The organism is Methylocella sp. (genome assembly GCF_044226135.1).
In the GTDB taxonomy this organism is placed as follows: Bacteria; Pseudomonadota; Alphaproteobacteria; order Rhizobiales; family Beijerinckiaceae; genus Methylocapsa.
In genome coordinates, this window is record NZ_JBGAHM010000018.1 from 1 (window position 1) to 56,028 (window position 56,028).

The 56,028-nt window shown below is 68.7% G+C and carries 43 protein-coding genes and 1 pseudogene; 19 read left to right on the forward strand and 25 right to left on the reverse strand.

Annotation, left to right across the window (positions count from 1 at the left end; all coding sequences use genetic code 11):
• Positions 1 to 180: pseudogene (locus ACILRB_RS09480) on the reverse strand (hypothetical protein); the annotation flags it as partial.
• 447 nt (positions 181 to 627) lie between these two features.
• On the opposite strand from ACILRB_RS09480, the gene ACILRB_RS09485 reads away from it, so the two are divergent.
• Positions 628 to 3,078 carry a response regulator gene (locus ACILRB_RS09485; protein WP_407070199.1) on the forward strand — a complete coding sequence of 817 codons (2,451 nt, stop codon included), beginning with the start codon at positions 628 to 630 and terminating at the stop codon, positions 3,076 to 3,078.
• 203 nt (positions 3,079 to 3,281) lie between these two features.
• Here ACILRB_RS09485 and ACILRB_RS09490 read toward each other — a convergent pair whose 3' ends face one another.
• Both ACILRB_RS09490 and thrS read right to left on the reverse strand, forming a co-directional pair.
• On the reverse strand, positions 3,282 to 4,682 hold the full coding sequence (locus ACILRB_RS09490; protein ID WP_395666050.1) for an undecaprenyl-phosphate glucose phosphotransferase: 1,401 nt from the start codon (positions 4,680 to 4,682) through the stop codon (positions 3,282 to 3,284).
• A 325-nt stretch (positions 4,683 to 5,007) separates the two neighbouring features.
• Positions 5,008 to 6,984: a threonine--tRNA ligase gene (gene thrS, locus ACILRB_RS09495; protein ID WP_395666089.1), complete on the reverse strand. Its 1,977-nt coding sequence runs from the start codon at positions 6,982 to 6,984 to the stop codon at positions 5,008 to 5,010.
• A gap of 425 nt (positions 6,985 to 7,409) precedes the next feature.
• On the opposite strand from thrS, the gene ACILRB_RS09500 reads away from it, so the two are divergent.
• Positions 7,410 to 8,099: a helix-turn-helix transcriptional regulator gene (locus tag ACILRB_RS09500; protein ID WP_395666051.1), complete on the forward strand. Its 690-nt coding sequence runs from the start codon at positions 7,410 to 7,412 to the stop codon at positions 8,097 to 8,099.
• Positions 8,100 to 8,121: 22 nt separating this feature from the next.
• On the opposite strand, the gene ACILRB_RS09505 is transcribed toward ACILRB_RS09500, so the two are convergent.
• Entirely contained in the window at positions 8,122 to 8,427 is a 306-nt protein-coding gene (locus tag ACILRB_RS09505; protein ID WP_395666052.1) for a hypothetical protein, read from the reverse strand.
• A 39-nt stretch (positions 8,428 to 8,466) separates the two neighbouring features.
• On the opposite strand from ACILRB_RS09505, the gene ACILRB_RS09510 reads away from it, so the two are divergent.
• Positions 8,467 to 8,703, forward strand: coding sequence for a hypothetical protein (locus ACILRB_RS09510; RefSeq protein WP_395666053.1), 237 nt, complete (start codon positions 8,467 to 8,469; stop codon positions 8,701 to 8,703).
• 36 nt (positions 8,704 to 8,739) lie between these two features.
• Here the strand turns inward: ACILRB_RS09510 and ACILRB_RS09515 are convergent, their stop codons facing one another.
• Positions 8,740 to 9,516, reverse strand: coding sequence for a lysophospholipid acyltransferase family protein (locus ACILRB_RS09515; RefSeq protein WP_395666054.1), 777 nt, complete (start codon positions 9,514 to 9,516; stop codon positions 8,740 to 8,742).
• 262 nt (positions 9,517 to 9,778) lie between these two features.
• Here ACILRB_RS09515 and ACILRB_RS09520 point away from each other — a divergent pair, with 262 nt between their 5' ends.
• The 4 genes from ACILRB_RS09520 (at position 9,779) to ACILRB_RS09535 (ending at position 15,757) form a co-directional block, all read left to right on the forward strand.
• Positions 9,779 to 10,819, forward strand: a complete 1,041-nt coding sequence (locus tag ACILRB_RS09520; RefSeq protein WP_395666055.1) for an ArsR/SmtB family transcription factor — start codon at positions 9,779 to 9,781, stop codon at positions 10,817 to 10,819.
• Positions 10,816 to 11,736, forward strand: a complete 921-nt coding sequence (metF, locus tag ACILRB_RS09525; RefSeq protein WP_395666056.1) for a methylenetetrahydrofolate reductase [NAD(P)H] — start codon at positions 10,816 to 10,818, stop codon at positions 11,734 to 11,736. The genes ACILRB_RS09520 and metF overlap by 4 nt, the downstream gene beginning before the upstream one ends.
• Positions 11,737 to 15,474 (forward strand): methionine synthase, encoded by a 3,738-nt coding sequence (gene metH, locus ACILRB_RS09530; RefSeq protein ID WP_395666057.1) that lies wholly within the window; start codon positions 11,737 to 11,739, stop codon positions 15,472 to 15,474.
• A 79-nt stretch (positions 15,475 to 15,553) separates the two neighbouring features.
• The gene (locus ACILRB_RS09535; protein WP_395666058.1) at positions 15,554 to 15,757 is read left to right on the forward strand and encodes a hypothetical protein; all 204 of its coding nucleotides are present in this window, start codon (positions 15,554 to 15,556) and stop codon (positions 15,755 to 15,757) included.
• A gap of 21 nt (positions 15,758 to 15,778) precedes the next feature.
• On the opposite strand, the gene gyrB is transcribed toward ACILRB_RS09535, so the two are convergent.
• From gyrB to htpG, 6 genes are all read right to left on the reverse strand, one after another.
• Complete coding sequence (gene gyrB, locus ACILRB_RS09540; RefSeq protein WP_395666059.1) at positions 15,779 to 18,256, reverse strand: DNA topoisomerase (ATP-hydrolyzing) subunit B; 2,478 nt, start codon at positions 18,254 to 18,256, stop codon at positions 15,779 to 15,781.
• 377 nt (positions 18,257 to 18,633) lie between these two features.
• A complete protein-coding gene (gene clpB / locus ACILRB_RS09545) occupies positions 18,634 to 21,228 on the reverse strand; it encodes an ATP-dependent chaperone ClpB (protein ID WP_395666060.1) in 2,595 nt (864 codons plus the stop codon).
• Between the two features lie 216 nt (positions 21,229 to 21,444).
• Positions 21,445 to 21,693 carry a GCG_CRPN prefix-to-repeats domain-containing protein gene (locus ACILRB_RS09550; RefSeq protein WP_395666061.1) on the reverse strand — a complete coding sequence of 83 codons (249 nt, stop codon included), beginning with the start codon at positions 21,691 to 21,693 and terminating at the stop codon, positions 21,445 to 21,447.
• 131 nt (positions 21,694 to 21,824) lie between these two features.
• Complete coding sequence (locus tag ACILRB_RS09555) at positions 21,825 to 22,796, reverse strand: DUF4167 domain-containing protein (protein WP_395666062.1); 972 nt, start codon at positions 22,794 to 22,796, stop codon at positions 21,825 to 21,827.
• 565 nt (positions 22,797 to 23,361) lie between these two features.
• On the reverse strand, positions 23,362 to 24,264 hold the full coding sequence (gene prmC / locus ACILRB_RS09560) for a peptide chain release factor N(5)-glutamine methyltransferase (protein ID WP_395666063.1): 903 nt from the start codon (positions 24,262 to 24,264) through the stop codon (positions 23,362 to 23,364).
• Positions 24,261 to 26,225, reverse strand: a complete 1,965-nt coding sequence (gene htpG, locus ACILRB_RS09565) for a molecular chaperone HtpG (RefSeq protein WP_395666064.1) — start codon at positions 26,223 to 26,225, stop codon at positions 24,261 to 24,263. Before htpG ends, prmC begins: the two co-directional genes overlap by 4 nt.
• Before the next feature lie 215 nt (positions 26,226 to 26,440).
• On the opposite strand from htpG, the gene ACILRB_RS09570 reads away from it, so the two are divergent.
• Positions 26,441 to 26,947, forward strand: a complete 507-nt coding sequence (locus ACILRB_RS09570; protein WP_395666065.1) for a DUF2794 domain-containing protein — start codon at positions 26,441 to 26,443, stop codon at positions 26,945 to 26,947.
• A gap of 150 nt (positions 26,948 to 27,097) precedes the next feature.
• Here the strand turns inward: ACILRB_RS09570 and ACILRB_RS09575 are convergent, their stop codons facing one another.
• The 3 genes from ACILRB_RS09575 to ACILRB_RS09585 all read right to left on the reverse strand — a co-directional run bounded on the left by ACILRB_RS09575 (position 27,098) and on the right by ACILRB_RS09585 (position 29,392).
• Positions 27,098 to 27,883: a Bax inhibitor-1/YccA family protein gene (locus ACILRB_RS09575; RefSeq protein WP_395666066.1), complete on the reverse strand. Its 786-nt coding sequence runs from the start codon at positions 27,881 to 27,883 to the stop codon at positions 27,098 to 27,100.
• A gap of 169 nt (positions 27,884 to 28,052) precedes the next feature.
• A complete protein-coding gene (locus tag ACILRB_RS09580; RefSeq protein ID WP_395666067.1) occupies positions 28,053 to 28,568 on the reverse strand; it encodes an RNA polymerase sigma factor in 516 nt (171 codons plus the stop codon).
• A 209-nt stretch (positions 28,569 to 28,777) separates the two neighbouring features.
• Positions 28,778 to 29,392 carry a glutathione S-transferase family protein gene (locus ACILRB_RS09585; protein WP_395666068.1) on the reverse strand — a complete coding sequence of 205 codons (615 nt, stop codon included), beginning with the start codon at positions 29,390 to 29,392 and terminating at the stop codon, positions 28,778 to 28,780.
• Positions 29,393 to 29,573: 181 nt separating this feature from the next.
• Between ACILRB_RS09585 and pqqC the strand changes: the two genes are divergently transcribed.
• From pqqC to ACILRB_RS09605, 4 genes are all read left to right on the forward strand, one after another.
• Complete coding sequence (gene pqqC / locus ACILRB_RS09590) at positions 29,574 to 30,329, forward strand: pyrroloquinoline-quinone synthase PqqC (protein WP_395666069.1); 756 nt, start codon at positions 29,574 to 29,576, stop codon at positions 30,327 to 30,329.
• A gap of 66 nt (positions 30,330 to 30,395) precedes the next feature.
• Complete coding sequence (locus ACILRB_RS09595) at positions 30,396 to 31,364, forward strand: cation diffusion facilitator family transporter (protein ID WP_395666070.1); 969 nt, start codon at positions 30,396 to 30,398, stop codon at positions 31,362 to 31,364.
• A 170-nt stretch (positions 31,365 to 31,534) separates the two neighbouring features.
• Complete coding sequence (locus ACILRB_RS09600) at positions 31,535 to 31,882, forward strand: (2Fe-2S) ferredoxin domain-containing protein (RefSeq protein ID WP_395666071.1); 348 nt, start codon at positions 31,535 to 31,537, stop codon at positions 31,880 to 31,882.
• Between the two features lie 142 nt (positions 31,883 to 32,024).
• Positions 32,025 to 33,602 (forward strand): flavin monoamine oxidase family protein, encoded by a 1,578-nt coding sequence (locus tag ACILRB_RS09605; protein WP_395666072.1) that lies wholly within the window; start codon positions 32,025 to 32,027, stop codon positions 33,600 to 33,602.
• 27 nt (positions 33,603 to 33,629) lie between these two features.
• On the opposite strand, the gene ACILRB_RS09610 is transcribed toward ACILRB_RS09605, so the two are convergent.
• Positions 33,630 to 35,273 (reverse strand): alpha-keto acid decarboxylase family protein, encoded by a 1,644-nt coding sequence (locus ACILRB_RS09610; RefSeq protein ID WP_395666073.1) that lies wholly within the window; start codon positions 35,271 to 35,273, stop codon positions 33,630 to 33,632.
• Positions 35,274 to 35,438: 165 nt separating this feature from the next.
• Positions 35,439 to 35,951 (reverse strand): hypothetical protein, encoded by a 513-nt coding sequence (locus ACILRB_RS09615; RefSeq protein WP_395666074.1) that lies wholly within the window; start codon positions 35,949 to 35,951, stop codon positions 35,439 to 35,441.
• Between the two features lie 189 nt (positions 35,952 to 36,140).
• On the opposite strand from ACILRB_RS09615, the gene ACILRB_RS09620 reads away from it, so the two are divergent.
• A complete protein-coding gene (locus tag ACILRB_RS09620) occupies positions 36,141 to 38,231 on the forward strand; it encodes a catalase (protein WP_395666075.1) in 2,091 nt (696 codons plus the stop codon).
• Between the two features lie 1,142 nt (positions 38,232 to 39,373).
• On the opposite strand, the gene ACILRB_RS09625 is transcribed toward ACILRB_RS09620, so the two are convergent.
• The 3 genes from ACILRB_RS09625 to ACILRB_RS09635 are packed head-to-tail and all read right to left on the reverse strand — an operon-like array spanning position 39,374 to position 41,870.
• Positions 39,374 to 39,997, reverse strand: coding sequence for a class I SAM-dependent DNA methyltransferase (locus ACILRB_RS09625; RefSeq protein ID WP_395666076.1), 624 nt, complete (start codon positions 39,995 to 39,997; stop codon positions 39,374 to 39,376).
• Complete coding sequence (locus tag ACILRB_RS09630; protein WP_395666077.1) at positions 39,994 to 40,731, reverse strand: PIG-L deacetylase family protein; 738 nt, start codon at positions 40,729 to 40,731, stop codon at positions 39,994 to 39,996. The genes ACILRB_RS09625 and ACILRB_RS09630 overlap by 4 nt, the downstream gene beginning before the upstream one ends.
• Complete coding sequence (locus ACILRB_RS09635; protein ID WP_395666078.1) at positions 40,728 to 41,870, reverse strand: acyl-CoA dehydrogenase family protein; 1,143 nt, start codon at positions 41,868 to 41,870, stop codon at positions 40,728 to 40,730. Before ACILRB_RS09635 ends, ACILRB_RS09630 begins: the two co-directional genes overlap by 4 nt.
• 190 nt (positions 41,871 to 42,060) lie before the next feature.
• On the opposite strand from ACILRB_RS09635, the gene ACILRB_RS09640 reads away from it, so the two are divergent.
• Together ACILRB_RS09640 and ACILRB_RS09645 are read left to right on the forward strand one after the other, a co-directional pair.
• Entirely contained in the window at positions 42,061 to 42,231 is a 171-nt protein-coding gene (locus ACILRB_RS09640; protein ID WP_395666079.1) for a hypothetical protein, read from the forward strand.
• 140 nt (positions 42,232 to 42,371) lie between these two features.
• Positions 42,372 to 42,800, forward strand: a complete 429-nt coding sequence (locus ACILRB_RS09645) for a hypothetical protein (RefSeq protein ID WP_395666080.1) — start codon at positions 42,372 to 42,374, stop codon at positions 42,798 to 42,800.
• Here the strand turns inward: ACILRB_RS09645 and cutA are convergent.
• The 5 genes from cutA to ACILRB_RS09670 all read right to left on the reverse strand — a co-directional run bounded on the left by cutA (position 42,784) and on the right by ACILRB_RS09670 (position 49,366).
• A complete protein-coding gene (gene cutA / locus ACILRB_RS09650) occupies positions 42,784 to 43,110 on the reverse strand; it encodes a divalent-cation tolerance protein CutA (RefSeq protein WP_395666081.1) in 327 nt (108 codons plus the stop codon). The genes ACILRB_RS09645 and cutA overlap by 17 nt on opposite strands.
• An 80-nt stretch (positions 43,111 to 43,190) precedes the next feature.
• Positions 43,191 to 44,168 carry an HpcH/HpaI aldolase/citrate lyase family protein gene (locus tag ACILRB_RS09655; RefSeq protein WP_395666082.1) on the reverse strand — a complete coding sequence of 326 codons (978 nt, stop codon included), beginning with the start codon at positions 44,166 to 44,168 and terminating at the stop codon, positions 43,191 to 43,193.
• A 56-nt stretch (positions 44,169 to 44,224) separates the two neighbouring features.
• The gene (locus ACILRB_RS09660; protein WP_395666083.1) at positions 44,225 to 46,969 is read right to left on the reverse strand and encodes a phosphoenolpyruvate carboxylase; all 2,745 of its coding nucleotides are present in this window, start codon (positions 46,967 to 46,969) and stop codon (positions 44,225 to 44,227) included.
• 220 nt (positions 46,970 to 47,189) lie between these two features.
• Complete coding sequence (gene sucD / locus ACILRB_RS09665) at positions 47,190 to 48,116, reverse strand: succinate--CoA ligase subunit alpha (RefSeq protein WP_395666084.1); 927 nt, start codon at positions 48,114 to 48,116, stop codon at positions 47,190 to 47,192.
• Positions 48,117 to 48,181: 65 nt separating this feature from the next.
• Positions 48,182 to 49,366 carry a malate--CoA ligase subunit beta gene (locus ACILRB_RS09670; RefSeq protein ID WP_395666090.1) on the reverse strand — a complete coding sequence of 395 codons (1,185 nt, stop codon included), beginning with the start codon at positions 49,364 to 49,366 and terminating at the stop codon, positions 48,182 to 48,184.
• Positions 49,367 to 49,723: 357 nt separating this feature from the next.
• Here ACILRB_RS09670 and ACILRB_RS09675 point away from each other — a divergent pair, with 357 nt between their 5' ends.
• The 4 genes from ACILRB_RS09675 (at position 49,724) to ACILRB_RS09690 (ending at position 55,339) form a co-directional block, all read left to right on the forward strand.
• On the forward strand, positions 49,724 to 50,989 hold the full coding sequence (locus ACILRB_RS09675; protein ID WP_395666091.1) for a glycerate kinase: 1,266 nt from the start codon (positions 49,724 to 49,726) through the stop codon (positions 50,987 to 50,989).
• A 178-nt stretch (positions 50,990 to 51,167) separates the two neighbouring features.
• The gene (locus tag ACILRB_RS09680; protein ID WP_395666085.1) at positions 51,168 to 52,355 is read left to right on the forward strand and encodes an aminotransferase class V-fold PLP-dependent enzyme; all 1,188 of its coding nucleotides are present in this window, start codon (positions 51,168 to 51,170) and stop codon (positions 52,353 to 52,355) included.
• A 131-nt stretch (positions 52,356 to 52,486) separates the two neighbouring features.
• The gene (locus ACILRB_RS09685) at positions 52,487 to 53,428 is read left to right on the forward strand and encodes a D-2-hydroxyacid dehydrogenase (protein WP_395666086.1); all 942 of its coding nucleotides are present in this window, start codon (positions 52,487 to 52,489) and stop codon (positions 53,426 to 53,428) included.
• Positions 53,429 to 53,662: 234 nt separating this feature from the next.
• A complete protein-coding gene (locus ACILRB_RS09690) occupies positions 53,663 to 55,339 on the forward strand; it encodes a formate--tetrahydrofolate ligase (RefSeq protein ID WP_395666087.1) in 1,677 nt (558 codons plus the stop codon).
• 59 nt (positions 55,340 to 55,398) lie between these two features.
• Here ACILRB_RS09690 and ACILRB_RS09695 read toward each other — a convergent pair whose 3' ends face one another.
• Entirely contained in the window at positions 55,399 to 55,887 is a 489-nt protein-coding gene (locus ACILRB_RS09695; RefSeq protein WP_395666088.1) for a hypothetical protein, read from the reverse strand.
• Positions 55,888 to 56,028 lie beyond the last annotated feature (141 nt).

The window sequence follows — 56,028 nt, forward strand, 5'->3', positions numbered from 1 at the left end:
GTCGCGCCGAATCAGCACGAGCTGACGGCGCCGGTCGAGGTCGAACACGTCGACGACGCCAAGGCGCGGCGGCCGCGCGCGGCCGTTCGGCGCCTTGACGCGGCGCTGGAGGAGGCGGACGGCGAGGAAGGCCAGCGCTGAAACAGCCGCAAGCGCGGCGACGATGACGAGAAGGGTCAAGCTCTTGCTCTCGAGAATCCTGTCGGTGAGGCCCTGCATCGGCTCGCTCGGATGGTGATGAGGCCCAAAGAGGAGGCCGGCGGCGTCGCGCCGGGCATTCTCTCTATCTCATTGTCTTGGCGTATCCGCCCGGTCCGAAAGTCTGCGGCCTTTCGGGCGGATGCTCCGGAGGGACGGCCGCCGACGGGCCCGCCGCCAGCGCTCCGCCCGCTCGCAGGCGGGCGACGATGCACGACGCGCCTTGAATGAGACGGCGCAGCTTAAAAAATGCGCGCGCCGCGATCAAGCATCGTGCGACGGCCGAGGCCGAAATCCTCGGCTCGACCCTTGCCCGCGCAAAGCCGATTCACGCGCCGCCGCGCACGTCCTATGCTGGCGCCGGCGCCGCGAGAGCGCCGCGCAGTCCCGGTCGCCCCCGCGGCCCAAGACCCGAAAGATCCGACCGCCGTGCAGACAGAGGCCAGGCCTTTCAAATCTTTTCCGCTTTGGCGCGCGGGCCTCGGCCCGGCCGCCCTCGCCGGCGCGCTCGCTGCGGCGCTCGCCGCAATCCTCGCCGCGCAGGGCGGCGCGCTCGCCGGGGCGCTGCTCGCGCTGTTTGCGGCGGTCGGCGTGTTCGCGGCGTTCGCGCGCGCGGCCGGTCTGCCGCTTCGCGCCCGCGCCGCGACGCCCGAGACATTCGCCGCCCTCGCCTGCGAGCTGAATCCCCAGGCTATGGTTCTGAGCGGGCCGGACGGAGAGGTGCTTTACGCCAACCGGGCCTATCGCGCCCTGTGCGGAGGCGAAGACCTGCGCGCGCCCGAGCGCCTGTTCGGGGAGGGGGAGGACGCCGCGGCGGTCTATCGGCTCGCCGAGGCGGCGCGGGGCGGCGCGGCGCGCGTCGAGGATCTTTCACATTGGCGGCGCGCCCTTGGCCACGCCGGAGGCCATGCCCCGGACCGCCTGCGTGTGGAGACGCGCGGCGTCGTCCTCGCCGACGGGCGCCGCGCGACGCTGTGGCTTGTTGGCGACGTGGCGCGCGAGGCCGGCGACGCCGCCCGCCTGCGCCAGGCCGCCGAAATGCTCGACGCCCTCCCTGCGGGGGTCTTCAGCTTCGACGAAAGCGGCGCGATCCTCGCCGCCAATCCCGCCTTTGACGACTTCGCGGGGCAGGGCGTACGCGCGCTCGCCGCGGCTTTCGGCGAAAAGGGCGCGGCGGCCCTGCTCGCGTCGGGCGAGGCGGCGGGCGAACGTGTCGACCTCGACCTTTCGGGCGCGGACGGGCGCGGCCTGCCGGCGCGGATCCTGCGCCGGCGCGTCCTTGGCGCCGGGGGGAGCGCGATGTCCGTCCGCGTCGGGCTCGTTCTCGCGCGGGAGGCGGCGCAGGAGCGCGCCGGCGACCAGCGCTCCATCGCCCTGCGCATCGCCCGCATGTTCGAGGCGACCCCGATCGCCATCGCGAGCGTCGACGCGTCGGGCGCGATCCTGCGCTCGAACGGCGCCTTCGCCCGCGTCGCGCCCGAGGCCCTGAAGCCCGGCGTCGAGGGCGCCCCGGGCTCGATCCTGCGCGCCGCCGCCGAGCGCGACCGGCCGACGCTGCAGGCCGCGCTGGCGGCGGCGGCGGACGGCGCGCAGGAGATCGCGCCGCTCGACGTCGCCCTCGCCGGCGAGGGCGACCGCTCGGCGCGCTTCTTCATTTCGGCGGCGGCGGGCGAGGTTCCGGGCGCGACCGTCTTCGCGCTTGACACGACGGAGCAGCGCGCGCTGCAGAACAATTTCGCGCAGTCCCAGAAGATGCAGGCGATCGGCCAGCTCGCCGGCGGCGTCGCCCATGACTTCAACAATGTGCTGACGGCGATCATCGGCTTTTCTGACCTCCTGCTCGCGAGCCACAGGGCGACGGACCCGTCGTTTCGCGACATCATGCAGATCAAGCAGAACGCGCTGCGCGCCGCGGGCCTGGTGCGCCAGCTCCTCGCCTTCTCGCGGCGCCAGACCATGCGGCCGCAGGTGCTCCAGCTCGGCGACGTGTTGAGCGACCTGCAGCTCATGATGCGGCGGCTCGTCGGCGAAAAGATTCACCTCGAGCTGCGCCATGGCCGCGACCTGTGGCCGGTGAAGGCGGACCACAATCAGTTCCAGCAGGTCATCGTCAATCTGATCGTCAATGCGCGCGACGCCATGCCGGACGGAGGCGCCATTCTTCTCAAGACCCGCAATGTGGCGGCGGCGGAGGTCGCGGGGTTCGGGGAACAGTCGATCGCCGAGGGCGATTATGTCGCGATCGAGGTCGAGGACGAAGGCTGCGGCGTGCCGCCCGAGGTGCGCGACAAGATTTTCGAGCCGTTCTTCACGACCAAGGAGGTCGGCAAGGGCACGGGGCTCGGCCTCGCCATGGTCTATGGCGTCGTCAAGCAGAGCGGCGGCTATGTGTTCTGCCAGAGCCCCCCGGGCGGCGGCGCGACCTTCACCGTGCTGCTGCCGCGCCACCTGGCCGAGGCCGAAGCCGAGGCCGCGCCCGCGGCGCCCGAAGCGGCGAAGCCGGCGGCGGATCTGACCGGCCGCGGCGTCATTCTGCTCGTCGAGGACGAGGAGGCGGTTCGCGCCTTCGGCGCGCGCGCGCTCGCCTCGCGCGGCTACAGCGTGCTGCAGGCGGCCTCGGGGATCGAGGCGCTCGAAGCCGCCGACGAAAATCCCGGGCGCATCGACCTCATCGTCTCGGACGTGGTGATGCCGGAGATGGACGGGCCGACCATGCTCGGCGAATTGCGCAAGCGCGGCGTGAGCGCGAAGGTGATCTTCGTTTCAGGCTATGCGGAGGAGGCGTTCGCCCGCAACCTGCCGGAAGGCGAGGCTTTCGGCTTCCTGCCCAAGCCCTTCACGCTGAAGCAGCTCATCGAAGCCGTCAAGGCCGCGGCCTGAGACGTCAGGCCCGGGCAAGCCGCGCCGGATAAAACGGTCCCTGCGCGGCGCAAGTCTGGAAAAGGGCAGGGAAAAGTCAGGGACACGAAACAACGGAGCCGGGGCGCGTTGTTTGCGTCTCGCGGGGTCCGGAAGGAGCGCGTTGTCGCCGCGCCGCAAAGGAGAGAGAGGCCGGAAAGAGAGAGAGAAAAGACGCGCGGCGCTCAATAGGCCTTGTGCCGCAACACCTCGAAGCAGGTGCGGATGATGATGTTGATGTCGAGCGCGATCGACCAGTGATTGACGTACCAGAGGTCGAGCTTGACGCGCTCGACCATCTGCTCGAGGCGGCCGGTTTCGCCGCGCAGCCCGTTGACCTGGGCCCAGCCGGTGATGCCGGGCTTGACGTGGTGGCGGAAGGCGTATTTGGCGATCAGCACCTTGTATTCATTGTCATGGGCGAGCGCATGCGGGCGCGGCCCGACAAGCGACATGTCGCCCTTGAGCACGTTGAAGAGCTGCGGCAGCTCGTCCATGCTCGACTGGCGCAGGAATTGGCCGACGCGGGTCACGCGCTTGTCGTTACGCTGGGCCTGAACGATCTTGTCGCCGTCCTCCTGCACCGTCATCGAGCGGAATTTATAGATGTAAAACTGCCGCGCGTTGAAGCCGTTGCGACGCTGCTTGAAGATCACGGGCCCCTTGCTGTCGAGCTTGATCATCACGGCGATGATGAGAAACAGCGGGGAGAGCAGAATCACGCCGAAGCCGGAGCAGACGATGTCGAGCGCGCGTTTGACGGCCTGCTCGGTCTGCGTCAGCGGCGCGCGCTGGATTTCAAGGGCGAGTCCCGGACCGTTGGTGGAGAGAAGGCGCCGCCCGAGCACGGAGCGGATGGTGTAGTCGGGCAGGAGCCGCGCGGGCAGCGGCGAGGCGCGCAGGCGCTCGCGGGCGGTTTCGAGCAATTCCCGGCTGTTCCACCGCAGGGCGAGAATGAATTCGTCGACGCCGCGCTCGCGGGCCTCGTGGATGGCGCGGTCGAGATCGACCAGCACGTCGTTCGAGGACGCGCCATTGGCGGTGGAGAGCGATACGCGGGCGATCTCGTTGAGGCCGAAATAACGGAACAGCACGGCGGTCGAGAGGCGCATGAGCTCCGACGGCTCGCCGATGGTGACGACCTTGCGGCCGGCGAGGCCGCCGCGCGCCATCAGCGAGCGCGAGATCTTTTCGGCGAGCCAGCGCGTGACGAGCAACAGCGAGATCTGAAGGACGGCGGCCGCCGCCATGGCGCCGCGCGGCAGCACGGCGTCGCCGCGCAGGAAGACGAGAAAGATCGCGACGAACAGAACGACGATCGCCCAGGTCGTGAAAATGCGCGCGAGATAACGGGAGGGGGCGAGCAGCACCGGCAGGCGGTAGAGGCCGCGCGAACTGGCGACATAAGTATAGAGCAGCGCCTGGGAGAGGCCGACGCCGAGGCTGGTCTCAAACGCGGCGCCTTCGCCGAACCACAAATATTGGTAAAGTTCAACGCCTAATATGCTTGACAGTGTGATGACAATAATGTCGGCGACGCCGGCGAAAACTTCGATGTTCTTGTAAGATATGTAAAATCTTGACACGCGCGGGACCGCAGCTCCATCGACGTCAGGTTCGGCAATGTGGCTGAGGCGATTGAAATACATTCCGGAACCCGCAATTGAGCGCTGATTTGCGTCAGCATTAGGCTACGATGACCCCGAAAAATCAACCAAAAAGCCGGCGGCTGAAGCGCTGCGGCCCATGGTCTGTGCGTTGCGACACCTGCGGCTCACGAACTTATCAACGAAGCCGCGAAGTTTTGAACGTTTCGACTGCGAGTATTCATCGACGCGCGGACAATTATTTACAGGCTCGGCCGTCGGACGCGCGTCGCGGCGCAAGCAGCCGCCGCGACGCAAGCAATTCTCATGCTGCGGCGCCGCGCGCCAGCGCCGCGCTCCCGCCCTCACGGGCGCGCCTGAGATCGGGCGCCTCGGCTTCCGCCACGAAGGCGTCGATCGCCTGTTCGAGCGGCGTGGTGACGGTTTCGGAGGCGCCGAGACGACGCACCGCGGCGGTCCGTTCGGCCGCCTCACGCTTGCCGAGCACGATCAGGGCCGGGATCTTGGCGAGCGAATGCTCCCGGATCTTGTAGGAAATCTTCTCGTTGCGCAGGTCGATCTCGACTCTCAGGCCGCGCTTGCGCGCCAGCGCCGCGACTTCGAGGGCGTAATCGTCCGCCTCCTGCGTGATGGTGGCGACGACGATCTGCGTCGGCGCGAGCCAGAGCGGCAGATGGCCGGCGAAATGCTCGATCAATATGCCCGTGAAGCGCTCGAGCGAGCCGAAGACGGCGCGATGAATCATCACGGGCGTCTTCTTTTCGCTGTCCGCGCCGATATAGAAGGCGCCGAAGCGCTCGGGCAGGTTGAAGTCGACCTGGGTCGTGCCGCATTGCCATTCGCGGCCGATCGCGTCGCGCAGCGTATATTCGAGCTTCGGCCCGTAGAAGGCGCCTTCGCCTGGATTGACGCCGGTCTTCGCGCCCTGCGTGGCGAGCGTGTCGAGCACCTGCGAAAGGGCGGCTTCGGCCTTGTCCCACGCCGCGTCGCCGCCGACGCGCTTCTCGGGGCGGGTCGAAAGCTTGATGAGCACGTCCTCGAAGCCGAAGTCGCGGTAGATCGACAGGATCAGCTCGTTGACGGCGAGAGTTTCGCCGAAGATCTGATCTTCGGTGCAGAAGATATGCGCGTCGTCCTGCGTGAAAGCGCGCACGCGCATGACCCCATGCAGCGCCCCTGACGGCTCGTAGCGGTGCACGACGCCGAACTCGCCGATCTTGAGCGGCAGGTCGCGATAGGATTTGAGGCCGTTCTTGAAGATCTGGACGTGGCCCGGGCAGTTCATCGGCTTCAGCGCGAAGACGCGGTCGTCCTCGGTTTTGGCGACATACATGTTCTCGCGGTAGGTCTGCCAGTGGCCGGAGGTCTCCCACAGCGCCCGGTCGAGCACCTGGGGCGTGTTGACCTCGAGATAACCGGCGTCCTGCATGCGGCGGCGCATGTAGCCGATCAGCGTCTGAAACAGCGTCCAGCCCTTGGGGTGCCAGAAGATGGTCCCGGGGCCTTCCTCCTGGAAATGGAACAGGTCCATTTCGCGCCCCAAGCGGCGATGGTCGCGCTTTTCGGCCTCCTCGAGCTGTTTCAGATAGGCGGCGAGCTCGGCCTTGGTCGCGAAGGCGGTGGCGTAGATGCGCTGCAGCATGGGGCGCGACGAATCGCCGCGCCAATAGGCCCCGGCCACCTTCATGAGCTTGAAGGCGTCGCCGACCTTGCCGGTCGAGGTCATATGCGGGCCGCGGCAGAGGTCGAGCCAGTCGCCCTGGCGGTAGATCTTGAGGTCCTCGTCGCCCGGAATCGAATCGACGAGCTCGACCTTGAAGGCCTCGCCGCGCGTCTCGAAAAAGGACTTCGCCTCGTCACGCGTCCAGACTTCCTTGGAAAAGGGCGCGTCGCGCGCGACGATCTCGGCCATCTTCTTCTCGATCGCGGCGAAATCCTCAGGCGTGAAGGGCTCGTCGCGGTAGAAGTCGTAATAGAAGCCGTTCTCGATCACCGGGCCGATGGTGACCTGGGTTCCCGGATAGAGCGCCTGCACCGCTTCGGCGAGCACATGGGCGGCGTCGTGCCGGATGAGCTCGAGCGCGCGCGGATGGTCGCGGCCGATGAATTCGATCCGCGCGCCGTCGCGCACGGGGTCCGAAAGGTCGCTGAGGACGCCGTCGGCGATCATCGCCACGGTTCTTTTGGCGAGCGAGGGCGAAATGTTTTTCGCCACGTCGAGGCCGGTCGCTCCGGCTTCGAACCGGCGCTCGGCGCCGTCAGGAAAACTGACGCTGATCATCATGCGGGCTCCCTGGCGCTCAGTCGCCGAAACCAATCGGCGTAAGCGCGAAAATGAGACGTGGACGCGGAACGCAGAAGGACGCGTTCGCCGCGCCGAGAGGGAGATAAGCCGTTTGGCCGCGCGGCTCAAGTCGTCCGCGCCGGCATTCGCAGGGCGGACAAAGCCGCGGTCCGACGCTGCGGCGGACGTCAAGATTACAAATGGGTCATTCCTCGCGTCCATGTGCGGATTCGCACATTACCCCTGGGCGGCGGCGGCTAAGCCTGTTCTCGAAAGACGAGCAAACAGCGCGTTCCCCCACCGTAAAAACCGGCGGTTCAAAGATGAAGCGCGCCTTTTAACTATGTTCTTTCCTGTCGCGAAGGCCAGGACGGCGACATTGAGCGTCGGCGCGATCGGCGCTCCATTCTGCAAGACGAGCCATGACCTCTTATTTCATCTGCACTGACGACGCCGATCATGACAGCGGGGACCGCGCCAGGGCCGCCCTCGCGCGCCGCGCCGCGGAGATCGGCCTGATGGCGAGAGCCGGCGCACGGCCGGACGGGACCGGCGGCGATCCGCTCGCCTCGGTCGGCATGCCCGCGCTTCTGATCGACGTCGACGGCGGCGTCGTTCACTTCAACGCCGCCGCCGAAGCCCTGTTCGACGACGACATGAGAGTGCGCCAGCGGCGTCTGCACATTCGCGACGCCGAAGCGCGCAATCGCTTCAGGCTCCATGTCGAGCAGTTTGAATATGACGCGCCGCGCCCGCTTCCGGGCGACGATCCGATCGTCATCCCGCGCCAGGACAGGCTGCCGGCTCTGCTGCGCTTCTGGGCGCTCGATCCGTCGTGCCGCTGGCCGACGTCCGACGTGCGGGCGCTCGCCACGCTCGCGCCGCTCGGGCCAAAGCTCGGCCCCGCGCCGGCGCTGCTCTCGAAAATCTTCGCGCTGACTCCTTCCGAGGCGAAGCTCGCGAGCATCATCGCGCGCGGCTCAGGGCCCGACGTCGCGGCGCTCGAATTGAACATCTCGCGCGAGACCGCCCGCAACCAGCTGAAATCCATTTTCAGCAAGACGGCGACGCATCGCCAGGGCGAACTCGTGGCGCTTCTCGCACAGGTTTGAGGACCGCGCGCGCGTCGCGGGCTCACGCCGAAAAATCGTCGAGCACGATTCGCCGGGCCGCCGCGTCGCGCGCAAGCAGATGGACATGCCACTCGACCGCGCCCGCGCGCAGCGCCGCCCATGCGCCCCCGGCGTCGCCGCAAAATCGCCCGTCGCGCCACAGGATTTCAAAGGGCGCGAGACGGCGCAGGCCGCCCTCCGCCGTGCGAACGACGCCAAAGGCGACGGCGCTTTCAAATTCGGGCAGGCCGGCGAGAGGGCTCGCAGGCTCGGCGCACGCCCCGATCGGACCGGCCCCCGGCGCGTCGCGCGGGCGTGTCGCGAACACGGAGAAAACATAGCCCCGCCCGGAACGCGCGCGCCATTTATGGAAGCGGCCGGCGAGCTCCCCGCCGTCAAGGCAGCGCAGCGGCGCTTCGCGCGCCGCCGCCCGGACGTGCGGACGGGGGCCGAAGCGCGGCGCGCCGAAACCGGACTGCGCCGAAACCTGATTCGCCGCAAAAAAGGGAAGAACGACGCCCATTGGTCCAGCCCCCGCTTTGTTAAGAACAAAGATGGAACAAAGCCAATGGACGGTCAATTAAAAATTAACTGTGACGATTGATTTTTATTGTGACCGCAAATTCTGGCGCCCCTCTTGTCACGCATGCGCCGGCGGCTCCGCCGGCGCGCCGGCGAGCAGCGGCGCCAGCGCGGGGTCGGCGGCGAGCGCCTCCTCGTTCAGGCGGAGCGTGGCGGATTCGATGCGGTCCTGAAGCTCGGCCATGAAGGCCTGCTTGTCGGGCCCGGCCGCGAGCGGGGGCAGAAACTCGATGACGGCCCGTCCCGGACGGCGCAGCGGTCCGCGCTTCGGCCAGAACAGCCCGGTGTTGAGCGCCACCGGAACGCAGACCGCCCCCGTCGCCGCGCACAGATGCGCCACGCCGGACTTGTAGGCGGGAGGCGCGCCGGGCGCCGTGCGCGTGCCCTCGGGAAAAATGAACACCTGTCGCCCCTCGGCGACGGCTTCGGACACGGCGCGGGTCATGTCGGCGAGCGCCTGGCCGCGCCGCGCGCGCTCGATCGCGATCTGGTCCGCGCCCCGCAGGTACCAGCCGAAGATCGGAATCGACAGAAGCTCGCGCTTCAGCACGAAGGTGAAGTCGGCGAGCCTGGTCGTCACGGCGAAGGTTTCGAGCGCCGACTGATGTTTGGCGGCGACGACGCAGGCCCCGCGCGGCAGATTTTCGAGGCCGCGAAACTCGACCTTGAGGCCGCAGATCGCGTCGAGCCAGAAAAGGGAGCTGCGCGCCCACAGCCGCGCCAGCGCCTGCACGCGCGCGCGCCCGAAGGCGAGCGTCGGCAGGCCGCCGAACGCCAGAACCGTGACGTTTGCGTAAAAGACGATGTTGAACAGAAACGAACGAAGACGGAGCATGAGTCCAGAAGGATTGGCGGCGGGCGCGCGACCATAAACGCGCCGAAGCGCCAAAACCATGGCTTTGACGCGACATGAACCGTCGCGTCGGCGCGTGGGCCGCGCCCGCGCAGGTTTGGCGCAAGTTGGCTCTTTACATATAAAGATATCTGCATATATGTTTCAGATAGTCGGGCGTTCCGCAGTCGGGGGGGCGTCTGGAGCGTTCCAGAGCACGTCAGGGAAAGCCCGGACGAACGTCGAGAGAAAGCCGCGAGCCCGCATGACAGACGCAACGCCAGCCCATGACCGTCCGCCCGCCCGGGAGATCGCGTCCTTCGACGTGGTTCTCGCGGCGCTGGCCGCCGCCGGCGAAGCGACCCGGCTGCGCCTGCTCGCGCTTCTGTCCGAGGCCGAGCTGACGGTCAGCGAAATCGTCGCCATCCTGGGCCAGTCGCAGCCGCGCGTGTCGCGCCATCTGAAGCTTCTGGTCGAGGCCGGGCTCGTCGAGCGGCACCGCGAAGGCGCCTGGGCCTTTTTCTTTCTGAGCCAGACGGGGCCGGCCGCCGGCTTCGCGCGCGACGTGGTCGGCCGGCTCGACGGACAGGAGCCGCTGGTCGCGGCCGACCGCGCGCGCCTTTCGGAAGTCCGCCGCCAGCGCGCCGAACAGGCCGCGCGCTATTTCGCGGCGCACGCCGCCAATTGGGACGAGGTGCGCGCCATGCATCTGCCCGAGGAGCGCGTCGAGGCGGCGATCCGCGAGATCGTCGGCCCCGCGCCGGTCGACGCCTTGCTCGATCTCGGCACGGGCGCGGGGCGCATGCTGGAGCTGATCGCGCCGCAGGCCGCGCGCGCGGTCGGCGTCGACCAGTCGCCGCAGATGCTGGCCGTGGCGCGCGCGCGGTTCGAGCGCGCGGGGCTGCGCAACGCGCAGCTGCGCCAGGGCGACATCTACGCCCTGCCGGTCGAGGCCGACGGCTACGACCTCATCATGATGCATCAGGTGCTGCATTATCTCGACGATCCGGCGCGGGCCGTGCGCGAGGCGGCGCGGGCGCTGCGGCCGGGCGGGCGGCTGATCGTCGTCGATTTCGCGCCGCACGACGAAGAGCATCTGCGCGACGCCCACGCCCATCGCCGTCTCGGCTTTTCGGGCGAGGAGGTCGCGGGTTTCCTCGAGGCCGCGGGCCTCGCGGCCGGGCCGCCGCTCGACCTCGCCCCCGAGGCCGGGGAGGGCGGCAAACTCACCGTTTCGATCTGGCTCGGACGCGATCCAAGGATCGTGTCGGACTCCTTTCCCCTTGCCGCGCGAGAAGTCGCATGAGCGAACACCAGAGCTGTGAACTGCCGCGCGCGAGCCGCGCCCGCTGCCCCGACATCTGCGTCTCCTTCGAGTTCTTTCCGCCGAAGACGGTGGCGATGGAGGCGCTGCTGTGGGAGTCGATCAACCGGCTCGCGCCGCTCGGCCCGAGCTTCATGTCGGTCACTTACGGCGCCGGCGGCTCGACGCGCGAGCGCACCCACCAGACGGTCGCGCGCCTCGCCAAGGAAGGGATGGTGCGCCCGGCCGCGCATCTGACCTGCGTCGGCGCCTCGCGCGCCGAGATCGACCGGATCGTGCAGGGCTACTGGGACGCCGGCGTGCGCCATATCGTGGCGCTGCGCGGCGATCCGGCGGCGGGGCTCGGGGCGCCGTTCGAGCCGCATCCGCAGGGTTACGAGAATTCCTGCGACCTCGTCGCCGGCATCAGGCGCGTCGGCGATTTCGAGATTTCGGTCTCGGCCTATCCCGAGCGCCATCCGGAAAGCCGGTCGCTTGACGCCGACGTCGCCTTCCTGCGCGCCAAGCAGGAGGCCGGCGCGACCCGCGCCATCACCCAGTTCTTCTTCGAAAACGAGATCTATCTTCGCTTCGTCGAGCGCGCGCGGGCCGCGGGCGTCACGATCCCGATCGTGCCGGGGATCATGCCGATGCAGAACTTCAAGCAGACCGCGGGCTTCGCCAAAAAGGCCGGCGCCAGCGTGCCGAAGTGGCTCGCCGACCGCTTCGACGGGCTCGACGACGACCTCGAGACGCGCCGGCTCGTCGCCGCCACCGTCGCCGCCGAGCAGGTGCTGGGGCTTGTCGACCATGGCGTGCGCGACTTCCATTTCTACACCAACAACCGCGCCGATCTCGTCTACGCGATCTGCCACCTGCTTGGGCTGCGGCCGAAGAGCGAACAACAGAAGGCCGCCTGAATGACCCTCCGCTTTTCGGGCGAGCAGACCCGCCAGGCCTTTCTCGCGCTGGCGCGCGAGAAGATTCTCGTGCTCGACGGCGCCATGGGCACGATGATCCAGGAGCGCAAATTTACTGAAAGCCAGTTCCGCGGCGAGCGCTTCGCCGACTGGCCAAGCGATTTGCGCGGCAACAACGACCTGTTGAGCCTGACCCAGCCCGACGCGATCGAGGCGATCCACCGCGCCTATCTCGACGCCGGCGCCGACGTCGTCGCCACCAACACCTTCAACTCCACCCGCGTCTCGCAGGCCGACTATGGCATGCAGGAGCTGGTGCGCGAGCTCAATTACGAATCCGCGAGGCTGTGCCGGCGCGCCGCCGACGCGGCGCAGGCGCGGGACGGACGGCGCCGCTTCGTCGCCGGCGCGCTGGGGCCGACGAGCCGCACGGCGTCGATCTCGCCCGACGTCAACAATCCGGGCTTTCGCGCCGTGACCTTCGACGAATTGCGCGAGACCTACGCCGAGGCGGCGCAGGCGCTGCTCGAAGGCGGCGCCGACCTCCTGATCATCGAGACCATTTTCGACACGCTCAACGCCAAGGCGGCGCTGTTTGGCGTCAATGAGGCGTTCGCCACACTCGGCGTCACGGCGCCGATCATGATCTCGGGCACCATCACCGATCTTTCGGGCCGCACGCTGTCCGGCCAGACGCCGACCGCCTTCTGGCATTCGCTGCGCCACGCCGATCCGATCACCATCGGCCTCAACTGCGCGCTCGGCGCGCGCGAGATGCGCGCGCATCTTTCCGAAATCTCGCGCGTCGCCGACGCGCTGGTGTGCGCCTATCCCAACGCCGGCCTGCCGAACGAATTCGGATTATATGACGAAAGCCCCGAATTCATGGCCGAGCTTGTCGGCGAGTTCGCCGACGCGGGGCTTGTCAATGTGGTCGGCGGCTGCTGCGGCACCACGCCGGCGCATATCCACGCCATCGCCCGGCGCGTCGAAGGCGTCGCGCCGCGCGCGATCCCTGAGATCGCGCCGCAGCTTCGCCTGTCCGGGCTCGAGCCGTTCACGCTGACGCCGGAGATCCCCTTCGTCAACGTGGGCGAGCGCACCAACGTCACGGGCTCGGCCAAATTCCGCCGCCTGATCAAGGAGGGCGACTACGCCGCCGCGCTCGACGTCGCGCGCGACCAGGTGGCGATGGGCGCGCAGATCATCGACGTCAACATGGACGAGGGCCTGCTCGACTCCGAAAAGGCGATGGTCGAGTTCCTCAATCTCGTCGCGGCGGAGCCCGACATCGCGCGCGTGCCGGTGATGATCGATTCGTCGAAATTCTCGGTGATCGAGGCCGGCCTCAAATGCGTGCAGGGCAAGCCCATCGTCAATTCGATCTCGATGAAGGAGGGCGTCGAGAAGTTCATGGCCGACGCGCGCCTCGTGCGCGCCTATGGCGCGGCCGTGGTGGTGATGGCCTTCGACGAAAGCGGGCAGGCGGACAGTTTCGAGCGCAAGGTCGAAATCTGCTCGCGCGCCTACAAGATCCTCACAGAGGACGTCGGCTTCCCGGCCGAGGACGTGATCTTCGATCCCAACATCTTCGCGGTGGCGACGGGCATCGAGGAACACAACAATTACGGCGTCGACTTCATCGAGGCGACGCGCGAGATCCGCACACGCTTTCCTCTTGTCCATATTTCGGGCGGCGTTTCAAATCTCTCTTTCTCGTTCCGCGGCAACGAGCCGGTGCGCGAGGCGATGCACGCCGTGTTCCTCTACCACGCCATCAGGGCGGGCATGGACATGGGCATCGTCAACGCCGGTCAGCTCGCGCTCTATGAGGAGATCGAGCCCGCGCTGCGCGAGGCCTGCGAGGACGTCGTGCTGAACCGCCGGCCCGACGCCGCCGAGCGCCTGCTCGACATCGCCGAAGGTTTCCGCGGCAAGGGCAAGGAGGCGGCGGCAAAAGATCTCGCCTGGCGCGAGCTGCCGGTCGGCAAGCGGCTGGAGCATGCGCTCGTCAATGGCGTGACGGAATATGTCGAGCAGGACGTGGAGGAGGCGCGCGCGGCGTCCGCCCGTCCGCTCGACGTGATCGAAGGCCCGCTGATGGCCGGCATGAACGTCGTCGGCGACCTGTTCGGCGCCGGCAAGATGTTTCTGCCGCAGGTCGTCAAGTCGGCGCGCGTCATGAAGCAGGCCGTCGCCTATCTGCTCCCCTTCATGGAGGAGGAGAAGCGCGCCGGCGGGGCCGCGCGCTCGACCGCCGGCAAGATCCTGATGGCGACCGTGAAAGGCGACGTGCACGACATCGGCAAGAACATCGTCGGCGTCGTGCTCGCCTGCAACAATTACGAGATCGTCGATCTCGGCGTGATGGTGCCGGCGGCGAAGATTCTGGCCACCGCGAAGGAGCTCAAGGTCGACGCCGTCGGCCTTTCGGGCCTGATCACGCCCTCGCTCGACGAGATGTGCTTCGTCGCCGCCGAGATGGAGCGCGAGGGCTTCGACCTGCCGCTGCTGATCGGCGGCGCGACCACGAGCCGCGTGCATACGGCGGTCAAGATCCACCCGAATTATGCGCGCGGCCAGGCGGTCTATGTGACCGACGCGAGCCGGGCCGTCGGCGTGGTGCAGTCTCTGCTCGGCGAGAACGGGCGCGCGACGGCGGCGGCGGTCAAGGCCGAATATGAGAAGCTCGCCGAGACGCACCGGCGCGCCGAAGCCGACAAGCTGCGCCTGCCGATCGCCAGGGCGCGCGCCAACGCGCTGAAAATCGACTGGGCGTCATATGATCCGCCGAAGCCGACCTTTCTCGGCTCGCGCATGTTCAGGAGCTATGACGTCGCGGAGCTCATTCCCTATATCGACTGGACGCCGTTCTTCCAGACCTGGGAGCTGCGCGGGCGCTATCCGCAGATTCTCGACGACGAGAAATTCGGAGCGGCGGCGCGCGCGTTATATGACGATGCTCAGGCCATGTTGCGCCGGGTGGTCGAGGAGCGCTGGTTCGACCCCAAGGCGGTGATCGGCTTCTGGCCGGCGAACGCCGTCGGCGACGACGTCGCGCTTTACGTCGGCGAATCGCGCGCGGAGCGGCTCGCGACCTTCCACATGCTGCGCCAGCAGCTCGCCAAGCGTGACGGGCGGGCCAATGTCGCGCTGTCCGACTTCGTGGCGCCGGTCGAGAGCGGCAAGCGCGATTATCTCGGCGCCTTCGTCGTCACCGCCGGCGCGCAGGAAGGCAAGATCGCCGACCGTTTCGCGAAAGCCAATGACGATTACGGCTCCATTCTGGTCAAGGCGCTCGCCGACCGTATCGCCGAAGCCTTCGCCGAGCGCATGCATGAACGCGTGCGCCGCGAGTTCTGGGCCTATGCGGCGGACGAGACGCTGACCAATGACGAGCGCATCCGCGAAGCCTATCGCGGGATCAGGCCGGCGCCGGGCTACCCGGCCCAGCCCGACCACACCGAAAAGAAGACGCTATTCGAGCTGTTGTCGGCGCCCTCGCGCATCGGCGTCAGGCTGACCGAAAGCTTCGCCATGTATCCGGGCGCGTCGGTGTCGGGGCTTTATTTCGCCCATCCCGAAGCGCGCTATTTCGGCGTCGCCAAGATCGAGCGCGACCAGGTCGAGGATTACGCGCGGCGCAAGGGCATGAGCGTGGCCGAGATGGAGCGCTGGCTCGCGCCGATCCTCAATTACGATCCGGCGACGCTCGCCCAGCCTGCGGCTGCGGAGTAAGCGTGAATTCTTATTTGGCGGCGGCGTTGCGATCGGCGCTCGGCGAGGCGCCGGTCCAGCGGCGGAACCCGCGCCTGACATGCGCATGGTCGCCGAGCAAAGTCTTCGCGCGGCGACGCAAGGCGATCAGGACGGGATCGCCTTCTTCAGCAACCGCGCCGTCGACGACGTCATTTATGAGATCCTCGACGAAAACCTCGCCCCGCTCGCGACCTTCGGCATGGCGGAGTTCAAGGCGCTGCTTGACGCGCAGGAGCCGCAGCCCTCGACGGCCGTCGCCTGACGCGCCGCCGGGGCTTCGCCCTCACACATCGAGGTTCGAAACGCTGAGCGCGTTCTCCTGGATGAATTCGCGGCGCGGCTCCACCACGTCGCCCATCAGCTTGACGAAGATGTCGTCGGCGTCGTCGCCTTCCTTGATCTTCACCTGCAACAGCGTGCGCGCCTCGCGGTCGAGCGTCGTCTCCCAGAGCTGCTCGGCGTTCATCTCGCCGAGACCCTTGTAGCGCTGGATCTGCGAGATGCCTTTCTGGCCCGCGGCCATGACGGCGTCGAGCAGGGCGCCGGGACCGGCGAGCGCGATGTCGTCGGCGCGGCGCAGGAAGCGCACGGGCCTGTCGAAGATCTCGCCGAGCGAGGCCGAACGTTCGTTGAGCCGGCGCGCCTCGATCGAGGCGAGAAGCCCCGCGTCGAGCGTCGCCGCCTGGCGCACGCCGCGCAGCATGCGCGAGAACTGATAGCCGCCGTCGGCGACGCGGCCTTCCCAGCCGCGCTCCATGTCGTCGGCGAGCGTGTCGAGCCGGGCCGCGATCAGCGCCGCGCGGTCCTGCGCCCAGGCTTCGTCGTCAAGGCCGATCGGGCGCAGCGCGCCGGCGATCGCCGCCTGCTCCACCACGACGCGATCGTAGCGCGAATGCAGCGCGGCGAGCAGCTGGCGCACCAGCCGCGCCTCCTCGACCAGCGCGCGCAGATCGCCGCCCGAGCGCTCTTCGCCGGAGGCGAGGCGCAGCACCGCGCCCTCGAGGCCGTTGGAGATCAGATAGTCCTCCCGCGCCCGCTCGTCCTTCAGATATTGCTCGGAGGAGCCGCGCTTGACCTTGTAGAGCGGCGGCTGGGCGATGAACAGATGGCCGCGCTCGATCAGTTCGCGCATCTGGCGGTAGAAGAAGGTCAGCAGCAGGGTGCGGATATGCGAGCCGTCGACGTCGGCGTCGGTCATGATGATGATCTTGTGATAGCGCAGCTTGTCCGGGTTGAAGCGGTCGGACATTTTTTCGTCGCGGCCGATGCCCGTGCCGAGCGCCGTGATCAGGGTGCCGATCTCGGCCGACGACAGCATCTTGTCCATGCGGGCGCGCTCGACGTTGAGAATCTTGCCGCGCAGCGGCAGGATCGCCTGATATTCGCGGTTGCGCCCCTGCTTGGCGGAGCCGCCGGCGGAATCGCCCTCGACCAGAAACAGTTCGGCCTTGGCCGGGTCGCGCTCCTGGCAGTCGGCAAGCTTGCCGGGCAGGTGCGAAATGTCGAGCGCGCCCTTGCGTTGGGTCAGTTCGCGCGCCTTGCGCGCGGCCTCGCGCGCCTGCGCCGCCGTGACGACCTTGCCGACGATGCCGCGCGCCTCCTGGGGATGCTCCTCGAACCAGGCGCCGAGCGCTTCGTTGACGATGTTCTCGACCGCCGGCCGCACCTCGGAGGAGACGAGCTTCTCCTTGGTCTGCGACGAGAATTTCGGGTCCGGCGCCTTGACCGAGAGCACGCAGGTGAGCCCCTCGCGGCAGTCGTCGCCGGAGAGGTCGACCTTCTCGCGCTTTAACAGGCCGGACCGCTCGGCGTAGCCCGTGACCTGGCGCGTCAGCGCGGCGCGGAAGCCCGCGAGATGGGTGCCGCCGTCGCGCTGCGGAATGTTGTTGGTGAAGGCCAGCACGTTTTCATGGTAGGAATCGTTCCACCACAGCGCGACCTCGACCGTGATGGCGTCGCGCTCGCCCTTCATGATGAGCGGCTTGCCGATGAGCGGCGTCTTGGCGCGGTCGATATAACGCACGAAGGCTTCGAGCCCGCCTTCATAGTGCAGCGTCTCGGTGCGGGGCTCCGCGCCGCGCGCGTCGGAAAGCTCGATGCGCACGCCCGAGTTCAGGAAGGCGAGTTCGCGCAGGCGCCGCTCGATGATCGCGAAATCATAGTCGGTTTTGGTGAAGGTCTGCGGCGAGGCGAGAAAGCGCACTTCCGTGCCGCGCTTCGGCCGGCCGCCCTCGAGCGGCGCGGGCCCGACGACGGAAAGCCGGTCGACCGCCTCGCCATGGGCGAATTCGATGAAATGCTCGCGTCCGTCGCGCCAGATGCGCATCCTGAGCCAGGTGGAGAGCGCATTGACGACCGAGACGCCGACGCCATGCAGGCCGCCCGAGACCTTGTAGGAGTTCTGGTCGAATTTTCCGCCGGCGTGGAGCTGGGTCATGATGACCTCGGCCGCCGACACGCCTTCCTCGGAATGGATGTCGGTCGGCACGCCGCGCCCGTCGTCGGTGACGGTCACCGAGCCGTCGGCGTTGAGCGTGACCGTCACCTTCGTGGCGTGGCCGGCGAGCGCCTCGTCGATGGCGTTGTCGACGACCTCATAGACCATGTGGTGCAGGCCCGAGCCGTCGTCCGTGTCGCCGATATACATGCCGGGGCGCTTGCGCACGGCGTCGAGGCCGCGCAGCACCTTGATGGAGTCGGCGCCATAGGCGGAGGCTGCGTCCGCGGGATCGAGGGCGGGCGAGGCGGCGGGTTCGGCCATGAAGCTTTCGGACTTTCCAAAGCGACGCCAGAGAGGCCGGACCGAAGGAAGACTGCGCCTTCAGGCCGGAAAAAGCGTCGGAAACAAAGCGTTAGAGGGCTGCGCCCGGCTGTCGGAGGCGCCGCGCCGGACGGCGGCGCGGCCTGCGGCGGCCGGAGGGCGTCAAGCCCTTCGGGATTATAGCCGAAAGAGGCATGAAGGTCATGTTTTTATTTATCTTTTCGTCGATTTTAGACGGCCGGCGGCGGCCTGTGGAGGAGCTGGCCACAGGACCCTTGGCCGGGGCCTGAACGCAGTCGGGGGCGGACGCCAGGCGAGCGTCCGCCCCCGGGATCTGCGCAGCGCCTCAAGCCGCCCGGCCAAGGCGCGGGCGCGCCTTACGCCGCCGCCCGCACGCCGGACTCGCCGATGATCAGGCCCCTGTCGTCGACCCCGATCCGCACGCGCTCGCCGTCATGGACCTTGCCGGACAGAATCGCCTCGGCGAGCGGATCCTGAAGATTCTTCTGGATCGCCCGCTTCAGCGGCCGCGCCCCATAGGCCGGATCGTAGCCCTTCTCGGCCAGCCAGTCGCGCGCCTCGGGCGTCAGCTCCAGCACGATCTTGCGGTCCTCGAGCAGCTTGTCGAGCCGCTTCAGCTGGATGTCGACGATCGCGCCCATGTCCTCGCGGCGCAGCCGGTGGAACAGGATGATCTCGTCGATGCGGTTCAGGAACTCGGGGCGGAAATGCGCCCGAACCACCTGCATCACCTCCGACTGCACGGCGCCCGAATCCTCGCCCTCCTTCTGCAGCACCAGATATTCGGCGCCAAGGTTCGACGTCATGATGATCAGCACGTTGCGGAAATCGACCGTGCGCCCCTGGCCGTCGGTCAGGCGGCCGTCGTCGAGCACCTGCAACAGGATGTTGAAGACGTCGGGGTGGGCCTTCTCGATCTCGTCGAACAGCACGACCTGATAGGGCCGACGGCGCACGGCCTCCGTCAGCGCCCCGCCTTCGTCATAGCCGACATAGCCGGGGGGCGCGCCGATCAGGCGCGAGACCGAGTGCTTCTCCATGTACTCCGACATGTCGATGCGCAGCAGCGCGTTCTCGTCGTCGAACAGGAAGGCGGCGAGCGCCTTGGTCAGCTCGGTCTTGCCGACGCCGGTCGGGCCGAGGAACATGAACGAGCCGATCGGCCGGTTCGGGTCCTGCAGGCCGGCGCGGGCGCGGCGCACCGCGGTCGAGACGGCGGCGACCGCCTCCTTCTGGCCGACGACGCGACGGATCAGCTCCTCCTCCATGGCGAGCAGCTTCTCGCGTTCGCCCTCGAGCATCTTGTCGACCGGGATGCCGGTCCAGCGCGAGACGACCTGGGCGATGTGCTCGGGCGTCACCGCCTCCTCGACGAGCACGCCGGCGCGCTTCGATTCGATCTCGGCGAGCTGGCGTTCGAGGTCGGGGATCACGCCATAGGCGAGCTCGCCGGCGCGCTGATACTCGCCGCGCCGCTGCGCCTGGGCCAGCTCGGTGCGCGCCGCCTCGAGCTGCTCCTTGATCTTCTGCTCGTCGCCGAGCTTGCCCTTCTCGGCCTGCCAGCGGGCGGTCAGCGCCGCCGATCTCTCCTCGAGCTCGGCGAGCTCGGCGTCGAGGCGCGAAAGCCGGTCCTTCGAGCCCGAGTCGGTCTCCTTCTTCAGCGCCTCCTGCTCGATCTTGAGCTGGATGATGCGCCGGTCGAGCTCGTCGAGCTCCTCGGGCTTCGAATCGATCGCCATGCGCAGCCGCGCCGCCGCCTCGTCGATCAGGTCGATCGCCTTGTCGGGCAGGAAGCGGTCGGCGATATAGCGGTTCGACAGCGTGGCCGCCGCGACGATCGCCGCGTCGGTGATGCGCACGCCATGGTGCAGCTCGTATTTCTCCTTGAGCCCGCGCAGGATCGAGATGGCGTCAGCCACGGTCGGCTCGGAGACGAACACCGGCTGGAAGCGCCGCGCCAGCGCCGCGTCCTTCTCGACATGCTTGCGATATTCGTCGAGCGTGGTCGCGCCGACGCAATGCAGCTCGCCGCGGGCGAGCGCGGGCTTTAAAAGGTTCGAAGCGTCCATCGCCCCGTCGGCCTTGCCGGCGCCGACCAGCGTGTGCATCTCGTCGATGAACAGGATGATCCCGCCCTCGGCCGAGGAGACCTCGGTCAGGATGGCCTTGAGGCGCTCTTCGAACTCGCCGCGATATTTGGCGCCGGCGATGAGCGCGCCCATGTCGAGCGCCAGCAGCTTCTTGTCTTTCAGGCTTTCGGGCACGTCGCCGTTGACGATGCGCAGCGCCAGGCCCTCGACGATCGCCGTCTTGCCGACGCCCGGCTCGCCGATCAGCACCGGATTGTTCTTGGTGCGGCGCGACAGCACCTGAATCGTGCGGCGGATTTCCTCGTCGCGGCCGATGACCGGATCGAGCTTGCCGGAGCGCGCCGCCTCGGTCAGGTCGCGCGTATATTTCTTCAGCGCGTCATAGGCGTTCTCGGCGGTGGCGTTGTCGGCGGTGCGGCCCTTGCGCAGCTCCTCGATCGCCTTGTTGAGGTTCTGCGGCGTGACGCCGGCGCGTTCGAGGATCTTCGCGGCCTCGGAATTCTTCTCCATGGCCAGCGCGAGCAGCAGCCGTTCGACGGTGACATAGGAGTCGCCCGCCTTCTCGGCGATCTTTTCGGCGCCTTCGAACACGCGCGCGAGCGGCGGGGTCATATAGACCTGACCCGCGCCCGAGCCCTCGATCTTCGGCAGCTTGGCGAGCGCGAGCTCGGTCGCCGTCAGCGCGTCGCGCGAGCGTCCGCCGGCGCGGTCGATGAGGCCCGCCGAAAGGCCCTGCTCGTCGTCGAGCAGGACTTTCAGGAGATGTTCGGGCGTGAACTGCTGATTGCCTTCGCGCATGGCGAGGGACTGCGCGCTCTGGACGAAGCCCCGGGCGCGTTCGGTGTATTTTTCGAAATTCATTGGATCTGTCTCCCCCGCCGTCTTCTTCCCCCGGCGCGGTCCAGCGTGGAAGCGATGGCGTCAAAAGCGGCGGCCGAAGCCGCGGCGTCCGAGAATATGTAGGAAGAAGACGCTCTGACGAAAGGGTGGAAGCCTAAAAAATAGGCATAATCTTGCGTCGCCGTCAGGCCGGGGCCGGGCGGGGACGCGCCGTCCTGCGCGGCGCCGACTCGCGCCTCACCAGCGGCACACGCGGCGCCGGCCCCATGGCGTCCATTCCCACCAGCAGCGGGTGGGCGCGGCGCGGCGGATCGGCACGCAGCGGCCCCAGGCGTCGCGGGTCCAGCCGGGGCCGCAGCCGCGGGCGACCTGCGTCGTCTGCATCGCCGGCGGCAGGGGCGCGGGCGTGGCCGGCAGGGCCTGCGCCTCGAACGCCGCCGCGCCGAAGGCGAGCGCGCCGAGCGCCAGTGCTGTCGTCGTTCTCATGATTCCACCCGATCCCGCAATGCTCGTGCGGCGGATGGAACATCTTCTCCGCCGCCGGCGCAACCGGGCGGGCGGCTGTTTTCCCATATTTGACGGGATCACGCGAAAGTGGCGGCGAGGGTCCGTCCGGCTCAGTCGCCGACCGGGTCGCGCGCCTCGCCCTGCGCCTCGGCGTTCTCATGCGCGTCGCCGCCGGCCATCTCGGCCTTGGTGCGGCGGCGCCGGCGCGGGCGCAGATGGAAGCCCGCGGCCGCCTCGCGGTCGGCGTCGGCGCGGTCCTCGCCCGGCGGCGGCGCGAAAGGTTCGAGCGTCGCGGCGGCGGCGCCGAAATCCTCGGCGGGCGTCTCGGCGGCGCGGACGGGGCCGGTGATGAAGGCCGGCAGCGTCGGGGCCGGGGCTTCGGCGCCTTCAGCGGCGCGCTCGGCGCGGAATTCGCGATTGCGGCGCGGCGGGCGCGACTCAGGGTCGCGCGGGGCGAAGTCGCGCGGCTGGTTTTCGCGCGGCTGGCGGTCCGGGCGGGCGCCGTCCTGTCTCGGCCCATCCTGTCTCGGACTATCCTGGCGCGGCCCGTCCTGTCTCGGCCCGTCCTGGCGCTGATCCTGGCCATAGCCGCCGGCGCGCTCCTGATAGGGCGGCCTCTGGTTATGCGGCGGGCGGTCGGTCTGGTTTTGCGGAAAGAAGGCGCGGTCGGCCGAAGGCTGCGGCCCGGCGCCGGGGACGAAATTCGGCTGCGGCGCGGAGAAGCGCTCCGGCGGCGAGGCGAAACGGTCAGGCAGGGCGGCGAAATCGTCGTCGCCGTCATAATCGTCGACGAGCGCCTCGCCGGACTGGCGGGGGTAGCCGCCCTGAAGCTGCGCCTGCGCCTGGGCGATGATGCGGAAATAATGCTCGGCGTGCTGGAGATAGCTTTCGGCCGTGACGGGATCGCCCGACGACTGCGCGTCGCGCGCGAGCTGCAGGTATTTTTCGCCGATATGATGCGCCGTGCCGCGGATCTTCACGTCCGGACCGTTCGATTCATAGGAGCGCGTCAGCGGATTGGGGCCTTTGCGGTTGTTGTTCGGCCGCCCGCGCATGCGTTTGTTGTTCTGTCCGGGTCTCATCGATGATCCTTGCGTGGCGCCGACGCGCCGACCCGGCCGTCCGCGGCCGTGTCGTTCCAAACCAGAGAGCGTTGGCGCGCTGCTTCTGCTGGCTCTCCGGCGATTGAGGGACGCGCGCAAGGCGTCGCCTCGTCTGTCCCTTGATCCTCAAAGCCTCAGGATCAGGGAATTCTGGGAAAGTCGCCCAAACCCGCCGTCGACGGCCATGTCGCATGAAGACATGACCGCAAAACAGGCCCGGCCGGAAACAGGATCGACGTGCCGAGAGCCGCAAATCATGCGAAGACGAAAACGTCTCGACGCATACGCGGCGACTTACGGCAAAACAGCGATCCCTGTTGCGAGAAACTATCGTTTTTCGTCAAACGCGCCAAGCGTTTTTCGAGCGGACGCGTTTTTCGCTCCCAATCGTTTCTGAGCGGGACGCGTCACGGCCCGAAGCGGCCTCAGGCCGGCCTCCTCCGGTCCAGCATGACGCGCCGTCGGCGCGACCCTCCGGCCCAGCGTAACGCGCCGTCGGCGCAAACGGCGCCATGGCCGCGCACCGCGCCTCAACCCCCACTCGTCAGGAGGCGGTTTCGGCGAGGATAATACGGTCCAAGCCGTTGAGGTCAAGTCGCAAACGCCGCTCGCCGAAGCCCGCCGCGCACAGCAGCGCGTCGACCTCGCGCGCCTGCGCGCAGCCGATTTCGAGCGCGAGCAGGCCGCCGCGCCCGAGCAGGCGAAAAGCCTGTGGAATCAGCGCGCGATAGGCGTCGAGCCCGTCCATGCCGCCGTCGAGCGCCAGCATCGGGTCATAAAGCCGCGCCTCGGGCGCGAGCGTCGCGATGTCGTCATGGGCGATATAGGGCGGATTGGAGACGACGAGGTCGAAGGCGCCCGAGAGCGGCGCCGCCCAGTCGGCCTGCGCGATCGCCGCGCGCGGGCCGAGTCCGAGCCGGCGAAGATTTTCGCGCGCGAGCGCGCAGGCCTCAAAGGAGCGGTCGACGCCGACGCCGAAGGCGTTCGGCAGCTCAAGCAGAAGCGCGGCGAGAATTGCGCCGGAGCCCGCGCCAAGGTCGAGGATGCGCCAGTCCCGGTCGCGCGCCGGGCCGACGCGCTCCAGCACGGCTTCGACGAGCGTTTCAGTGTCGGGCCGCGGGTCGAGCGTCGCCGCCCCGAGCCGGAAGGACGCGCCCCAGAATTCGCGCGCGCCAAGAATGCGTGACACCGGCTCGCGGGCGAGGCGGCGGCGGGCGAGGCCCTGCAGCCGCACGGCGCCCGCCGCGCCGAGCGGAGCGTCGGGATCGCGGATCAGCGTGGCGTGGTCGATGTCGAGCGCGGCGAAGAGAAGAAGCCGCGCGTCGAGGTCCGGCGTCGCGACGCCCGAGGCGCGGAGGGCTGCGGCGAGCGCGCGCCGCGCCGCCTCGCGCCCCTGCGCGGCGTCGGGCGCAAACTCCGCCGCGGCCCCGGCGACCGCCGGCGTCACCCCTGCGGCCGGGCGGCGTCGAGGAGAACACGGGTCAGCCGGGCTGCGAAATCGGACGCGTTCTGGGGCTTTTCGCCCTCCATCAGCCGGGCCTCGTCCAACAGCAGCCAGGAAATATCCTCGAGCCTCTGCCTGTCCGGGGCGTCGAGGTTTTGCGCCAGCGCCTTGATGAGCGGATGCTTCGGATTGACCTCGAGCACGGGCTTGGCTGCGGCGCCAAGCTGGCCGTGCTCGGCCAGAAGCTGCTCGAGCCTGCGGTCGAAGCCGCGCTCCGGGGCGACGAGGCAGGCCGGGCTCTGGGCGAGGCGGTCCGAGGCGCGCACCTCCTCGACCGCGCCGTCGAGCGTCTGCTTCATGAAGGCGAAGAGCGCCGCGAGATCGGGGGCGCGGGCCTCGTCTGCGCCGGCCGTTTCGGGCGTCTCCGTCTCTTTTTCGAGCAGCGGAATGCCGGAGATGTCGGCCGCGCCCTGGGTCACGGATTTGAACGGCTTGCCTTCATAGCCCACGGCGGTCGAGACCCAGAAGGCGTCGATCGGATCGGGCAGCAGCAGCACTTCCACGCCGCGCGCCGAAAATCCTTCGAGCTGCGGGCTCGCGGCGAGGCGCTTCAGATCGTCGCCGAGCAGGTAGTAAACGGCGGTCTGATTCTCGCGCAGGCCGGCCACATAGTCCTTCAGCGTGCGCGCGCCGTCGGGGTGGGTCGAAGTCGCGAAGCGCGCGACGGAAAAAAGCTGGTCGCGCTTTTCGGGCGCTTCATAGAGCCCTTCCTTGAGCACGGCCCCGAAATTCCGCCACACGGCGTCGAATTTCTCCGGGTCGGCTCCGGCGAGCCGCGTCAGCTCCTGCAGGATGCGGCCGGCCACGGCTTTCCTGATCGCGCCGAAGACGGGGCTCTCCTGAATCATCTCGCGCGAGACGTTGAGCGGGATGTCGGCCGAATCGACCACGATTTTGACGAAGCGCAGCCAGCGCGGCAAAATCTCGGCGTCGTCCGTGATCAGCACATGGCGCACATAAAGCTTGCCGCGGCCCTGCCGCTCCGGGCTGAACAGGTCGAGCGGGCGCGAGGACGGCACGAAGGCCAGGACCGTATATTCATGGCGCCCCTCGGCGCGCCAGTGCGCCGTCAGCGCCGGCTCGTCGAACTGGCCGGACAGGGTGCGGTAGAAATCGGCGTAGTCTTCGGGCGTGATGGCGCTGCGCGGCTTGGTCCAGAGCGCCTGGCCGTCCGAGAGGCGGCGCGGCTCGCCGCCCGGCGCCTCAAGGAGATCGACGGGCGCGGCGAGCGCGCTCGAATGTTCGCGCACGATCCGCTCGATCCTGTCGGCGTCGAGATAGTCCTTCGACTCGTCGTTGAGATGAAGCACGACGCGCGTCCCATGCGCCGGCGCGGCCTCGCGCGCGACGGGCGCGACGCTGAACGAGCCCTTGCCGTCGGAGCTCCACAAAAAGGCTTCGTCGGCCCCGGCGCGGCGCGAATAGACGTCGACGCGGGAGGCGACCATGAACGCCGAATAAAAGCCGATGCCGAACTGGCCGATGAGGTCGGCCTGCGGGGTCCTGCGGCCGACGGCGTCGTCGGGCGCGTCGTGCGGCTCGTCGTCGGCGCTTGCGCCGTCGCCCTCGGGCTTCGCGCCGAGCCGGTCGAGAAAGGCCCGCGTGCCCGAGCGCGCGATGGTGCCGAGCGATTCGGCGAGCTCCTCGCGCGTCATGCCGACGCCATTGTCCTCGACCGACAGGAGACCGGCCTCTTTGTCGAGCGTCACGACGATGCGCGGCGGCGCGGCGAGCGCCGGATCCGTCAGCGCCTCATAGCGCAGCTTCTCGCAGGCGTCGGCGGCGTTGGACAGAAGCTCGCGCAGGAAAATGTCGCGGTCGGAATAGATCGAATGCACCATGAGGTGCAGCAGCCGCGCGACGTCCGCCTGAAAGGCCTGTGTGCTTCCCGCAGCTTCGCTCATGTGACGGCTTGCTCCCAAAATCAGTTTTCGCGCGCTGATATCGGCCCTGCGGCGGCGGCGCGCAAGACCCTGCGCGCAACGCCCGCAAGGCCGGCGCAAGCTTTGTCGCACAAGCGTCAGAAAGCCCTTGCCGCCGCCATGGCCGCGCGCGATGATCGCCCATCCGTTCGATCTGGCCCTTCGACGCATCCAGCCTCTAACAGAATCGGCGCGACATGAGCGATCGGGAGACAGCCGAGGACAGCCGGGAGTTCGCCGCGCCTTTTCCGGCCGAGACGCGGCGAGGAGGCCCCTTTCCCGAGCGACAGTTTCCCGAGCGACAGTTTCCCGAGCGACAGTTTCCCGAACGACAGTTTCCCGAACGACAGTTTCCTGAACGTCAGGCGTTCGTCGTCGACGGGCCGGCGCCGCGCGGCGCGGGAGAAATCGTCTCCTTTGACCGGTTCGAGCTGCGCGCGCTCCTTGATCTCTATGGCCGCAAGGTGGCGGACGGCGAATGGCGCGACTATGCGCTGGATTTTTTGCGCGACAGGGCCGTGTTCTCGGTCTATCGCCGCGCCTGCGAATGCGCGCTCTACCGAATCGAAAAGACGCCGAAGCTCGCCCGCCGCCAGGGCGCCTATGCGGTCGTCGCCTCGGGCGGGGTGACGCTGAAACGCGGCCATGATCTCGCCCGCGTCCTCGCCGTGCTGGACCGCAGGCTGAAGCTTGTGTCGGGCTGACGCGCGTCCCGGCTGCGCGGCGAGGGGAGCCTGAGAACACAAGCACGCGCGCCAAAGGCGCAAAAAGAAAGGCCCCGCGCGGGGCCTTTCTGGTTTCAGTCTTGCAGCTTTCAGTCTTGCAGCTTTCAGCCGCGCGGCGCAGGCCGCGGCTCAGTTGTTGCGGTCGCCGCTGAGGAAGAGCAGCGACTGGAAGATGTTGATGAAGTCGAGATAGAGCATCAGCGCGCCGTTGATCGACTTCTTGGTCGCGACTTCATAATCGTCGCTCGCGTAATACATCTCCTTGATCGCCTGCGTGTCCCAGGCGGTGAGGCCGGAGAAGATCAGCACCGACAGGATCGACAGGCCGAACTGGAAGGCGGAGCTCTGCACGAACAGGTTGACGAGGCTCGCGATCACGAGGCCGATCACGCCCATGACCAGGAACGCGCCCATCGCGGAGAGGTCGCGCTTGGTCGTGTAGCCATAGAGGCTGAGGCCGCCGAAGGCCGCCGCCGTGATGAAAAAGGCGCGCGCCACCGACGTTCCGGTGTAGACCAGAAGGATCGAGGACAGCGACAGGCCCATGGTCGCCGCGAAGGCGAAGAACATGGTCCGCGCCGACGACGCCGACATCGAGTTGATGCGGAACGAGAAGAACAGCACGAAGGCGAGCGGCGCCAGCATCACCACATAGCGCAGCGGGCTGCTGTAAAGGGCGGCGCCGAGCGCCGTCAGCGGGATCGAGCCCATCTTGGCGACAGCCATGGACGGGTCGCCGGCGACGGCCAGCATGTTGACGCCGAGCGCGACAAGGCCGGTGAGGGCGAGGCCGATCACCATGTTGTTGTAGACGCCCAGCATGTAGGAGCGCAGGCCCTGGTCGATCTCAAGGCGACCGGCCCGCGCGACGCCCTGGCCCCAGCGGGCGCTTGCGTTGCGGTCGAAGTCGGACATGAATTTCCTCAAAAAGTTCGATTGGGGAGGCGGGCCGCCTCCGGCCGCCGCCGTCGTGGGCGGACATAAGGGCAATATGGCCCAGCCTTCGGGGCGCCACAAGGTCGGCGGACATGAACAATACTTAAGGTTTCCGGCGCCGCGCAGCCCGGCCGGCCGGGCGAGGGCTTCAGCGCGGCTCACGATGCGGCTTCAGCCGCTCCTGGCAGTGGCGCAGCGTGCGCGCGAGCGATTTTTCGACGGCGCTGACGCTGATCTCCATGGCGGCGGCGATCTCGGCGTGCGGCGCGCCGTCGATGCGGTGCATCAGGAAGATCGTCCGGGCGCGGGGCGAAAGCTCGCCGAGCGCCCGGTCGAGCGCGGCGACGGCCTCGCGCCCCTCGATTTCGGCTCCCGACTCCGGCTGCGGCGCGGCGATCTGCTCGGGCAGCACCCGGCCCAGCAGCCGACGCCGCCGCGCCGACATCAGGCTGCGGTCGATGGCGGCGTTGCGCGCCGCCGCGTAGAGCAGGCGCGTGTCGGCCTCGGGCGAGCCGCGCCCGCCCGACTGCAGCACATTGGCGAAGACGTCCTGCACGATGTCGGCGGCGACGTCGCGGTCGCGCACGCGCCGCGCCACGATCGCCTCCATGCGCGCGCGATGCTGCGCGAAAAGACGCCCGAGCGTCGCCCGCCAAAGGTTCATCGGGGAACGCCCGATCGTTCCGCGCGAACGGCGGTCGTCACATGCGCAAAACTCATCGGGGCGGATCTGACGTCAGGTTGCTTCGCCGGGGCAGAATACTTTTGGCTGGAGCGAAAGCAATAAGTATAGTTTGTAGTTAATCTAATTTAATTCTGACGCCGGATTGAATAGGCGGGCGCAGGCGCCGCCGGCGCCCGCCCGCCGGGGGGCTATCGGTATCCCTCCTCTGCCAGCACCTGGCGCACCGCCGGGCGGGCGCGCATGCGCTCGTAATGGGCGCGGCAGTTCGGCGGCAGGGTCATCTGCGTCTTGTCGGCCCAGAACTCGACATAGAACAGCGCCGCGTCGGCGATCGAGAAAGCGCCCGCGACATAATCCGCGCCGGCGATCTCGCCGTCGACCGTCTCGAGCGCGCGCGTCACGATCTCGCGCCCTTCGGCCTTCACCGCTTCGACGTCCCTGCCTTTCGTGACATAATTCTCGGCCGTGAAGACGCGGCGGAATCCTTCGCCGTGGATGTGGCGGGTGGCGAAGCTCAGCGTCTCGAGGGCGAGCTGCGCCGCCGCCGGGTCTTCCGGCAGCAGCTTGCGGCGGGGGTAGGTCTTCGCGATCCACAGGGCGATGGAGACGAAGTCGGTCAGCGCGGTCCCGTCGTCGAGCACGAGCGTCGGAATCGTGCCGTGGGGGTTGATGGCGAGATAGTCGGGCTTCAGATTGTCGCCCCTGACGAGATTGACGACATGGGCCTCGAACACGAGGCCCGCCTCCTCGAGAAGGATGTGGATTCCCGTCGAGCAGGAGCCGGGCGTCATATAGAATTTCATGGGACGTGGATTTTCATGGGAGGCGCCGCCCTGAACGCCCGGAGGCGGGCGGCTGATGAGATCGGAGCCGGCACGCAAGAGGGGCGCCAGCCCGCCGCGGATTGATCGCGCGCATGTCGCGTCGGCGCGCCCGGCGCTAGCCTCGCGTCCACAAGAGAACACGCATGCAGGGAGAAGACGCATGAACGACATGACCCCGCCGCGCGCGGCGGACGAGTTCTGGACGCCCGAGGCGTTCGAGGCGCAGATCCGCGCCGTCGGCGCCGAACGCTATCATGACAAGCATCCGTTCCATAAGCTGCTGCATGGCGGCAGGCTGAACAAGGGGCAGGTGCAGGCCTGGGCGCTCAACCGCTACTGCTATCAGGAGGCCGTGCCGCGCAAGGACGCGGCGCTGATGAGCCGCACCCATGACCGCGCGCTGCGGCGCGAATGGATCAGCCGCATTCACGACCATGACGGCCTCGGCGCGGAGGAGGGCGGCATCGAGCGCTGGCTCGTGCTCACCGACGGGCTCGGGCTCGAGCGCGACTATGTCATGTCGCGCCGCGGCGCCCTGCCGGCGACGCGCCACGCCGTCGAAGCCTATGTCCATTTCGTGCGCGAGCAGCCGCTGACCGTCGCCGTCGCGTCCTCGCTGACCGAGCTGTTCGCGCCCTCGATCCATCGCGAGCGCATCGCCGGCATGCTCGAGAACTATGATTTCATCAGCGATCGCGTGATGGCCTATTTCAAGCGCCGCCTGTCGCAGGCGCCGGCCGACGCCGATTTCGCGCTTCAATATGTGAAGTCGCATGCCGCGACCCGGGCCGAGCAGGAGGCCTGCGTCGCCGCCGTGCGCTTCAAATGCGACGTGCTCTGGGCCCAGCTCGACGCGCTTCACCACGCCTATGTGACGCCGGGCCTCATTCCGCCGGGGGCTTTCGTTCCGCAATAGGGCTTGCGCCGCGCCGCGCCGCGCGCGAGACCCTTCGCGGGTTTCTGATCGTGAGGCGGCGCTTGCATGGCGGCGAAGGTCAGGCGCGTCGCGCGCCATTCCTCGAAATTCGTGGTTCTTGCGGCGGTCGTCGGCAATCTTCTCGTCGCCGCGACGAAATTCGCCGCGAGCGTCCTCACCGGCAGCTCGGCCATGCTGAGCGAGGGCGTCCATTCGCTCGTCGACACCGGCAACGAGCTGCTGCTCCTTTACGGCATGCGCCGCTCGACGGCGCGGCCCGACCGGCTGCACCCGCTGGGGTACGGGCGCGAGCTTTATTTCTGGTGCTTCGTCGTCGCCATCCTGGTCTTCGCGCTCGGCGCCGGCGTGTCGATCTATGAAGGCGTCGCCCGCCTCGCCGATCCCGCGCCGGTCGAGAATCCGCGCCTCGTCTATGCGGTGCTGGCCTTTTCCGCCCTGTTCGACGGGGCGAGCTGGCTGATCGCGCTGCGCAGCTTCCGCGCCGAGCGGCCGGGCGTCGGCCTGTTGCAGGCGGTGCGCGAGAGCAAGGACCCGCCGACCTTCATGGTGCTGTTCGAGGACAGCGCCGCGCTGATCGGCCTTGCCGTCGCCTTTCTCGGAACCTTCCTGTCGTCCTCGCTCGAGCGGCCCGAATTCGACGGCGCGGCCTCGATCCTGATCGGCTTCGTGCTGGCCGGAACCGCCTTCGCCCTCGCGCGCGAAACGAAGGACCTCTTGATCGGCGAGGCCGCCGACGCCGACGCGATCGCCGAGATCCTGCGCGTCGCCGAGGGCGTGAACGGCGTCGACGGCGCGAACGGCGCGCTCGCCGTGCATCTTGCGCCGGATCAAATCCTCGTCGCGCTCAGCGTCGAATTCTCCGACGCGCTGACCGCGCCGCAGATCGAGGCCTGCGTCGTCGAGATCGAGCGCCGCGTCAGGGACGAATCGCCCGAAGTCGTCACGCTGTTCGTCAAGCCCCAGACCGGCGCCGGATGGCGCGCGGCCTATGAGCGCCGTTTCGGCGGAGCGTGAGGCGACGGGCGGAGTGCGCCCGCATTGGCGCTTTTGCGACAGGGATGTCGGGTTTCGGCTAAAGCCGCGCCCCTGCGACGCGCTTCGCCGTCCCGAACGCGCCCCAAAAACCCGCGGCACGGGAATTGAACTCTTCTAAATCATGTCGACAACCACGCGGCCTGATCGGAATGACTCAATCCTCGTCCTCGCTGGACCTGCCCATCGTCTATAAATATCACGTCTTCGCCTGCTTCACGAAGCGTCCGCCCGGCCATCCGCGCGGAAGCTGCATGGAGAACGGCGCGCAGCCCCTGTGGGACCGTCTCGCGCGCAGGCTCGACGCGGAGCGCAATCCCGACGTCTGCATGACGTCGTCGGGCTGCCTCGGCTTCTGCCGCGCCGGCCCGCTGATGGTCGTCTATCCCGAGGGGATCTGGTACCACCCGGAGACGGTCGAAGACATCGACGAGATCGTCGAGAAGCATTTCAAGGGCGGCGCGCCGGTCGAGCGGCTGATCATCGTGCCGAACCCATGAACAAGCGCGGCGCGGCGGGGAGCCTGTTTTTCCGTCGCCGGCCGGCGCCCGGACTCGCCCGGGCGCAATCTTTCCTTTGACGCATCGGCCGGCCGCAGGGCGCGTTTCGGCGCGCCGGCGCCAAGGGCCGCAGGAGGTCCACATGCTGGAGACAGCCATCGTCGGCGGCGGATTGTGCGGGCTGAGGCTCGCCGCCGCGCTCGAAGCGCAGGGCCGCGATTTCGCGGTGTTCGAGGCGCGCCCGCGCCTTGGCGGCCGCATTCTGTCGGAGCCTTCGCAAAAGGCCGGCATGCGGCTCGATCTCGGCCCGACCTGGTTCTGGCCGGACACGCAGCCGAAAATCACGCGGCTCGTCGCCGAGCTCGGCCTGAAGGCGTTTCCCCAGCACGACGAGGGCGACGTGCTGCGCCTCGACGAGTTCGACAAAAAGGCGCAGCGCGCGGCCGGCGAAAGCGTCCATGGCGGCGCGCGCCGCCTTGAGGACGGCATGGCGAGCCTCGCCGAGGCGCTGATCGCCAGGGTGCAGTCGCAGCGTTTCCGCCTGAAGGCCGAGCTCAGGGCGGTGAAAGATTGCGGCGATCATGTCGAGCTCGCCTTCATCGAGAACGGCGCGCCCGTCACGGTCGCGGCGAAGCAGGTCGTGCTGGCGCTGCCGCCGCGCCTGCTCGAACAGAACGTCGTGTTCGGGCCGGCGCTCGACGCGCATCTCGTTGAGGCGATGCGCGAGACCTACACCTGGATGGCGGCTGAAGCGAAGATCGTGACGGCCTTCGACGCGCCGCTGTGGCGCGAGACCGGCGCCTCCGGCAACGCTTTCGTCACCCATGCCGACGCCACGCTATATGAAATCTTCGACGCCTGCGACGCCTCGGGTAAAAAGGCCGCGCTCGGCGCCTTCGTGGCTCTGCCGGCGGAGCTGCGCAAGGCGTTCTCGGTCGGCCTGCCGCTGCTCGCCGGCAATCAGATCGAGCAGGTCTTCGGCGCGAAGGTGGACGGCGGCGAACAGCATTTCCAGGACTGGGCGGAAGAAGGCTTCACCGCCTCGGCGCGCGATCTTGTTCCGCCGGGCGAGCATCCGGCCTATGACAACCCCCATCTGCGCCAGGCGGCGTGGGAAGGCCGGCTCCTGTTCGGCGGCTCGGAGACGGCGGCCTCGGCCGGCGGCTATATGGAGGGCGCGCTCGACGCGGCCGAGAGGCTCGCGCGCGACATTTCCCGTTTCGCGCCGCAGGCCGACCTGACCCTGCCCAACGAGGCCGCTCTGGCCGAATTCGGCAAATGGGCGGCGCGCCGCCAGTCGCAGCTTCTCGCCGCCTATCGCGTCGAGCTCAACAGGCTGCTCGCGAGCCCGGACAAGGAGATCGTCACCCAGCGCGCCATGCTGGCGGCCATGGACGGCGTCTTCGCCGAGGCGCTGCGCGAGCTCGACCGGCTGCCGCTCGACCTTTCCGCCGTCAGGGTGGAGCTTGGCCGCGCCGAGCTGACCCCGCGCGTGCTCAAATATTTCGACGGCTTCTTCCAGTCTCTGCTCGACGGCGTGACGCGCTTCAACCGCACCTCCTGCGCGCTGTCGAATTTCCCGGGCGAGCACAAATTGTCGAAGGATTATGTGCAGGCCATCCTGCTCGACCTCGCCGCCGCCTGGCGCGAGTTCTGCCTGATGGTCAATGACCTGCTCGTCGCCCGCATCGAGGAGGAGGCGCCGGCCGCCTCGGCGTGACCGGCGCGCGGAGCTTGCGGAACGCGGCTATTCGGCCGCGAGCGTCTTGAGCCTGTCGCTGAGCGTCAGCGACAGAAGCGAGGCTTCATAACGGCCGGTCACGACCTCGACATAGGCGGCGCGCTCGCCCTTCGCCGCCTCTGCGAGCGCGGCGTCGAGCGCGCCGCAGGTCTCGACGCGCGCGCAGAACCAGCCGTCGCAGCCGAACGCCCGCGGCAGCTCGGCGTAGCGCCAGCGGGCGACGTCGTTATAGGCGATCTCCGGGTCCTTGCAGAGCAGGCGCTCGATCAGATAGCCGTCATTGTTCAGCACGAAGATGATCGGCCGCAGCCCGAGCCGCGCGAACTGGCCGAGCTCCTGGACGCTCACCTGATGCGAGCCTTCGCCGGTGATGAGGATGACGCGCCGCGCGGGCGCCGCGACGGCCATGCCGAGCGCCGCGGGCGTCGCCCAGCCGATCGCGCCCCAGAGCGCCTGATTGTAGAAATTGGCGCCCCTCGGCATGCGCGCGAAGCCGAGCCCCATGGAGGCGGTGCCCGTCTCGGCGACGACGACGTCGTTCTCGCGGAAAAAGCGCTCCCAGCGCGGATAAAGCGCGCCGGCCGTGATGGGATCGTCGCCCGAGCCTTCGGGCGCGGGCCGCGGCGCGGGCGGGATCCTGTCCCAGTCGCGCCGTCCGAGCGCCGTCGCCAGCGCCGGCAAAAGGTCGCGCATCTCGACGCTGTGGATCGTCCTGCCGGCGACCGCGACCTCATGATGGTCGAGCGCGATCACGCGCGAAGGGTCGAGCCGCGCCGTGAAGGCGCCGGTGTTGAAGTCGGTCATCAGCGTGCCGACGGTGAGGATGAGCTCGCGGCTTTCGACGAAGGCGCGCACCTCCTCGTTCATCAGCGCGCCGTCATACATGCCGACATAGCCGTCCTGCCGCTCGTCGAGCACGGTCTTGTCGTGGAACATGGTGGCGAAGGGCAGACCCGAGGCGTCGATGAAAGCCTGCAGCGCGGCGTTGAGCCCGAGCCGCGCGACGAGCAGGCCCGGCAGGACGCAGGCGCAGCCGACGCGCCCGAGCGCGGCCTCGATCGAAGCGACGGCGCGCGCGAGCGCCTGCGGGTCGCTGCGCGGCGCCTCGACCGGCGCGGCGTCGGCGACGACGGGCAGGGCGGCGAGATCGGCCGGAAAGGCCATATAGACCGGCCGGCGATGATGGCGCGCGGCGGCGATCAGCCGTTCGGTCTCGAAGGCTGCGTTCTGCGGCGTCATCACCGCCTGGGCGCAGGAGATCGGCTCGCTCATGCGGCGGAAGAGGTCATATTCGCCGTCGCCCAGCGTGTGGTGCACGATGGCCCGCGCGCGCTGCGCCGCCATGCGCGGCATGCCGACGAGATGGAACAGCGGCAGCCGCTCGGCGTAGGCGCCGGCGACGCCTGCGAGCGCCGACAGTTCGCCGACGCCATAAGTGGTGCAAAGCGCGCCGAGTCCTTTGACGCGCGCGTAGCCTTCGGCGGCGTAGGCGGCGTTGAGCTCGTTGGCGCAGCCGATCCAGCGCAGCCGAGGGTCGGCGCAGACCGCGTCATTGACCGGAAAGGCGAAGTCGCCCGGCACGCCGAACACGTCGACGACGCCGACGTCGGCGAGGCGCTTCAACACATGCTGGACGACGGTGAGGGCCATGGACGCGCCTTTCAGGGACGCGACGATCATAGCGCCGTAGTCATGACGGCGTAAATGCGGAAGCGGGCGGCCCGGTTTTCACGCGGCGCCGCGTGGCGCGGCCGGCGGCGGCGCATCATCTGGCGCGCGTCATTCCAATGTCGCCGGCGGGGCGGTCCGGGCGCCTCAGGGGCCGGCCCGCCAGGGCGTCTGCAGCGTCACGTCCGCGCCATAGGCTTCGGTCTCGAACGCCTTGCCGACTTCGATCGACCGCCCGTCGGCGTCGGTCGGGTCGTTCAGTTTCTGCTTCCAGCGCGCCCAGTGGATGAGTTCGTGCAGCACGGTCGACTCCCAGATGATCCAGCCGTCGCCGCTTTCATATTTGTCGGCGGTCTTGCCATGGATGAAGCACATGACCTCGCCGCTGTCGGCGGCTGTGGTGCGTCCCATGGCGCGGCCGACCTTGGCGCTGTTGATCTGCACCATCGGCCCCTTGCCCCAGGCGCAGGCCTGCGTCGCCCAGACCTCGTCGCCGCACCATTTGACGAAGGTCGCCCAGCGCTTTGGAACCTTGGTCTTCAGCGTGTCCGGGCTCAGCCAGTATTTGAGATATTGGCCGCAGCAGGGAAATTTCTGCGCATGGTCGGCGGAAGACGCCGTGGGTCCGGCGTCGCCCTTGTCGAATTGGTCAAAGCGCATGTGACGCCTCCGTTCGCATGAATCGAACATGGCGCTCCGGGGCGCGGCCGGATGTGCGTTATGACGCTTCATGACGCCTGCCGCAGACATGAAGCCCGGCCGGGACCGCGCGTCTCCGCTTTGCGGGGGGGGGGCCGGAACTTTCCCGCGCGCGCATGGTTCAGCGCCCCGCAACGGGCGGAGACGAACATGGCCGGGATGGAATATGAGTCGGAGCGGGGCGCGGGCGGCGAACTCCACCAGCGCGACCGGGACGGCGGGGCGAGCGCGGACGAGGGGCGTCTGACCACCAATCAGGGGATCGGCGTCTCGGACAACCAGAACCAGCTCAAGGTCGGCGCGCGCGGGCCTGTGGCGCTCGAAGATTTCGTTCTGCGCGAAAAGATCTTCCACTTCGACCATGAGCGCATTCCCGAGCGCATCGTGCATGCGCGGGGCTCGGCGGCGCATGGCTTCTTTGAAAATTATGAATCGCTGTCGGACATCACGCGCGCGGACCTTTTCCAGCGCGCGGGCGAGCGCACGCCGCTGTTCGCGCGCTTCTCGACGGTCGCGGGCGGCGCGGGCTCGGTCGACACGCCGCGCGACGTGCGCGGCTTCGCCGTGAAATTCTACACCAGAGAAGGCAACTGGGACCTCGTCGGCAACAACATCCCCGTGTTCTTCATTCAGGACGCGATCAAGTTTCCGGACCTCATCCATTCGGTGAAGATGGAGGCCGACCGCGGCTTTCCGCAGGCCGCGAGCGCGCATGACACGTTCTGGGATTTCATCGGGCTCATGCCCGAAAGCACGCATATGATCATGTGGGCGATGTCGGATCGCGCCATACCGCGCAGCTTCCGCACCATGGAGGGCTTTGGCGTCCACACCTTCCGCTTCGTCAACGCGGACGGAAAATCGACCTTCGTCAAATTCCACTGGAAGCCCAGGCAGGGCCTCGCCTCGACCGTCTGGGACGAGGCGGTCAAGCTCGCCGGCGCCGATCCCGACTTCCAGCGCCGCGACCTTTATGAGGCGATCTCGCGCGGCGATTTTCCGGAGTGGGAGCTTGGGATCCAGGCCTTCGACCAGAAATTCGCCGAAAGCCTGCCCTATGACGTGCTCGACGCGACCAAGCTCATTCCCGAGGAAGTTCTTCCCGTCCGGCCGATCGGCCGCATGACGCTCGACCGCTGGCCCGACAATTTCTTCGCCGAGACCGAACAGGCGGCGTTCTGCCCGGGCAATGTGGTTCCGGGCGTCGACTTCACCAACGACCCGCTGTTGCAGGGGCGCCTGTTCAGCTATCTCGACACGCAGAAGAGCCGGCTCGGCACGGCCAATTTCCACCAGTTGCCGATCAACGCGCCGAAATGCCCGGTCATGAATTTCCAGCGTGACGGGCAGATGCAGATGACGACGCCGAAGGGCCGCGCCAGTTACGAGCCAAACAGCCTCGCCGAACATGGCGAGCCGGGCGGCCCGCGCGAATGTCCTGCGACCGGCTTCAGGACCTTCCCTTCCGCCGAGACGGGCGACAAGCTGCGCGTGCGCCCCGAAAGCTTCGCCGACCACTACAGCCAGGCGCGGCTGTTCTTCCGCTCGCTCGACCCCGCCGAGCAGGCGCATCTCGCCTCGGCGGTCGTGTTCGAGCTTTCAAAGGTGACGATCGAGGCGATCAGGCTGCGCGCCCTCGCCAATCTCGTCAACGTCGACGCGGCGCTGGCGCGCCGTGTGGCGGACGGGCTCAACATGGCCTGTCCCGAAGCCTCCGAGGCGGCCGCGCCCGTGCTCGACCTCGATCCGTCGCCGGCGCTGCGCATTATCCGCGGCCCGCTCGCGTTCGACACGATCAGGGGCCGCAGCGTCGGCGTGCTGATCGCCGACGGATCGGAGGCCGGCGTCATGGACCCGCTCGTCGCGGCGATCAGGAAGGCCGGCGCGCGGGCCGTGATCGTCTCGCCGAAGGTCGGCGGCGCAAAGCTCGCCGACGGCTCGATCCGCAAGGCCGACGCCCAGCTCGCCGGCAGCCCGTCGGTCGTCTTCGACGCGGTGGCGCTGGCGATCTCCGCGAAGGGCTGCGAACTGTTGACGAAGGAGGCCGCCGCCGTGCAGTTCGTCATGGACGCCTTCGGCCATCTGAAGACCATCGGCGCGAGCGACGACGCGAAGCCCCTGTTGAAGAAGGCCGGCGTCGAACCCGACGAGGGCGTCGTCGGGCTTGATCCGGAAGCTTTCGTCAAGGCCGCCGGCCGGCGCTGGTGGGACCGCGAGCCCAAGCTGCGCATGCTGGCCTGATCCTGCGGCGCGCTCGACGGGACAAGACATGACGCCCATCAGTCATTCTGCGGCGCGCGCCTCCGGCTTCTGGCGCGAGCGCCGCTTCCACGCCACGCGCGAAACGGCGCCGCCGCGCGTCATCATCGCCATCCCGGCGCGCGACGAGGCGGAGCGGGTCGGGCGCTGCCTTCAGGCGCTCGCGGCGCAAAGCCCGGCCATCGGGGAGAGCGGGCGGCCGGCCTTCGGCGTGCTGCTTTTCGTCAATGGCTCGGGCGACGGCACGTTCGAGCGCGCCGTGTCTTTTGGCGCCGACGCGCCCTTCGCGCTGCGCGTCTATGACGCTGCGCTGGGGCCGGGGCTCGACCATGCGGGCGGGGCGCGCCGCGTCGCCATGGACCTCGCCGCGGCGTGGCTCGAACAGGCGAGCCCGAGCGAAGGATTCATCCTGTCGACCGACGCCGACAGCGCGCCTGCGCCGGACTGGATCGCCCGCGTGAGCCACGCCTTCGCGCTTGGCGCCGACGCCGTCGCGGGGCGCATCGAGCTTTTCTCCGACGAGGCCGCGGCGCTCAGCCCGGCGCTGCGCGCGCGCGGCGAACGCGAGGGCGCCTATGAGGCGCTTCTGACCGAAATGTTTTCGCGGCTCGACCCTCTTGCGCATGACCCGTGGCCGCGCCACGCCTCGGAGCCCGGCGCCAATTTCGCGCTTCGGCTGTCGGCCTATCGCGCCGTCGGCGGCTCGCCCGTCACGCCGTCGGGCGAAGACCGCGCGCTCGCCCGGCTCGTCGAGGCGCATGGGCTGAAGCTGCGTCATGATCCCGCCTCGCTCGTCGAAACCTCGGGCCGGCTCAGGGGGCGGGCGCGGGGCGGCGTCGCCGACGCCTTGAGCTGGCGCACGGCGCATCCGCAGGCCGAATGCGATCCTTATCTCGAAGCCGCGCCGCGCGCGTTTCTGCGCGGCTTTTCGCGCGGGCGGCTGCGGCGGCTGCATGCGCAGGGAAATCTCGCCGGCGTGGCTTTCGGCCTGCGCCGTCTTGGCCTTGCGTGCGGCGAGGCTCTGGCGCTCGCGCGCGAGCCGTCGTTTCAGGCGTTGTGGCCGCGCGTCGAAGCCCTGATCCCGGCGCTCGCGCGCCGTCCATTGCGCCCGCGACAGCTCGCGCTCAACATGGCGCTCGCCAGGGCCGCGCTCGCCGCGCTGCGCGGCGTTGACCGGCTTGAAGCAGGTCCAGTCGATATTCTGGCTGGCGTCGTCGCAGAAGAGGCGCGGCGAAATCTCGGGACGCCTCAAGAAAGGCCGTGACCGCCTCGTCCGCGCCAAGCGGGTAGTCGGTCTCGCCAAGCCAGTGCACGAGCAGGATCTGGCCTTGGGGGGCGAGCGCGTCGCGCACCCTGGCGGCGAGGCGCGCGACGCCCGCGCGGTCGAAATAATAGACCACTTCGGAAAGCGTCACGAGGTCGAAGGCGCCGTCCGGCCATTGGTCAGGGACCGTCATATGAACGAAGGAGACGTTCGACAGCCCGGCGCAGCGCCGCCGCGCGCTCGTGAGCGCGCCTTCCGCGCAGTCGAGCGCGAGCAGCCGGCCGCAGCGCGGCGCGAGGCCGCGCGTGAACACGCCGATCGAGCAGCCGATTTCGAGCGCGCGCGGATAGGCGGCGCGCGGCAGGGCGTCGAGCGTCGCGGCGTATTTCTCGCGCTCATAGGCGCTCGTTGAAAAGCCCCAGGGGTCGCCGCTTTCGGCGTAGAGCCGGTCGAAATAGCCGGGCTTGATTTTTTCGCGCCTCATGGACCGGCCTCGAAGAACGTCTCGACCGGCTCCCTGAACGGCGCGAGCGCCTGCGGCGGCAGGATCACGACCGGCGGATCATTGTCGATCATGTCGGTCAGCTGCGAGCGATGCGCCGCGATCGCCCGGCGCTTTTTGAACGACACGGCGGCGACGTCGAGCCGAAAGCCCTGCGGCGGCGTTCCGACTTCGGCGTCGGCGGGCAGGGCGAAGCCCCAGACCGGATAGGACATGAGCGCCAGGCCCGGCAGCGCGCGGCGCGCCGCTTCGGCGATGCGCCAGACGGCCTGATGGTCGCAATGCGGGTCGAAGCCCCATGTGGCGAACAGCGCGCTCGCGCCGATGTCGCGCGCGGCGGCCACGACGCGCGCCACGGCCGCGCGGGCCGCCGCGCCTTCATGCGGCACGTGGCGGTCGGGCAGCCGCAGGAAATCGACGTCGCCCGCCGCGAGGCCGAGCGCCGCGGCGGCGGCGAGCGTCTCGGCTTCGCGCAGGGCGCGCAGGCGCTCCGGCGGATGGCTGCGCGAGTTTGGATGCGAGCCGCAGCCGTCGCTGACGACGATCACCCTGACCGGACGTCCTTCAGCGCAGGCCATGGCGATGAGGCCGCCGCAGCCAAGCGATTCATCGTCCGGGTGCGGCGCCAGAACGAGCGCGCCGCCGCGCCCGACGATGCGCGCAAGCGGCGCGAAGGGAAGCCGCCGCGCCGCCTCGAAAAAGGCGCCGGCCTTCATGGCGCGTCGTCGTCGAGGCGCCATGCCTCGGCGATCGGGCGCGGCGCGGCGCAAAGATGGCGCGCCGCCTCCGTCAGCGCCTGGTCGGGCGCGGGCTGGCGCAGATAGGTCGCAAGGTCGCGCGTCAGCCGCTCGATCGGATGCGGCCGCATGAAGCCTGAGAGGCCGACGCTGCGGTGGACGAGTTCGAGCAGGTCGAGGCCTGCGCGCTCCACCGCGAGCCGGGCGAGATTGACATAGGCGACGGCGGCCGCAGGCTCGTTTGGACGCTGGGCCCGGCGCGCCGCGGAAAAGACCCACAGACGCGCGGTCTCGACGGCGATCGCCGCGGTCCCGAGGCGCGCCTTCTGATGCGGATCGTCGGCGCGGCCGGCCTTGACGAGATGATCTCGCGCGAGGTCGAACAGCGCGGCCATGGCGCCGAAATGAACCGCGGCGAAGCGCCAGGCGCCGGCCGAGAACATCGGCTGTCGATGATAGTCGTCATCTGCGCCGACGATCGCTTCGGCGTCGATCTCGACGCCTGAAAAATCGACGCGTCCCGAGGCCGATGCGCGCATGCCATGGGCGCGCCAGCCGGAAAGATCCGCGGGCGCGCCGGCGGCGTCGGGAGCGACCATGAGCAGCCTGCCCGCGCCGTCGCGCGCGGTGACGAGCGGATGGCGCACGAAGCCCGCGCCCGAGGCGAGGATTTTCGCGCCCTCAAGACGCAGGCGCGGACCGTCGGCGACAAGCCGCAGGCCGGGCGCGGCCTCGGTGTTCCAGACGGCGAGAAGATGTCCTGAGCCGGCCCGGGCGGCGGCGGCCCGCGCCTGCTCCCGCGTCCCATAGGCGAGAATCAGAGCGAGCGCGTTGACATGACCCTCATAGAGACGGCCGAGCGGGAGGCTTCCGCCGCCGATCGCGGCGAGGACGGACGCCAGAGCTTCGGCGCCGGCGGGCGCAAGCAGCTCAGCCCCGCCAAGGTCTGCGGGCAGGGGCGCGGCGAGAAGCCCGTGACGGCCGAGCGCCTCGACGTCGGCGACGGGAAACGCGCCGTCATGGTCGAGCGCCTCGCCGCGCCGCGCCGCCTCGTCCGCGACCATGCGGGCGACGGCGACGGCGTCGCGCGCATGCTGCTGAAATGGGGAATGGGTCAAGGCGGCGCCCGGCGATGAAGGCCGCGCCGGCTGGCGCAGCCTCGCCCTAACGCGCGGGCCGGCGCGAAGTTCAGGCGGCGGCTGGGGCGGAACCGCAAAGCGCGGCGGCTGTTCTAGGCGACGCCGCCCTCAGGCTCTGGACGAGCCATGGCGGGCGAACGAACGCGAAACGCACCGAAAGGCGACGCCCATGACCATGAGAGACGATCCCGGAAGACCGACCGCCGAGCCGCCGGAGGTGCTGACCACGACGCAGGCGCGGCAGGGCTCCTCGACCCATGTCACGCGCTATGTGCTGCGCTACGGGCTGCTGCTCGTCATCGCCGCGTTCGTCGTCATCTATCTGGTCATGCATCGCTGACGGCGGCAGGGCTCGCGCGCGTCGCGCGGCCTTGTCAGCCGCGGCGGCGCGTGAGACCCTTCAAGGGTTTGAAAGGCGCCGGCTTGCGGCGGCCCGGGCGCGCCCGGAGCCATGCGACGCCCCGATTTAGGGAGCCTTCGATGACTCATTGCCAGACTTATCTGCCCGCGGCGAAACTCGGCGTCGAGGACTGGGAGCGCCAGGAGCTGATCGCGCTCGCCGCGCGGCTTCTGACCGAGAACGTCGCGCTCGACATGGAGCGGGCGGCGTCGGAGTGCGGCTCGGTCGGCTGCATCGGCGGCCACATGGCGCTCGCCCACGGAATTTCGGTCAGGGGGGCGCGGCGCTACGTTCAGGCGGCGGCGCAGTCCGGCGGCCCGCTCGCCGCGCTGTTCTTTCCGGACCTCACCGTCAATCACGCCCATCCGGGCTGGCGCGCGAACGCCTCGGAGGCGGCGCAGGCGATCGTCAATTTTCTCGTCGCCGGCGCGCCGCAATGGGACGCCGTGATGAGGCCGGCGGACGCGCCGGGCGTCGCGGCGCTGACGGCCGTCATGGAGAGGGTTTGACGGAAAGGCGGGGCGCGTCGCGGTCGAGCCAGTCCAGAAATCCGCCGTTGACGGAGGCCGGCGCGATTTCCGCGACGCAGTTGAGATAGGCGACATGACGCGCGACCGCCTCCTCGATCGTCGCGCGCATGCCGTCCTGCGTCTTGACCAGCAGCACGACCTCAGGCTCCTCCTTGATCTCCTCGCCCCAGCGATAGGCGCAGGTGATCGGAAGCCAGTTGCAGCACACGGCGGCGCGGCGCTCCAGAAGGTCGCGCGCGACGGCGCGGGCCTCGGCGTCCGAATTCAGCGTGACGTAGAAGATTTTCATGGCGCGGGTCCGCAGGCCGAAAGGTCTGCGGACAAGATCATGGGGCGCGGCGCGGCGTCAACGCGCGCCGCGGCCGCGCGTCAGGCCGCGAGCCCGATCGAATCGGCCTTGGCGAGCAGCGCTTCGGCCATGCGGATCGAGGCGATGTCGATGAGGCGCCCGTCGAGCGAGACGGCGCCCTTGCCGGCCTTGGCCGCCTCGTCCATCGCCGCCAGGATGCGGCGGGCCTTGGTGACTTCGGCGTCGGAGGGCGTGAACACCTTGTTGGCGAGATCGATCTGCGAGGGATGGATCGCCCACTTGCCCTCATAGCCGAGCACGGCGACGCGGTTCGCCGCGGCGATGAAGGCGTCGGGATCGTTGAAATCGCCGAAGGGACCGTCGATCGGGCGCAGACCATAGGCGCGGCAGGCGACCATCATGCGGGTCTGCGCCGCATGCCACGGGTCGGCCCAGAAATAGCTGCGGTTCCCGTTCGCGTCCTTGTCGGTCAGCACGCCGTAGTCCGGGTTGACGCCGCCGATCACCGTGGTGCGCGCGCGCGTCGAGGCGGCGTAGTCGGCGACGCCGAACGACATCGCCTCGAGCCGCGGGCTCGACTGGGCGATCGCCTCGACGTTGGCCATGCCGAGCGCGGTCTCGATCAGCACCTCGAAGCCGATTTTCTTGGTGCGCTTCTTGGCGGCCTCGATCTGGGTCACCATCATGTCGAGCGCGTAGACGTCGGCCGGAACGCCGACCTTGGGAATCAGGATCATGTCGAGGCGCGGGCAGGCTTCGACGATGTCCACCACGTCGCGATACATGTAGTGGGTGTCGAGGCCGTTGATGCGCACCATCATCGTCTTGTTGCCCCAATCCATGTCGTTGAGGGCTTCGATGATGTTCTTGCGCGCCTGCTCCTTGTCGTCGGGGGCGACGGCGTCCTCGCAGTCGAGGAAGATGATGTCGGCGGCCGAGGCCGCGGCCTTTTCGAACAGGCCCGTGTTCGAGCCCGGAACGGCGAGCTCGGAGCGATGCAGGCGCGGCGTCGCCTGCGGAACGATGGTGAAGCTCATGTTGACCCCTGTTGCGTTGGGCGCGGCGAAGGCGCGCGAGGAAATGCGGAGCGCGCTCAGCCTGTGGCGCCGAGCCCGCTCGAAATGCAGTTGATGGACAGGAGCAGGTTCGACTTGAACGCCTCCTTGCTCAGCTCGTTTGGAGCGGCGCGGAAGGCGCGCAGCAGATTGACCTGCTCGCGGTTGACCTTGTTGATGGCGGGCAGGCGCGTCGCGAGGCGGCTCGAATAGATCGGGAAGCGCTCGGCGATGTCCTCCTCCTCGGTGACGGTCAGCACCATCTCGCGCGTCAGGCGGAATTCGCGCGCGATCATGCCGAAGATCTCCTCGCGCGCGTCGTCGTCATAGACGAGCGAGGCGTAGTCGCGGGCGATGTCGAGATCGACCAGCGCCAGCGTCTTCTCGACCTCGCCGACGATCATGCGGAAGAGGTCGGATTCGGCGAACATCCTGCGCAGCAGCGCGAGGCCGCGCTCCTTGCGCACCTCGACGAAGCTCGCAAGGCCGCTGCCGACGCCGTACCAGCCGGTGATGACATGCCGGTTCTGCGACCACGAGAACACCCACGGGATCGCGCGCAGGTCGGACAGCGTGCGCGCGCCGAAGCGCCGCGCCGGCCGCGAGCCGATGTTGAGCATGGCGATCTCGTCGAGCGGGCTCGCCGACTGCAGATAGGTCAGCAGATCCTTGTGGTTGATAAGATTGGCGTAGGCCGCGTGCGAGGCGCCGGACAGGGCCTCCATCGCCTCCTCGAATTCGGCGCGCGTCGCGGAGGTCGTGCGCTCCGAGGTCAGCGCGTGGTCGAGCACGCTCGCGGCGAGCGTCTCCATCTGGAAGGCGGCGGTGCCCTTGTTGGCGTATTTGAACGACACCACCTCGCCCTGCTCGGTGACGCGCAGGCGCCCCCGGATCGAGCCCGCGGGCTGGGCGGCGATGGCCTGGGCGGTCGGCGCGCCGCCGCGGCTGACCGAGCCGCCGCGGCCATGGAAGAAGGAGATCGGAATGCCGGCCTCGACGCCGATCTTGCTCAGCCTGTCCTGCGCCTTGGCGAGCTCCCAGTTCGACGACAGGAAGCCGCCGTCCTTGTTGGAGTCGGAATAGCCGATCATCACTTCCTGCACGCCGCCCTGCATGCGGGCGCTGCGCCGAACGAGCGGCTGCGACAGCAGATCGCGCATGATCTGCGGCGCGGCGCGAAGGTCCGTGATGGTCTCGAACAGCGGCGTGATCGGCAGCAGGCAGGCCTCGACGCGCGTCGCGTCATGGTAGAGGTCGGCCTCCTTGGCGAGCAGATAGGCGCCGAGCACGTCGGCGGCCGAGCGCGTCATCGACAGGATGAAGCTGCCGAAGGCCTCGCGGTCGAACTCCTCGTTCGCGTCGCGGGCGAGCCGGAACATGCCGAAGGTCTCCTCGGCGTCCGGCGGCAGGTTGCGGCGCACGGGCGGGCCGCTCCGCGGGCGCGCCAGCTCGGCGAGGATCCAGGCCTTCCATTCGTCGGACTCGGGCGCCGGCGGCTCGCCCGCGGCGTCGGGGTTCATCGCGCGCCACAGCGCCTGAAGCGCCGCGGTGAGCTTGGTCGTGTTCTCGCGCAGGTCGAGCCTTTGCGTGCGGAAGCGGAAGGCCTCGACCGCGAAGCGCAGCGGGCGGACCATGTCCTGCGCGACGCCGGCGCAGCCGCTTTCGGTCAGCGCCTGCTCCATCACGGCGAGATCGGCGATGAGCTCGTCGGCGGCGATGTAATGCGGCCCGGCCGGGCGTTCGCCTTCATAGAGCGCGAGCGTGGCGCGCGTCTTGGCGTGGACGCAGGTGAGGAACTGGCGATAGGGCTCGCCGGGATTGCGCTGCGTGACGCCGGCGCCGTCGCCGTTCTCGGCGAGCGCGCGGGCGAGCGCCTCGCGGAAGCCCGCGGGGGTCGGCAGGGCGCGTTCGGAAATCGACAGGCTTTTCATCAGCGCGAGCAGCTTCTGGTCATAGAAGCGCAGGCTCGCCTTGGCGTTTTCGGTCAGGGCGCGCCGCGTCACCTGGTTGGTGACGAAGGGATTGCCGTCGCGGTCGCCGCCGATCCAGGAGCCGAACTGGAAGAACTGGGCGAGCGGGAAGTTTTCGCCAGGGTAGGCGCGGCGCAGCGCGCGGTCGAGCTTCTTCAACAGCTCGGGCACGCCGTCGAACAGGGTCTCGTGGAAGAAATGGAGGCCCCAGGCGACTTCCTGCGCGACCGAGGGCTTTTCGAGGCGAAGCTCGCCCGTCATCCACAAGAGCTCGATCTCGTCGCGCAGCTGGTCGATGATGGCGGAGCGCTCGCGTGCGGTCCAGCGCGGCTGTTCGAGTTCGACCAGCAGGCGGTAGATGCGCCGGTGCTTCTCGAGCACGGTGACGCGCTTGGCTTCCGTCGGATGGGCGGTGATGACCGGGCGCACCCGCGTCAGGGCGAGCTTTTCGCCGACCTCCGCCGCCGGAACGCCGAGCTTCGCCGCCTTGGAGACGACATGGGCGAAGCCGTTCGGCACCGCCTGCTCGCCGAGCTCGCGCTCGGTCTGGCGGCGTTCGGCCATGGCCGCGTCCTGCTCGATGATGGAGAGGAGCTGGAACCAGATGCCATGCGCCTGAAAGACGCGGGAGAGCACGTCGGGCGACGCCGCCTCGGTCGATTTCTCTCCGGTCAGGATCGGCGACATCTCGGGGTGATGGCGCTGCACGACTTCGAGCAGGAGCTGGTGCAGGATCGAGGCGATGCGGTCTCCGCTCGGCGCCGCCTCGGCGACGTCGTCTGCGGGGCGCGTCTCGGCGTAAGTCTCGTTCATGGCGGGCGCTTCCTTGGGAAAAGAGCCTGACGCTCCATCGTCGTCGATGCGGCGTCGTCGATGCTGGCCGCTCTCGCGCGAAGCCCTTCTTGGCGGGGTCGGCGCGGCGGCGTCGGGCCGGGCGGAACGGGAGCCGGGCCAGGGGCGCGCCGCGGCGAAGGGCCGGCGCGCCCGAATTCGGGCCGGGGCGCGGCGCGGCGCCCCGGCGGGTCTCGCTTGATCAGTGCGCGGGAACGGGCTCGGCGGCGCGCTGCGGCGTCGTCGAGCGGCCGAGCAGCTTGGCCATGGTGGCGCCGAGCTCGCTCGGGCTCGGGGCGACGGTCAGGCCGTAGGACTTCATGATCTCGGACTTCTCGGCGGCGCTGTCGCCCGAGGCCGAGATGATCGCGCCGGCGTGGCCCATGCGGCGGCCCTTGGGGGCGGTCAGTCCCGCGACATAGCCGACGACGGGCTTCGTCATGTTGTCCTTGATCCAGGCCGCGGCCTCGGCCTCCTGCGGCCCGCCGATCTCGCCGATCATCATCACGGCTTCGGTCTCGGGGTCCTGCTCGAACAGCATCAGATGGTCGAGGAAGGAGCTGCCGTTGATCGGATCGCCGCCGATGCCGACGCTGGTCGAGACGCCGATGCCGAGCTCCTTCATCTGCGCCGCGGCCTCATAGCCGAGCGTGCCGGAGCGCGAGACGATGCCGACCGAGCCCTTCATGTAGATGTTGGACGGCATGATGCCGAGCATCGCCTTGCCGGGGCTGATGATGCCGGCGCAGTTGGGGCCGACCATCATGGTGCGGCGGCCGCGCTGGTAGCGCAGCAGGTAGCGCTTGACGCGCATCATGTCCTGCGCCGGAATGCCGTCGGTGATCGAGCACACGAGGCCGATGCCGGCGTCCGCCGCCTCCATGATGGCGTCGGCGCAGAAGGCCGGCGCGACGAAGGTGATCGAGCAGTTGGCGCCGGTGGCGCGCACCGCCTCCTTCACCGTGTTGAACACCGGCCGGCCAAGATGCTCCGTGCCGCCCTTGCCGGGGGTGACGCCGCCGACCACGTTGGTGCCGGTCTCGATCATCTCCTTGGCGTGGAAGGTGCCCTTGTCGCCGGTGAAGCCCTGGACCAGGACCCGGCTGTTCTCGTCGATCAGAATGCTCATCGATTCTCTCCTCGAGCCGGCCGCGCCCTCGCCCCGGGGGCGCGGCGCGGCGGCCCGTTCCGGGTTCAGTTCAGGGCGCCGGCGGGGGCCTCGGCGGTGGCCTTGACGGCGGCGGAGGCCGCGTCGGCGAGGGTTTCGGCCGAGATGATCGGCAGGCCGCTGTTGACGATGATGTCGCGTCCGGCCTCGGCGTTGGTGCCGGAGAGGCGGACCACCAGCGGCACCTTGACGTCGAGCGTGCGGCAGGCCTGCACCACGCCCTCGGCCACCCAGTCGCAGCGGTTGATTCCGGCGAAGACGTTGACAAGAATCGCCTTGACGTTCTTGTCCGAGAGCACGAGGCGGAAGGCCGCCGCGACGCGCTCCGGCGAGGCGCCGCCGCCGACGTCGAGGAAGTTGGCCGGCGCGCCGCCGGCGTATTTGATCATGTCCATGGTGGCCATGGCGAGGCCGGCGCCGTTGACGATGCAGCCGATGTCGCCGTCAAGGCCGACATAGTTGAGGTTGTGCTCGGCCGCCTGCACCTCGCGCGGGTCCTCCTGGGAGTGGTCGCGCATGTCGGCGATGTTGTTGCGGCGGAACAGCGCGTTGTCGTCGAACGACATCTTGGCGTCGAGCGCCAGCACGCGGTCGTCCTTGGTCACCACCAGCGGGTTGATCTCGACCATGGTGGCGTCGAGGTCGCGGAACGCGCGGTAGCAGCCGAGAATGCACTGCACGGCGCGGCTCACCTGCTTGAGGTTGAGTCCGAGGCCGAAGGCGAGCTCGCGCGCCTCGAAGGCCTGCAGGCCGACGGCGGGCTCGACCACCACCTGAAGGATCTCCTCGGGGTGCTCCTTGGCGATCTCCTCGATCTCCATGCCGCCGAAGCGCGAGGCGATGATGCGCACGCGCTCCACCTTGCGGTCGAGCACGAAGCCGAGGTAGATCTCGCGCTCGAAGGGCTCGGCCGCCTCGATGTAGACGCGCTGGACGATCTTGCCTTCGGGCCCGGTCTGGTTGGTGACGAGGGTCTTGCCGAGCATTTCGCTCGCGGCGCTGCGCACCTCATTATAGGTCTTGCACAGCTTCACGCCGCCGGCCTTGCCGCGTCCGCCGGAATGGATCTGCGCCTTGACCGCCCAGTGCCAGCCGCCGAGCTCGGTGGCGCAGTAGACAGCCTGGTCGGGGCTGTAGGCGACCGCGCCGCGCGGGGTCGCCACGCCGAAATTGGCCAGGATCTCCTTGGCCTGATATTCGTGAATGTCCAGCTTCCCCTCCTTTGAGTTTCCGGGCGTTCGCGTGTAGCCGCGGGCCCGCTCGTTACTTTGTTCTTTTGCGCCGCAGTATAGCGGTGCGCGCAAATGGCGCGGACCCGGGTTGAGCCGACGACGCATGCGGCGCGCGAAGACTAGCAGCCCTTCATATGCTTGGCCATGCCGCCGGCGTGGCGCGCTTGAGCCTCCCGGCGGCTGTCGGAGGCGGTTATAGCGTGACGAAGCGCGCCGAGGCTCCTTTATTTTTTTTAGGACGGCCTCATTTTATTTAGGCGCGGGGCCAGCTTGCCGAGGCCTCCAAAAGCGCGGATAAGAACGCGACGAATAATGAAGCGCGGATTTGAACTCGCCATGACGATCGACCCCGGCAAGCTTCTCCTCGACATGTTCGGGGCCGCCGTCGCCGCGGCCTCGCCCGAGAACCGCCTGCCGCCCCATCTGCCGCAGCGCCCGAAGGGCCGCACCATCGTGGTCGGGGCCGGCAAGGGCGCGGGCGCGATGGCCAAGGCCGTCGAGGACCATTGGGACGGCCCGCTCGAAGGGCTCGTCGTCACGCGCTACGGCCATGGCTCGCCCTGCACGCGCATCGAGGTGATCGAGGCCGGCCATCCGGTGCCGGACGCCGCCGGCCGCGAAGCCGCCGAGCGCATCCTCGCCATGGTCAAGGGCCTCACCGCCGACGATCTCGTGCTCTGCCTGATCTCGGGCGGCGGCTCGGCGCTGCTCGCGCTTCCGGCGCCGGGGATCACCCTCGCCGACAAGCAGGGGGTCAACAAGGCGCTGTTGAAAAGCGGCGCCAACATCTCCGAGATGAACTGCGTGCGCAAGCACCTGTCGGCCATCAAGGGCGGCAAGCTCGCCGCGGCGGCCGCGCCGGCGCGCGTCTGCGCCCTGTTGATCTCCGACGTTCCCGGCGACGATCCGAGCGTCATCGCCTCGGGGCCGACCGTCGCCGATCCGACGACCTCGGCCGACGCGCTCGCCGTGCTCGACAAATACGGCGTCGCCGCGCCCGAAGCCGTGCGCGCCTGGCTCATGAGCCCCGAATCCGAGACGCTGAAGCCTGGCGATCCGCGTCTCGCCGGCGTCGAGAACGTGATGATCGCCACGCCGCAGATGTCGCTCGAGGCCGCGGCCGAGGCCGCGCGCGCCGGCGGCTTCACGCCGATGATCCTCGGCAACGACATCGAGGGCGAGGCGCGCGACGTGGCCCAGGTCCATGCGGCGATCGCCCGGCAGGTCCGCCAGTTCGGCCAGCCGGGGGCGGCCCCGCTCGCGCTGATTTCGGGCGGCGAAACCACCGTCACGGTGCGTGGCCGCGGGCGCGGCGGCCGCAACGCCGAATTCCTGCTCGCCCTCGCCGTGGCGCTCGACGGACATCCCGGAATCACGGCGCTCGCCGCCGACACGGACGGCATCGACGGCACCGAGGACAACGCCGGCGCGCTGCTTTATCCCGACAGCCTCGCCAAGGCCGCGGCGCTCGGGGTCAGCGGCAAGGCGAAGCTTGCCGACAATGACGGCTACAGCTTTTTCGAGGCGCTGGGCCAGTTGATCGTCACCGGGCCGACCCGCACCAACGTCAATGATTTCCGCGCCATTCTCATCGCCCCATAGAAGCGGCGCAGACAAACCGCCGCGCGGCGCCGCCGCAAGGCGCCGCCATGCAGCAATCGGCGAGTATAGGCTGAGATAAGATGTCGCGAAGGCGCATCGGGCGTGTTGCTCCGGGCGACTTGAGATTGCCGCCCTTTTCGTGGATACTACCAAAGTAGTGTTAATGGAGGATATGATAATGCCGGGCCGTCACTTCCTTTTCGTCCCAGGGCCGACCAACGTCCCGGAGCGGGTCGCGCGCGCCATGGTCGTGCCGATGGAGGACCATCGCTCGCCGAAGTTCCCCGAGCTGACGCTGCCGCTGTTTGAGGGCGTCCGCAAGATCTACAAGTCCAAGGACGCGCAGATCTTCCTGTTCCCGTCCTCCGGCACCGGCGCCTGGGAGTCGGCCTTCACCAACACGCTGTCGCCCGGCGACAAGGTGCTGATGTCGCGCTTCGGCCAGTTCAGCCATCTCTGGATCGACATGGCCCAGCGCCTCGGCTTCGAGGTTCAGATCCTCGAGGAGGAGTGGGGCACCGGCGTCAAGCCCGAGAAGATCGAGGAGGCGCTGCGCGCCGACAAGTCGCACACGATCAAGGCTGTGTGCGCGACGCACAATGAGACGGCGACGGGCGTCGCCTCCGACATCGGCGCGGTGCGCAAGGCGATGGACGCCGCCGGCCATCCGGCGCTGCTGTTCGTCGACGCCGTGTCCTCGCTCGGCAGCCTCGACTTCCGTCAGGACGAATGGGGCGTCGACCTCGGCGTCTCGGGCTCGCAGAAGGGCCTGATGCTGCCGGCCGGCATGGGCGTGCTCAGCGCCAGCCAGAAGGCGCTCGCCGCCTCGAAGACCGCGACCTCGAAGCGCTGCTACTTCGACTTCGACGACATGATCAAGCAGAACGCCAACGGCTACTTCCCCTATACGCCGCCGCTGCCGCTGCTCTACGGCCTGCGCGAGTCGCTCGCCATGATCGAGGAAGAAGGGCTCGAGAACATCTTCGCCCGCCACTCGCGTCTCGCCGGCGGCGTGCGCGCCGCGGTCAAGGCCTGGGGCCTCTCGCCCTGCGCCAAGGAGCCGAAGTGGTATTCCGACACGGTCACGGCGATCGTCGTGCCGCCGCAGTTCAACGCGGTCGACGTCATCAGCACCGCCTATAACCGCTACAACATGTCGCTCGGCGCCGGACTGTCGCAGGTCGCCGGCAAGGTGTTCCGCATCGGCCACCTCGGCGACCTCAACGAGCTGATGGTCGCCGGCGCGCTCGCCGGCGCCGAAATGGCCATGGCCGACGTCGGCATTCCGGTCACGCTCGGCTCGGGCGTCGGCGCGGCGCAGGCCTTCTGGCGCTCGTCGGCCTCGACGCAGGCGAAGGCCGCCTGATCTGGACTGAACTTCGCCCGCGCCGGATCGCCGGCGCGGGCTTCTCGCCAGAATCTCGCGCTCAAGCGCCTTCGTCCGGGGCGCCGCGCGGCCTTCAAAACATCAATCATAACGGGAAATCAGGAAGCGCCGTGCAACATTCGATCGTCTTTCTCGACCGCTCGACCCTCGACGCGAAAGTGCGGGCGCCGTCGTTCCCCCACAGCTACAAGGACTATGACGTCACCGCGCCGGGAGAGATCGTCGAGCGTCTGAAAGGCGCGACGATCGCCATCACCAACAAGGTGCCCCTGCGCGAAGAGACCCTGGCGCAGCTGCCCGACCTCAAGTTCATCGCCGTCGCCGCGACCGGAACGGACGTGATCGACAAGGCCTGCGCCAAGTCGCGCGGCGTCGTCGTCTCCAACATCCGCAACTACGCCTTCAACACCGTGCCCGAGCATGTGTTCGCGCTGGCCTTCGCGCTGCGCCGCAGCGTCGTCCCCTATGTCGAGGACGTGCGCGCCGGCCGCTGGCAGGAGAGCGACCAGTTCTGCTTCTTCGACCACAAGATCCGCGACATGCGCGGCTCGACGCTGGGGATCGTCGGCTATGGCGCGCTCGGCAAGTCGGTCGCCAAGATCGCCGAGGCCTTCGGCATGAAGGTGCTGGCCTATGACGTCTTTCCGCAGCCGGGCCTCGTCGACCTCGACACGCTGATCCGCGAGAGCGACATCATCACCCTGCACGCGCCGCTGACGCCTGACACCAAGAACATGATCGGCGCGCGCGAACTCGGCATGATGAAGCCCGACGCGCTGCTCATCAACACCGGGCGCGGCGGCCTCGTCGACGAAGACGCGCTGGCCGAGGCGCTGAAGGCGGGCAAGATCGGCGGCGCGGGCTTCGACGTGCTCACCGTCGAGCCGCCGAAGAACGGCAACGTGCTGCTCGACCTCAAGCTGCCGAACCTCATCATCACGCCGCATGTCGCCTGGGCGAGCCAGGAGGCGATGCAGATTCTCGCCGACCAGCTCATCGACAACGTCGAGGCCTTCGCCGCCGGCAAGCCGACCAACGTCGTCGAGAGCTGACGCCGCGCGCCTACATGACCGCGGGGCGCGCCCGGACGCGCTCCGCCTCTCCCGAACGCACGTTCCTTCCAAACGAGACGGTCTTCCCAAGCGACACGGCGGACGGCTTTCGCGCAAAAAGCTCTGGCGGGGCGAGGGCGCGGCCGGCATTCTCGCCTCGCAGAGTCTCCCGCCGCGCCGCGGCGATCATGCGCCGGCCCGGCCGAAGGCGCGGCAAACCCCCAAGGATTCGTCATGGCCTCGGACATTGAAATCGCCCAGCGCGCCAAAATGGAGCGCATCACGAAAATCGCCGCCGACAAGCTCGGCATCGACGACGAGCATCTCGAGCCCTACGGCCACTACAAGGCGAAGATCTCGCTCGACTATGTCGACAGCCTCGCGGACAAGCCCGACGGCAAGCTCATTCTCGTCACCGCGATCAGCCCGACGCCCGCCGGCGAAGGCAAGACCACGACAACGGTCGGGCTCGGCGACGCGCTGAACCGCATCGGCAAGAAGGCTTCGATCTGCCTGCGCGAACCCTCGCTCGGCCCGGTGTTCGGCATGAAGGGCGGCGCCGCCGGCGGCGGCTACGCCCAGGTCGTGCCGATGGAGGACATCAACCTCCACTTCACCGGCGACTTCCACGCCATCGGCGCGGCGCACAACCTGCTGGCGGCGCTGCTCGACAACCACGTCTACTGGGGCAACGAGCTCGGCATCGACATCCGCCGCGTCAACTGGCGCCGGGTCATGGACATGAACGACCGGGCGCTGCGCTCGATCGTCTCCTCGCTCGGCGGCATCGCCAACGGCTTCCCGCGCGAGGACGGCTTCGACATCACCGTGGCCTCCGAGGTGATGGCGATCTTCTGCCTCTCGACCGATCTCGCCGACCTCACCAAGCGGCTCGGCAACATCATCGTCGCCTACACCCGCGACCGGCAGCCGGTGCGCGCCCGCGACCTCAAGGCGGACGGGCCGATGACCGTGCTGCTCAAGGACGCGCTGATGCCGAACCTGGTGCAGACGCTGGAGAACAACCCGGCCTTCATCCATGGCGGGCCGTTCGCCAACATCGCCCATGGCTGCAACTCGGTGATCGCCACCCGCACCGCCCTCAAGCTCGCCGACTACGTCGTCACCGAGGCGGGATTCGGCGCCGATCTCGGGGCCGAGAAGTTCTTCGACATCAAGTGCCGCAAGGCCGGGCTGAAGCCGGCCGCCGCCACCATCGTCGCCACCATCCGCGCCCTCAAGATGCATGGCGGCGTGGCGAAGGAGGATCTCGGCCGCGAGAACGTCGAGGCGCTGAAGAAGGGCATCGCCAACCTGGCGCGCCACGTCGAGAACGTGCGCAGCTTCGGCGTGCCGGCGGTGGTCGCGATCAACCGCTTCTCGGCCGACACCGACGCCGAGCTGGCGGCCCTGAAGCAGGCCTGCGCCGAGATCGGCACCGAGGCGATCGAGTGCACCCACTGGGCCGACGGCGGCGCCGGCACCGAGGCGCTCGCCCACGCCATCGTGCGGCTGGCCGAGAAGCCGGTCGCCGGCGGCTTCCACACCCTCTATCCCGACGACATGCCGCTCTGGGACAAGGTCCGCACCATCGCGCAGAACCTCTACGGCGCCCAGGGCATCATCGCCGACAAGAAGGTGCGCGACCAGTTCGCCGAGCTGCAGAAGGCGGGCTTCGGCCACTACCCGATCTGCGTCGCCAAGACCCAGTACAGCTTCTCGACCGACCCCAACCTGAAGGGCGCGCCGAGCAACCACGTGGTGCCGGTCCGCGAGATCAAGCTCTCCGCCGGGGCCGAGTTCCTGGTGGTGATCTGCGGCGAGATCATGACCATGCCCGGCCTGCCGCGCGTCCCCGCCGCGAACAGCATCTATGTCAACGAGGCCGGCCAGGTGGAGGGGCTGTTCTAGGCGCTCCGGCTCGGAGGAAGGTCGGCCTGCCCGGCGAAGGTCGCCGGGCGGCCCCCGTCCTACGCTTCGCGGCGCTTCGCCTCGAGGTGCGGATTGTATTCCGGCGTGTCGTCGGGGGCGAAGCCGGGTCGGTAGTCGAACTTCGTCACCCTGTGGCCCTGCATGAAGGGGCGGCCGGTGGCGGGGTCGCGGCGGAACTCCCAGTCGTGCTCGATGATGCTGCGGATGCGCCTGCTGCGCGGGCTGTTCTCCGGCCGGTAGCTGGCGTCCCAGTGCGACAGCGTGCGGACGTGCGTGGCCTCGCCCGCCGGCGGCAGCATCTCGATGCTGACGGTCTCGTGGAGCTCGTCGAAGAAGCGGCGCTTCTCGATCTGGTGCCGCTCGAATCCGTCATAGCCCTCCCAGCGCTTGCCGGCGAACTCGAGATAGAAGCCGTCGCGCGCGATGAAGGGCAGGAAGGCGGAGAGGCCGGCCTGCAGGTCGTGCAGCCGGCCCCACTCGACGATGATCTCGCGCGCCTCGGCCTCGGTGATTCCGGCGCTGGCCATCGGCATGCTCCCCCTGCGGCGTTCGCTCCGCCGGGAGGATAGCAGCCCGGGCCGCGCGCCGCCACAGCCGAGGCTGCCCCCGTGCCGGCGGGCCAGCCCCGCCACGGTGGTCGGCGGCAGGCCCTGCGGCGCGGCCTCGGC

Excerpts from the sequence above, each read along its gene's own strand:
- thrS (WP_395666089.1), bottom strand. The coding sequence starts at position 6,984 with ATGATCAGCGTCAGTTTTCCTGACGGCGCCGAGCGCCGGTTCGAAGCC.
- ACILRB_RS09500 (WP_395666051.1), top strand. The coding sequence starts at position 7,410 with ATGACCTCTTATTTCATCTGCACTGACGACGCCGATCATGACAGCGGG.
- ACILRB_RS09510 (WP_395666053.1), top strand. The coding sequence starts at position 8,467 with ATGGAAGCGGCCGGCGAGCTCCCCGCCGTCAAGGCAGCGCAGCGGCGC.
- ACILRB_RS09515 (WP_395666054.1), bottom strand. The coding sequence starts at position 9,516 with ATGCTCCGTCTTCGTTCGTTTCTGTTCAACATCGTCTTTTACGCAAAC.
- ACILRB_RS09520 (WP_395666055.1), top strand. The coding sequence starts at position 9,779 with ATGACAGACGCAACGCCAGCCCATGACCGTCCGCCCGCCCGGGAGATC.
- metF (WP_395666056.1), top strand. The coding sequence starts at position 10,816 with ATGAGCGAACACCAGAGCTGTGAACTGCCGCGCGCGAGCCGCGCCCGC.
- metH (WP_395666057.1), top strand. The coding sequence starts at position 11,737 with ATGACCCTCCGCTTTTCGGGCGAGCAGACCCGCCAGGCCTTTCTCGCG.
- ACILRB_RS09535 (WP_395666058.1), top strand. The coding sequence starts at position 15,554 with ATGCGCATGGTCGCCGAGCAAAGTCTTCGCGCGGCGACGCAAGGCGAT.
- gyrB (WP_395666059.1), bottom strand. The coding sequence starts at position 18,256 with ATGGCCGAACCCGCCGCCTCGCCCGCCCTCGATCCCGCGGACGCAGCC.
- clpB (WP_395666060.1), bottom strand. The coding sequence starts at position 21,228 with ATGAATTTCGAAAAATACACCGAACGCGCCCGGGGCTTCGTCCAGAGC.
- ACILRB_RS09550 (WP_395666061.1), bottom strand. The coding sequence starts at position 21,693 with ATGAGAACGACGACAGCACTGGCGCTCGGCGCGCTCGCCTTCGGCGCG.
- ACILRB_RS09555 (WP_395666062.1), bottom strand. The coding sequence starts at position 22,796 with ATGAGACCCGGACAGAACAACAAACGCATGCGCGGGCGGCCGAACAAC.
- htpG (WP_395666064.1), bottom strand. The coding sequence starts at position 26,225 with ATGAGCGAAGCTGCGGGAAGCACACAGGCCTTTCAGGCGGACGTCGCG.
- ACILRB_RS09570 (WP_395666065.1), top strand. The coding sequence starts at position 26,441 with ATGAGCGATCGGGAGACAGCCGAGGACAGCCGGGAGTTCGCCGCGCCT.
- ACILRB_RS09575 (WP_395666066.1), bottom strand. The coding sequence starts at position 27,883 with ATGTCCGACTTCGACCGCAACGCAAGCGCCCGCTGGGGCCAGGGCGTC.
- ACILRB_RS09580 (WP_395666067.1), bottom strand. The coding sequence starts at position 28,568 with ATGAACCTTTGGCGGGCGACGCTCGGGCGTCTTTTCGCGCAGCATCGC.
- ACILRB_RS09585 (WP_395666068.1), bottom strand. The coding sequence starts at position 29,392 with ATGAAATTCTATATGACGCCCGGCTCCTGCTCGACGGGAATCCACATC.
- pqqC (WP_395666069.1), top strand. The coding sequence starts at position 29,574 with ATGAACGACATGACCCCGCCGCGCGCGGCGGACGAGTTCTGGACGCCC.
- ACILRB_RS09595 (WP_395666070.1), top strand. The coding sequence starts at position 30,396 with ATGGCGGCGAAGGTCAGGCGCGTCGCGCGCCATTCCTCGAAATTCGTG.
- ACILRB_RS09600 (WP_395666071.1), top strand. The coding sequence starts at position 31,535 with ATGACTCAATCCTCGTCCTCGCTGGACCTGCCCATCGTCTATAAATAT.
- ACILRB_RS09605 (WP_395666072.1), top strand. The coding sequence starts at position 32,025 with ATGCTGGAGACAGCCATCGTCGGCGGCGGATTGTGCGGGCTGAGGCTC.
- ACILRB_RS09610 (WP_395666073.1), bottom strand. The coding sequence starts at position 35,273 with ATGGCCCTCACCGTCGTCCAGCATGTGTTGAAGCGCCTCGCCGACGTC.
- ACILRB_RS09615 (WP_395666074.1), bottom strand. The coding sequence starts at position 35,951 with ATGCGCTTTGACCAATTCGACAAGGGCGACGCCGGACCCACGGCGTCT.
- ACILRB_RS09620 (WP_395666075.1), top strand. The coding sequence starts at position 36,141 with ATGGCCGGGATGGAATATGAGTCGGAGCGGGGCGCGGGCGGCGAACTC.
- ACILRB_RS09625 (WP_395666076.1), bottom strand. The coding sequence starts at position 39,997 with ATGAGGCGCGAAAAAATCAAGCCCGGCTATTTCGACCGGCTCTACGCC.
- ACILRB_RS09630 (WP_395666077.1), bottom strand. The coding sequence starts at position 40,731 with ATGAAGGCCGGCGCCTTTTTCGAGGCGGCGCGGCGGCTTCCCTTCGCG.
- ACILRB_RS09640 (WP_395666079.1), top strand. The coding sequence starts at position 42,061 with ATGACCATGAGAGACGATCCCGGAAGACCGACCGCCGAGCCGCCGGAG.
- ACILRB_RS09645 (WP_395666080.1), top strand. The coding sequence starts at position 42,372 with ATGACTCATTGCCAGACTTATCTGCCCGCGGCGAAACTCGGCGTCGAG.
- cutA (WP_395666081.1), bottom strand. The coding sequence starts at position 43,110 with ATGAAAATCTTCTACGTCACGCTGAATTCGGACGCCGAGGCCCGCGCC.
- ACILRB_RS09655 (WP_395666082.1), bottom strand. The coding sequence starts at position 44,168 with ATGAGCTTCACCATCGTTCCGCAGGCGACGCCGCGCCTGCATCGCTCC.
- ACILRB_RS09660 (WP_395666083.1), bottom strand. The coding sequence starts at position 46,969 with ATGAACGAGACTTACGCCGAGACGCGCCCCGCAGACGACGTCGCCGAG.
- sucD (WP_395666084.1), bottom strand. The coding sequence starts at position 48,116 with ATGAGCATTCTGATCGACGAGAACAGCCGGGTCCTGGTCCAGGGCTTC.
- ACILRB_RS09675 (WP_395666091.1), top strand. The coding sequence starts at position 49,724 with ATGACGATCGACCCCGGCAAGCTTCTCCTCGACATGTTCGGGGCCGCC.
- ACILRB_RS09680 (WP_395666085.1), top strand. The coding sequence starts at position 51,168 with ATGCCGGGCCGTCACTTCCTTTTCGTCCCAGGGCCGACCAACGTCCCG.
- ACILRB_RS09690 (WP_395666087.1), top strand. The coding sequence starts at position 53,663 with ATGGCCTCGGACATTGAAATCGCCCAGCGCGCCAAAATGGAGCGCATC.
- ACILRB_RS09695 (WP_395666088.1), bottom strand. The coding sequence starts at position 55,887 with ATGGCCAGCGCCGGAATCACCGAGGCCGAGGCGCGCGAGATCATCGTC.